This window comes from Xanthomonas sp. JAI131 (assembly GCF_013410075.1).
GTDB classification, from domain to species: Bacteria; Pseudomonadota; Gammaproteobacteria; order Xanthomonadales; family Xanthomonadaceae; genus Xanthomonas_A; species Xanthomonas_A bonasiae.
Genome location: NZ_JACCCN010000003.1, coordinates 681,132 through 737,956, shown reverse-complemented (window position 1 = coordinate 737,956; position 56,825 = coordinate 681,132). Strand labels below are relative to the sequence as shown.

47 protein-coding genes (2 of these 47 cut by a window edge) are annotated in these 56,825 nt (G+C 70.3%); 24 read left to right on the top strand and 23 right to left on the bottom strand.

Features of this window, described 5'->3' with window-relative positions; all coding sequences use genetic code 11:
- Nucleotides 1-25 carry the start of a hypothetical protein gene (locus HDC36_RS16275; protein WP_179569291.1) on the bottom strand. It extends 116 nt beyond the left edge of the window, so 25 of the gene's 141 nt are visible here — the first part of the coding sequence; its start codon is at nt 23-25; its stop codon lies off the left edge, out of view.
- A 145-nt stretch (nt 26-170) separates the two neighbouring features.
- On the opposite strand from HDC36_RS16275, the gene HDC36_RS16270 reads away from it, so the two are divergent.
- Nucleotides 171-773: a DUF4142 domain-containing protein gene (locus HDC36_RS16270; RefSeq protein ID WP_179569289.1), complete on the top strand. Its 603-nt coding sequence runs from the start codon at nt 171-173 to the stop codon at nt 771-773.
- Between the two features lie 65 nt (nt 774-838).
- On the opposite strand, the gene HDC36_RS16265 is transcribed toward HDC36_RS16270, so the two are convergent.
- Nucleotides 839-1,906 (bottom strand): pirin family protein, encoded by a 1,068-nt coding sequence (locus HDC36_RS16265; protein ID WP_179569287.1) that lies wholly within the window; start codon nt 1,904-1,906, stop codon nt 839-841.
- Between the two features lie 330 nt (nt 1,907-2,236).
- On the opposite strand from HDC36_RS16265, the gene HDC36_RS16260 reads away from it, so the two are divergent.
- The 6 genes from HDC36_RS16260 to HDC36_RS16235 all read left to right on the top strand — a co-directional run bounded on the left by HDC36_RS16260 (nt 2,237) and on the right by HDC36_RS16235 (nt 11,669).
- Nucleotides 2,237-2,752, top strand: a complete 516-nt coding sequence (locus HDC36_RS16260) for an RNA polymerase sigma factor (protein WP_179569285.1) — start codon at nt 2,237-2,239, stop codon at nt 2,750-2,752.
- Nucleotides 2,745-3,833: a FecR domain-containing protein gene (locus HDC36_RS16255; protein WP_179569283.1), complete on the top strand. Its 1,089-nt coding sequence runs from the start codon at nt 2,745-2,747 to the stop codon at nt 3,831-3,833. The genes HDC36_RS16260 and HDC36_RS16255 overlap by 8 nt, the downstream gene beginning before the upstream one ends.
- Before the next feature lie 117 nt (nt 3,834-3,950).
- On the top strand, nt 3,951-6,458 hold the full coding sequence (locus tag HDC36_RS16250) for a TonB-dependent receptor (RefSeq protein WP_179569281.1): 2,508 nt from the start codon (nt 3,951-3,953) through the stop codon (nt 6,456-6,458).
- A gap of 10 nt (nt 6,459-6,468) precedes the next feature.
- Nucleotides 6,469-7,806, top strand: a complete 1,338-nt coding sequence (locus HDC36_RS16245; protein WP_179569279.1) for a histidine-type phosphatase — start codon at nt 6,469-6,471, stop codon at nt 7,804-7,806.
- A gap of 257 nt (nt 7,807-8,063) precedes the next feature.
- Nucleotides 8,064-9,095, top strand: a complete 1,032-nt coding sequence (locus HDC36_RS16240; RefSeq protein WP_179569277.1) for an NAD(P)H-quinone oxidoreductase — start codon at nt 8,064-8,066, stop codon at nt 9,093-9,095.
- A gap of 186 nt (nt 9,096-9,281) precedes the next feature.
- On the top strand, nt 9,282-11,669 hold the full coding sequence (locus HDC36_RS16235; RefSeq protein ID WP_179569479.1) for a DUF3772 domain-containing protein: 2,388 nt from the start codon (nt 9,282-9,284) through the stop codon (nt 11,667-11,669).
- A 69-nt stretch (nt 11,670-11,738) separates the two neighbouring features.
- On the opposite strand, the gene HDC36_RS16230 is transcribed toward HDC36_RS16235, so the two are convergent.
- Nucleotides 11,739-12,401: a TIGR02466 family protein gene (locus tag HDC36_RS16230; protein ID WP_179569275.1), complete on the bottom strand. Its 663-nt coding sequence runs from the start codon at nt 12,399-12,401 to the stop codon at nt 11,739-11,741.
- Between the two features lie 132 nt (nt 12,402-12,533).
- Here HDC36_RS16230 and HDC36_RS16225 point away from each other — a divergent pair, with 132 nt between their 5' ends.
- A complete protein-coding gene (locus HDC36_RS16225) occupies nt 12,534-12,926 on the top strand; it encodes a hypothetical protein (protein ID WP_179569273.1) in 393 nt (130 codons plus the stop codon).
- Here the strand turns inward: HDC36_RS16225 and HDC36_RS16220 are convergent.
- A complete protein-coding gene (locus HDC36_RS16220) occupies nt 12,923-14,614 on the bottom strand; it encodes an AarF/UbiB family protein (protein ID WP_179569271.1) in 1,692 nt (563 codons plus the stop codon). The genes HDC36_RS16225 and HDC36_RS16220 overlap by 4 nt on opposite strands.
- A 181-nt stretch (nt 14,615-14,795) precedes the next feature.
- Here HDC36_RS16220 and HDC36_RS16215 point away from each other — a divergent pair, with 181 nt between their 5' ends.
- Nucleotides 14,796-15,956 (top strand): hypothetical protein, encoded by a 1,161-nt coding sequence (locus tag HDC36_RS16215; RefSeq protein WP_255432765.1) that lies wholly within the window; start codon nt 14,796-14,798, stop codon nt 15,954-15,956.
- Nucleotides 15,957-16,566: 610 nt separating this feature from the next.
- On the opposite strand, the gene HDC36_RS16210 is transcribed toward HDC36_RS16215, so the two are convergent.
- The gene (locus tag HDC36_RS16210; protein WP_179569269.1) at nt 16,567-18,195 is read right to left on the bottom strand and encodes a dihydroxyacetone kinase subunit DhaK; all 1,629 of its coding nucleotides are present in this window, start codon (nt 18,193-18,195) and stop codon (nt 16,567-16,569) included.
- 149 nt (nt 18,196-18,344) lie between these two features.
- Between HDC36_RS16210 and HDC36_RS16205 the strand changes: the two genes are divergently transcribed.
- Together HDC36_RS16205 and HDC36_RS16200 are read left to right on the top strand one after the other, a co-directional pair.
- Nucleotides 18,345-19,109, top strand: a complete 765-nt coding sequence (locus HDC36_RS16205; RefSeq protein ID WP_179569267.1) for a DUF808 family protein — start codon at nt 18,345-18,347, stop codon at nt 19,107-19,109.
- 132 nt (nt 19,110-19,241) lie between these two features.
- Nucleotides 19,242-20,171 (top strand): DUF808 domain-containing protein, encoded by a 930-nt coding sequence (locus HDC36_RS16200; RefSeq protein WP_179569265.1) that lies wholly within the window; start codon nt 19,242-19,244, stop codon nt 20,169-20,171.
- A gap of 75 nt (nt 20,172-20,246) precedes the next feature.
- On the opposite strand, the gene HDC36_RS16195 is transcribed toward HDC36_RS16200, so the two are convergent.
- Nucleotides 20,247-21,857 carry a GGDEF domain-containing protein gene (locus tag HDC36_RS16195; protein ID WP_179569263.1) on the bottom strand — a complete coding sequence of 537 codons (1,611 nt, stop codon included), beginning with the start codon at nt 21,855-21,857 and terminating at the stop codon, nt 20,247-20,249.
- Nucleotides 21,858-22,284: 427 nt separating this feature from the next.
- The gene (locus tag HDC36_RS16190; protein WP_179569255.1) at nt 22,285-23,211 is read right to left on the bottom strand and encodes a carbohydrate kinase; all 927 of its coding nucleotides are present in this window, start codon (nt 23,209-23,211) and stop codon (nt 22,285-22,287) included.
- A gap of 389 nt (nt 23,212-23,600) precedes the next feature.
- On the opposite strand from HDC36_RS16190, the gene HDC36_RS16185 reads away from it, so the two are divergent.
- Complete coding sequence (locus HDC36_RS16185) at nt 23,601-24,236, top strand: NAD-dependent dehydratase (protein WP_179569253.1); 636 nt, start codon at nt 23,601-23,603, stop codon at nt 24,234-24,236.
- A gap of 486 nt (nt 24,237-24,722) precedes the next feature.
- Here the strand turns inward: HDC36_RS16185 and HDC36_RS16180 are convergent, their stop codons facing one another.
- A complete protein-coding gene (locus HDC36_RS16180) occupies nt 24,723-25,484 on the bottom strand; it encodes an SDR family NAD(P)-dependent oxidoreductase (RefSeq protein WP_179569251.1) in 762 nt (253 codons plus the stop codon).
- Nucleotides 25,485-25,682: 198 nt separating this feature from the next.
- Here HDC36_RS16180 and HDC36_RS16175 point away from each other — a divergent pair, with 198 nt between their 5' ends.
- A complete protein-coding gene (locus HDC36_RS16175; RefSeq protein ID WP_009584587.1) occupies nt 25,683-26,006 on the top strand; it encodes a DUF6172 family protein in 324 nt (107 codons plus the stop codon).
- Nucleotides 26,007-26,266: 260 nt separating this feature from the next.
- On the opposite strand, the gene HDC36_RS16170 is transcribed toward HDC36_RS16175, so the two are convergent.
- Together HDC36_RS16170 and HDC36_RS16160 are read right to left on the bottom strand one after the other, a co-directional pair.
- Entirely contained in the window at nt 26,267-27,535 is a 1,269-nt protein-coding gene (locus HDC36_RS16170) for a DEAD/DEAH box helicase (RefSeq protein WP_179569249.1), read from the bottom strand.
- A 421-nt stretch (nt 27,536-27,956) separates the two neighbouring features.
- Nucleotides 27,957-29,531 carry a M4 family metallopeptidase gene (locus HDC36_RS16160; RefSeq protein WP_179569245.1) on the bottom strand — a complete coding sequence of 525 codons (1,575 nt, stop codon included), beginning with the start codon at nt 29,529-29,531 and terminating at the stop codon, nt 27,957-27,959.
- 707 nt (nt 29,532-30,238) lie between these two features.
- On the opposite strand from HDC36_RS16160, the gene HDC36_RS16155 reads away from it, so the two are divergent.
- Nucleotides 30,239-30,931 (top strand): hypothetical protein, encoded by a 693-nt coding sequence (locus HDC36_RS16155; protein WP_179569243.1) that lies wholly within the window; start codon nt 30,239-30,241, stop codon nt 30,929-30,931.
- A 46-nt stretch (nt 30,932-30,977) separates the two neighbouring features.
- Here the strand turns inward: HDC36_RS16155 and HDC36_RS16150 are convergent, their stop codons facing one another.
- The 5 genes from HDC36_RS16150 to HDC36_RS16130 form a co-directional block, all read right to left on the bottom strand.
- Entirely contained in the window at nt 30,978-32,408 is a 1,431-nt protein-coding gene (locus tag HDC36_RS16150) for a dihydrolipoamide acetyltransferase family protein (RefSeq protein ID WP_179569241.1), read from the bottom strand.
- Nucleotides 32,405-32,755, bottom strand: a complete 351-nt coding sequence (locus HDC36_RS16145) for an SH3 domain-containing protein (RefSeq protein ID WP_179569239.1) — start codon at nt 32,753-32,755, stop codon at nt 32,405-32,407. The genes HDC36_RS16150 and HDC36_RS16145 overlap by 4 nt, the downstream gene beginning before the upstream one ends.
- Nucleotide 32,756: 1 nt before the next feature.
- Nucleotides 32,757-33,836: an alpha-ketoacid dehydrogenase subunit beta gene (locus HDC36_RS16140; RefSeq protein WP_179569237.1), complete on the bottom strand. Its 1,080-nt coding sequence runs from the start codon at nt 33,834-33,836 to the stop codon at nt 32,757-32,759.
- A complete protein-coding gene (pdhA, locus tag HDC36_RS16135; protein ID WP_179569235.1) occupies nt 33,829-34,917 on the bottom strand; it encodes a pyruvate dehydrogenase (acetyl-transferring) E1 component subunit alpha in 1,089 nt (362 codons plus the stop codon). The genes HDC36_RS16140 and pdhA overlap by 8 nt, the downstream gene beginning before the upstream one ends.
- 884 nt (nt 34,918-35,801) lie before the next feature.
- Nucleotides 35,802-39,365 carry a lamin tail domain-containing protein gene (locus HDC36_RS16130; protein WP_179569233.1) on the bottom strand — a complete coding sequence of 1,188 codons (3,564 nt, stop codon included), beginning with the start codon at nt 39,363-39,365 and terminating at the stop codon, nt 35,802-35,804.
- A 167-nt stretch (nt 39,366-39,532) separates the two neighbouring features.
- Here HDC36_RS16130 and HDC36_RS16125 point away from each other — a divergent pair, with 167 nt between their 5' ends.
- From HDC36_RS16125 to HDC36_RS16115, 3 genes are all read left to right on the top strand, one after another.
- Complete coding sequence (locus HDC36_RS16125; RefSeq protein ID WP_179569231.1) at nt 39,533-40,444, top strand: tryptophan 2,3-dioxygenase family protein; 912 nt, start codon at nt 39,533-39,535, stop codon at nt 40,442-40,444.
- A 199-nt stretch (nt 40,445-40,643) separates the two neighbouring features.
- The gene (locus tag HDC36_RS16120) at nt 40,644-42,167 is read left to right on the top strand and encodes an oligopeptide:H+ symporter (protein WP_179569229.1); all 1,524 of its coding nucleotides are present in this window, start codon (nt 40,644-40,646) and stop codon (nt 42,165-42,167) included.
- A 16-nt stretch (nt 42,168-42,183) separates the two neighbouring features.
- Nucleotides 42,184-42,792 carry a thioredoxin family protein gene (locus tag HDC36_RS16115; protein WP_145704720.1) on the top strand — a complete coding sequence of 203 codons (609 nt, stop codon included), beginning with the start codon at nt 42,184-42,186 and terminating at the stop codon, nt 42,790-42,792.
- A gap of 165 nt (nt 42,793-42,957) precedes the next feature.
- Here the strand turns inward: HDC36_RS16115 and HDC36_RS16110 are convergent, their stop codons facing one another.
- On the bottom strand, nt 42,958-43,443 hold the full coding sequence (locus tag HDC36_RS16110) for a MarR family transcriptional regulator (RefSeq protein WP_179569227.1): 486 nt from the start codon (nt 43,441-43,443) through the stop codon (nt 42,958-42,960).
- Nucleotides 43,444-43,622: 179 nt separating this feature from the next.
- Between HDC36_RS16110 and hppD the strand changes: the two genes are divergently transcribed.
- From hppD to hmgA, 3 genes are all read left to right on the top strand, one after another.
- The gene (gene hppD / locus HDC36_RS16105) at nt 43,623-44,690 is read left to right on the top strand and encodes a 4-hydroxyphenylpyruvate dioxygenase (protein ID WP_145705713.1); all 1,068 of its coding nucleotides are present in this window, start codon (nt 43,623-43,625) and stop codon (nt 44,688-44,690) included.
- An 82-nt stretch (nt 44,691-44,772) separates the two neighbouring features.
- On the top strand, nt 44,773-45,165 hold the full coding sequence (locus HDC36_RS16100) for a DUF559 domain-containing protein (RefSeq protein ID WP_179569225.1): 393 nt from the start codon (nt 44,773-44,775) through the stop codon (nt 45,163-45,165).
- Between the two features lie 20 nt (nt 45,166-45,185).
- The gene (gene hmgA, locus HDC36_RS16095; RefSeq protein ID WP_179569223.1) at nt 45,186-46,484 is read left to right on the top strand and encodes a homogentisate 1,2-dioxygenase; all 1,299 of its coding nucleotides are present in this window, start codon (nt 45,186-45,188) and stop codon (nt 46,482-46,484) included.
- Between the two features lie 61 nt (nt 46,485-46,545).
- Here hmgA and HDC36_RS16090 read toward each other — a convergent pair whose 3' ends face one another.
- Nucleotides 46,546-47,061 (bottom strand): hypothetical protein, encoded by a 516-nt coding sequence (locus tag HDC36_RS16090; protein WP_179569213.1) that lies wholly within the window; start codon nt 47,059-47,061, stop codon nt 46,546-46,548.
- Nucleotides 47,062-47,310: 249 nt separating this feature from the next.
- Between HDC36_RS16090 and HDC36_RS16085 the strand changes: the two genes are divergently transcribed.
- From HDC36_RS16085 to HDC36_RS16075, 3 genes are all read left to right on the top strand, one after another.
- Nucleotides 47,311-47,964 carry a lectin gene (locus HDC36_RS16085; protein ID WP_179569211.1) on the top strand — a complete coding sequence of 218 codons (654 nt, stop codon included), beginning with the start codon at nt 47,311-47,313 and terminating at the stop codon, nt 47,962-47,964.
- A 48-nt stretch (nt 47,965-48,012) separates the two neighbouring features.
- A complete protein-coding gene (locus HDC36_RS16080) occupies nt 48,013-48,606 on the top strand; it encodes a DUF1629 domain-containing protein (RefSeq protein WP_179569209.1) in 594 nt (197 codons plus the stop codon).
- 265 nt (nt 48,607-48,871) lie between these two features.
- Entirely contained in the window at nt 48,872-49,822 is a 951-nt protein-coding gene (locus HDC36_RS16075) for a calcium/sodium antiporter (protein WP_179569207.1), read from the top strand.
- A gap of 125 nt (nt 49,823-49,947) precedes the next feature.
- Here HDC36_RS16075 and HDC36_RS16070 read toward each other — a convergent pair whose 3' ends face one another.
- The 6 genes from HDC36_RS16070 to HDC36_RS16045 are packed head-to-tail and all read right to left on the bottom strand — an operon-like array spanning nt 49,948 to nt 55,854.
- Nucleotides 49,948-50,325: a Na+/H+ antiporter subunit G gene (locus tag HDC36_RS16070; RefSeq protein WP_179569205.1), complete on the bottom strand. Its 378-nt coding sequence runs from the start codon at nt 50,323-50,325 to the stop codon at nt 49,948-49,950.
- Entirely contained in the window at nt 50,322-50,606 is a 285-nt protein-coding gene (locus HDC36_RS16065; RefSeq protein ID WP_145704729.1) for a K+/H+ antiporter subunit F, read from the bottom strand. Before HDC36_RS16065 ends, HDC36_RS16070 begins: the two co-directional genes overlap by 4 nt.
- Nucleotides 50,603-51,103 (bottom strand): Na+/H+ antiporter subunit E, encoded by a 501-nt coding sequence (locus tag HDC36_RS16060; RefSeq protein WP_179569203.1) that lies wholly within the window; start codon nt 51,101-51,103, stop codon nt 50,603-50,605. The genes HDC36_RS16065 and HDC36_RS16060 overlap by 4 nt, the downstream gene beginning before the upstream one ends.
- A 1-nt stretch (nt 51,104) precedes the next feature.
- Nucleotides 51,105-52,667, bottom strand: a complete 1,563-nt coding sequence (locus HDC36_RS16055; protein ID WP_179569201.1) for a monovalent cation/H+ antiporter subunit D — start codon at nt 52,665-52,667, stop codon at nt 51,105-51,107.
- Nucleotides 52,664-53,023: a Na+/H+ antiporter subunit C gene (locus HDC36_RS16050; RefSeq protein WP_179569199.1), complete on the bottom strand. Its 360-nt coding sequence runs from the start codon at nt 53,021-53,023 to the stop codon at nt 52,664-52,666. The genes HDC36_RS16055 and HDC36_RS16050 overlap by 4 nt, the downstream gene beginning before the upstream one ends.
- On the bottom strand, nt 53,023-55,854 hold the full coding sequence (locus tag HDC36_RS16045) for a monovalent cation/H+ antiporter subunit A (RefSeq protein ID WP_179569197.1): 2,832 nt from the start codon (nt 55,852-55,854) through the stop codon (nt 53,023-53,025). Before HDC36_RS16045 ends, HDC36_RS16050 begins: the two co-directional genes overlap by 1 nt.
- 185 nt (nt 55,855-56,039) lie before the next feature.
- Here HDC36_RS16045 and HDC36_RS16040 point away from each other — a divergent pair, with 185 nt between their 5' ends.
- Nucleotides 56,040-56,825, top strand: partial view of an NAD-dependent epimerase/dehydratase family protein gene (locus HDC36_RS16040; RefSeq protein ID WP_179569195.1) — the 5' portion only. Its footprint extends 138 nt past the window's final position; the window shows 786 of its 924 coding nt (coding positions 1-786); its start codon is at nt 56,040-56,042; its stop codon lies beyond the right edge, outside the window.

Below are 56,825 nucleotides of genomic sequence, written 5' to 3'. Positions count from 1 at the left end.
CGCCGGTTTCCTCGTTGTTCGCCATGTGCGGTCTCCACGCTGCCGCGGTTGCGGCAGACCACTGCATGCGCCCGGCCACGTCAATGCCGCGTCACGAAAAAAGCGCGGCGATTCACGCGGGTTTGCGCGCCGCCTGGGCAAGGTAGCGGCTGACCAACCAGGAGCACCCCATGACCCCGAGGCGCATCACGACCCGGCTTTCGATTCTCGCGGCGCTGGCCGCCGTGGCGCTGAGCGGCTGCGGCAAGCCGGGCGACCAGACCTCGCGCACCGCACCGGCGACCTCGCCGGCGCCGACCGCGGCCCCGGTCGGCGGCGAAAGCGGGCGCGCGCCGATCGCCGGCGACGCTTCGGCCAAGGCGATGCTGCAGGTGCTGGAAGGCAATGCGGTGGCGCTGTCGCAGCAGGCGCTGTCGCGCAACGTCAGCGGCAGCGTCGCCGATTTCGCCCGCGAAGTGGTCGCCGCGCACCACGGCGCCGCGGCCGCGGACGCCGGCAAGGGCGGTCCCGGCGATGCGGAGAAGATCGCCGCGCAGGCGGCCAAGGGCAAGGCGCAGCTGCAGGCGCTGGACCAGGAGAAGGACGATTCGGCGTACATGAACGCCTACATGGCGACGATGGTGCGCAGCTATTCCGATGCGCTGGCGGTGATCGATGCCGAACTGGTGCCGGCGGCGCAACAGGAAGCGACCAAGCAGGAACTGCAGCAGGCGCGCAAGCGCATCGCCGAGCAACTGGAGCGCGCGCAGGCGCTGGCCTCGGCGCGCTATTGAGCGTAGCCCCTCTCCCGTCGGGAGAGGGGTTGGGGTGAGGGTAAGGCGCGAAAGCGACTCGCCGATCAGGGGACGCGCGGCTTGTGGGGCGCCGGCCGCTCCTCGCGCCCATCCGGATGTCGCGCAAAGCGGTTCGGATCGCGGCCGTGCACCGGCGCCTCGTCCTGCCACGGCCAGCCGCCGAACTGGGTGCGGCGGTAGTCGGCCATCGCCTGGGCGATCTCGGCCTGGGTGTTCATCACGAACGGACCGTGTTGGGCCACCGGTTCGGCGATCGGCCGGCCCTGCAGCACCAGGAACTCGCTTGCCTCCGCGTCGCCGTTGACCAGCTCGACCGCCTGGTCGGCGCGCAACTCGATGGCGGCGTGGCTGCTCACCTCGCGTCCACCCACGGTCACCGCTGCGCCCTTGAAGAAGTACAGGCTGCGGCGTGTGCCGCGACCTTGTGCGGCGGGCAGGGTCCAGCGTGCGCCGGGCGCCATGCGGATCGTCCAGATGGCCACGTCCGCATCGTCCTGCGCCGCCCACGAATCCGGTGGCGGCGCGAGCGGGCCGCCGTCGCTGCCGGGCGCGGCGTCGACCGGGCCGACGCGGCCGGCCACGCAGGCCACGTCGGTGGTGCGGCCGGCGGCGTCGGTGGCGGTGAAGCGCGGTACGTCCTGCGCCCAGAACATGGTGAAGTGCGGCGCCACCATCTTGCTGCGCGCCGGCAGGTTGAGCCAGATCTGGAACAGTTCCAGCGGGTTGGGCGCGGTGGTGTCGAGCAGCGGGAACATCTCCGAATGGACGAGGCCCGCACCGGCCGTCACCCATTGCACGTCGCCGGCGCCGAAGCGCGCCACCGCGCCGAGCGAGTCGGCATGGTCGATCAGGCCCTGACGCACGATGGTCACGGTCTCGAAGCCGCGATGCGGGTGGCCGGGAAAGCCGGGGATGCGCTCGCCGTGATACATGCTCCAGCCGTCCTTGCGGCTGAAGTCCTGGCCGATGGCGCGGCCCGCCAGCGACGCCGCCGGACCCATCGCGCCATTGCCGGCGGGGTAGGCATCGTCGTGGTAGACGCAGAACAGGAACGGATCGATCGTTTCCCACGGAAAGCCAAGGGGCTTGATCTGGACGATAGGGTCGGTCATGGAGAGGTCCTTGGTGCGAACGCCGGCCGAGAGGGAGACGGCAACCCTTCCGATATGGGGCGGGGCCAATGGAACGGAAGGCCGGTCCGAAGGACATCCTGTCCCGCACGGGAAACGCTGGATGCGCCGCCGCCGCCGCATGCATGGCCATGGAGCAGGAGGCACGGGCGGCGCTCCATCCGCCGTTCGAGCGAACGGAGCCGGCATCGGCGCGCAACTGAATGCCGGCTGGGGCGCAGCCGGCCATCCACGTCCGCGCTGCCCGTGCGTCATCGGACTGTCATCTGCCGCGACCAGCATCGCAGGCCTTTCCGACCCTGCGAGCGCCTGGTGCGTCCCGAACCCTTGCCGGCCCTGTCGCGGCTGTTCCTGCAATGGCGGCCGTCGCTGAGCCGTTATTTCCTGCGCCGTCGCGCCGCGGCATGGGATGCCGAGGACCTGGTGCAGGAAGTGTGGCTGCGCCTGCAGCGCAGCGAGGCGCATGCGCCGGAGATCGCCAATCCGGAAGCCTACCTGTTCACCATCGCCGCCAACCTGATGCGCGAGCACGCGCTGCTCAACCAGCGCAGCACGCAGCGCGACACCTGCCTGGACGAGGTGCTGGAGCGGCTGGCGGTGCCGTGCGAAGCCGATGCGCAGGTGCATCGTGCGCAGCGCCGGCAGCGCCTGGCCGAACTGATGGCGCGGCTGCCGCCGAAATGCCGCGCGGCGATGGTGCTGCGCTACCGCGACGAACTCGGCTACCAGGACATCGCCGAGCGGTTGCAGATCTCCAGCCACATGGTCAAGAAATACATCATCAAGGGCCTGGCGGTGTGCCGGCAGGGCATGGCGCGCTATGCGTGAGTCGCCGATCGCCGCGGCAGCCGCGGCCTGGTACCTGGCGCAGCGCGAAGCGCCGCTGGCGCCGGTGCAGCAGGCCGAGTTCCTGGCCTGGCTGCGGCAATCGCCCACCCACGTGGCCGAATACCTGGGCATCGCCCATCTGCACCAGGACCTGCAGGCCGCGGCGCACTCGCAGCCGGCCAGCAGCGAACAGCTGTGTGCGCATGCGCGCCACAGCGGCGCGGTGGTGGTGCCGTTGCGGCCCGAGTTCGGCCGCGCGGCGCCGCCGCGATCGCAAGCGGCGCCGGTGCCAGGCAAGCGCGGCCGCAACCGGCGTCGGGCGTTCGGCCTGGCGGCCATCCTCGCGCTGTCGGCGATCGGTGTGGCCACGCAGCTGGCGGCGCCGGACACGGTCGCGGCGACGGTCTACGCCGCCGCTGCCGATGCCGGGCGCGAGGTGGCGCTGGCCGACGGCAGCGTGGTGCGCCTGGACCGCGGCAGCGCCATCGCCGTGCGCTACGGCGCGCAGCGCCGCGACATCGCGCTGCTGCGCGGCAAGGCGCTGTTCGACCTCGGCCACGATCCGGCGCGGCCGCTGCGGGTCAGCGTCGGCACGCTGGTGCTGCGCGATATCGGCACCGTGTTCGGCGTCGATCAACATGCCGGCGGCACCCGCGTCACCGTGCTGCAGGGGCGCGTGCACGTGCTGCGCGGCGCGCATCCGTGGTGGCGGCGCAGCGCGCTGCCCAGCGAGGGCGCGCAGCTGGCGGACCTGGGCGGCGGCCAGCAGGCGCGGCTGGATCCGCAAGGCCAGTTGCTGGGGCTGGACGCGCACGCCGACATCGCCGGTGCCACCGCCTGGCTGCCGGAACAGGTCGGCGTGCACGACCGCAGCGTGGGCGAGGTGGCGCGGCTGTTCAACGCCTACACCACGCAGCCGTTGCGCATCGCCGACCCGGCGCTGGCCGCGCGCCGCATCAGCGGCGTGTTCCACCTGCGCGATCCGGAGGCCTTCGTCGCCTATCTGGGCAGCCTGCCGAACGTGCAGGTGCACCGCGATGCGCAGGCGGTGACGATCCGCAGCGCGCCGGCGCCGATGTAAGAAAAAATTCATGCAAATACCGGTAGCCGCGCGGCGCTGTGCGGCACTCCTAGGTAGGCATGGTCGTCGCGCTGCGTGCGCACGGCCGCCTTCCTCTCCCCTCCGGTAGCACGTCCCATGCGCAACACGCTCGTCGTCTCCATCGCCCTGCTGCTCGGCAGCACTTCTTCGCTGCCGGCGTGGTCGGCCCCCGTCGCCGCCTCCGCACCGGCGATCGCGCCGATGCCGCTGGACCAGGCGCTGGAACTGTTCGCACGCAACAGCGGCCTGCAACTGATGTACGACCCGGCACTGGCGGCCGGGCAACGCAGCAACGGTGCGCCGGCTGGCCTGGCACCGGCACAGCAGTTGCAGAAACTGCTGGCCGGCACCGGCCTGGACTACCGCATGCCGACCCCGACCACGGTCAGCATCGTGCGCAGCGCCGCGCCGGCGCAACGCAGTGCCGCCGCCCCGCGCGCGCCGCATGCCGCGGCCACGCCGGCGGCCGACAACGGCGACCGCGACGACGGCCCGCGCGAACTGGCACCGATCAACGTCACCGCCAACAGCGTCGACACGCTGGCGCCCAGCGCCGCGCCGCTGGAGGCGAGCCAGCCGACCTCGGTGATCGACGAACGCTTCATCCGCGACGGCCTGCGCCTGAACGCGAACTACGACGACATCATCAAGTACGCGCCGAGCGTGGTCACCACCTCGCCGGAAGGCCCCGGCCTGGGCAAGAACGAAGGCATCAGCATCCGCGGCTTCCAGGACGGCCAGTTCAACATCACCTTCGACGGCATCCCGTTCGGCGACGCCAGCGACCTGCACCACACCACGTCGGCCTACTTCAACAACCACGTGCTCGGCCAGGCCGAGATCGACCGCGGCCCCGGCGGCGGCGCCACCATCGGCAACGCCACCTTCGGCGGCACGCTGGCGCTGCGCACGCGCAACCCCAGCGCGGTGGACGGCGTCACCGTGTACGCCACCGGCGGCAGCTGGGACACCTGGTCCACCGGCGTCAGCGCCGACGAACACATCGGCAACACCCGCGTGTTCGCCGATCTGTCCAAGGAAGCCAGCGACACCTACCTGAAGGGCACCGACGACCGCCGCGAGCACGCCTTCGTCAAGACCGTCACCGAGCTGGGCGAGGCGACCACGCTGACCTTCGTCAGCAGCTACAACCAGGAGCACCAGAACACCGTGCAGGGCGCCACCCGCGCGCAGATCGAACAGCACGGCTGGCGCTACGGCCTGGGCAACGATCCGACCCTGCAGAACTACACCGGCTACAACAGCGCCGCGTACTACTCCAGCTTCAGCTATCTGGGCCTGAGTACGCGCCTGGGCGACTGGGAGCTCGACAACAAGGTCTACTACAACAGCTTCGACCACACCGCCGCCAAGAGCAGCATCCCCACCAGCGAGAGCGCCGCCGACAACGGCGTGACCTTCTACTCCAGCACCGGCAAGAAGCTGTCCAAGTCGGCTACCGACGTGCCCGGCAAGCTGTCGGACAACGATTTCCATGCCTTCGGCGACGTGCTGCGCCTGGCGCGCGATCTGGGCCCGGGCCAGTTGCAGACCGGCGTGTGGGTGGAGCGCAACCTGGACGAACGCGAGCAGTTGCCGGTGGACATGACCACCGGTGCGGCCAGCGGCACCAAGTACGGCTATCTGTACAACTACCAGCTGCACGACCGTACCGACACGCTGCAGCCGTATGTGCAGTACGACTGGAAGCTGAGCGACACGCTGACCCTCAGTCCCGGCGTGCGCTATTCGCGGGTCGAGCGCGAACTCGACGCGCAGCTCAACAAGAGCACCCCGCCGGCGCCGTCCTACACCAGCGCCAGCTACGACGCGACGCTGCCGTCGCTGAGCCTGCACGATGCCTTCAACGAGCACTGGAGCGGCTACGTGCAGGCCGCGCGCGGGTTCCTGGCGCCGCCGATCGACGTGATCGAACTCAACGGCGCACGCGGCCTGCAGCCGGAGCTGACCAGCAACTACCAGCTCGGCACCAGCTACGCCGCGCGCGGCCTGACCTTCGGCGCCGACGTCTACTACATCGACTTCAGCAACTACATCAGCCAGACCCTGGTCGCCACCGACAGCGGCACCGAGAGCGCCTACGTCAACGGCGGCGGCGCGGTGTACCGCGGCGCCGAGGCCGAAGCCACCTATGCGCTGACGCCGACGCTGAGCCTGTACGCCAACGCCAGCTACAACGAGGCGACCTACAAGCACAGCAGCACCCAGGTCGCCGGCACCCCGCACGTGACCGGGGCATTGGGCCTGCTCTACAACAGCGGCACCGGCTACTTCGGTTCGTTGATGGAGAAAGTGGTCGGCGCGCAGTACGGCGTGGACAACACCACGGACGCCAGCGGCGCCACCGTGTTCGGCAACGACCAGCGCCTGGGCGGCTATGCCAGCCTGGATGCGGCGCTGGGCTATCGCAGCACGCATGGCCCGTACGGCCTGAAGGGCTACTCGATCAGCATGGACGTCAACAACCTGCTCGATCGGCATGCCCTGATCGGCTACGCCGGCGCGCGCTCTTCCGACAACCAGCCGCTGTACTTCGGCCTGGCCGGACGCGGCGTGTTCCTCGACCTGTCGCTGAAGTTCTGAGGCCGGCGGCATGCATGTTTCCATCCAGGCACCCATCACCGCCACGCTTGCGCGGCGCTGCCTGCATCGCGTGGCGGTGCTGTTGATGCTGGCCGCGGCGGCATCGCCGGCCGCGGCCGCCGGCGCAAACGCGCCAGCGCAAGTGCGCCTGACCATCGTGGTGATGCGCCACGGCGTGCGCGCGCCGACCCAGGATCCGCAGGCGCTGGCCAGGTACGCGGCGCAGCCATGGCCGCAATGGCCGGTGGCGCCGGGCATGCTCACCGCGCATGGCGCGGTGGGCATGCAGGCGCTGGGCGCGCGCTACCGGCAGCGCTGGCTGAAGGAGGGCGTGCTGGCGCCTGACTGCGGCCAGGCACAGGTGGTGCTGATCGCCGACAGCACGCCGCGCAACCACGCCAGCGCCGCGGCCTTCGGCGAAGGCCTGCAGCCGGGCTGCCGCGCCCAGTATCTGGCGCTGCCGAGCGCACAGAACAATCCGCTGTTCCACTACGCGGCCGGCAAGGACGGGAACGACGACAAGGACGACGACGCGATGGCCGCGCCGCTGCATCCGGATGCGGCCACGCGTGCGCGGTTGCGCGCGCTGCAGCAGGTCCTGTCCGGCTGCCGGGGCGCGGCCTGCGCCGCGCAGGCGCCTGGCCAGGACACGCCGCGCCTGGACGATCCGCAGCGCCTGGACGATCCCGCGCAGGCGGCAAAGCTGCTGAAGACCGCCGGCAGCCTGGCCGAGAACCTGATGCTGGAATACGCGCAGGGCCTGCCGTTGGCGCAGGTGGCGTGGGGTCGCGCCGATGCGACTTCCCTGCAACGCCTGATCGGGTTGCACAACGCCTCCTTCGACCACAGCAAGCGCGCCTTGCCGGCGGCGCGTGCCGGCGGCTCCAACCTGCTCGCGCACCTGCTGGCGACGGTGCAGGCCGCTGCCGGAGAAACCCCGGCAGTGGCGCCGCTGGCGCCAGCGGACACCCGCGCGCTGCTGCTGCTCGGCCACGACACCAACCTGGCGCATCTGGCCGGCCTGCTCGACGTGCCCGGCCCGGTGCGCGGCCAGCCCGATGCCTATCCGCCCGGCGGCGCGCTGCTGCTGGACCTGGTGCGGCAGGGCGGCCGCGACTATCTGCAACTGCGCAGCGTGGTGCCGACCTTGCAGGCGCTGCGCGACAACCGCTTCGACGGCGACCGGCTGCGCGAGCGGCGCTGGCCGCTGCCGGGTTGCGGCGGCCGATTGCGCTGCCCGTTGGCGGTCGCGTTGCCGGCGCTGCAGGCGCGGCTGGACCCGCAGCAGGTGCAGGCCGACGTGCCGGCATTGACGCCGTGGCCGGTGCAGGCGGCGGCTGGCGATTAGCGCGGATGTCTCGCCGCGTCGCGCCCCCTGTAGGAGCGGCTTCAGCCGCGACAGGATTTATCGGGAATGCCTGTCGCGGCTGAAGCCGCTCCTACACGGATTTCACGGCATCCCTCCAGTTTCCGAGCGGACGGTGTTTGGTCCGGACGGAACCCTGCGCGCGCCATCACGGATCGCAACGCGGCGAAGGCCGATCATCGCGGTTCCCGCGCTGCGCGCCCGCGTGGCGCTGCGCCGTCTTTGCTCAGGTGCCCGCCATGTCCCCGATGTCCGCCGCTTCGCTCCCCGATTCGATGACCGCGATCGAGATCCGCCACCCCGGCGAGCCGGAGGTGCTGGTGCCGGTGCGCCTGCCGCTGCCGCATCCGGGCCGCGGCGAACTGCTGGTGCGGGTGGCCGCGGCCGGGGTCAACCGCCCCGACGTGATGCAGCGCCGCGGCAGCTATCCGCCGCCCCCCGGCGCGTCGCCGCTGCCGGGACTGGAGTTCGCCGGCGAGGTGGTGGCGTTGGGCGAGGGCGTGGAGCGCTATCGGCTCGGCGATGCGGTGTGTGCGCTGGTCGCCGGCGGCGGCTATGCCGAATACGCGGTGGTGCACGAACGCAACGCGCTGCCGGTGCCGGCGCCGCTGAGCCTGGCCGAGGCCGCGGCGCTGCCGGAGACCTTCTTCACCGTGTGGGCCAACGTGTTCCAGCGCGGCCGCCTGCAGGCCGGCGAGACCCTGCTGGTGCACGGCGGCACCTCCGGCATCGGCAGCGTCGCCACCTTGCTGGGTGTGGCCTTCGGTGCGCGCGTGATCAGCACCGTCGGCTCGGCCGACAAGCGCGCCGCCAGCCTGGCGCTGGGCGCGCAGGCGGCGATCCTGTACCGCGAGGAGGACTTCGTCGCCGAGACCCTGCGCCTGACCGGCGGCCGCGGCGCCGACGTGATCGTGGACCTGCTCGGCGGCGACTACCTGCCGCGCAACTACCAGGCCGCGGCGCTGGACGGGCGCATCGTGCAGATCGGCATCCAGCAGGGCAAGGTCCGCGAGCTGGACCTGATGCCGCTGCTGGCCAAGCGCCTGACCCATACCGGCTCGACCCTGCGCGCACGCTCGGTGATGGAGAAGGCGGCGATCGCGCGCGAGCTGGAGCAGCAGGTCTGGCCGCTGCTCGAACAGGGCCGGGTCAAGCCGCAGCTGGACCGCTGCTTCCCGCTGGCCAAGGCGGCGCAGGCGCATGCGCGGATGGAATCCAGCGCGCATATCGGCAAGATCGTGTTGCTGACCCAGGCCGGGGCGGGGCAATGAGACCCTGTCGCGGCTGAAGCCGCTCCTACAAGAGCGCACCTGCAGGAGCGGCTTCAGCCGCGACAGATGCCCGCCGGCCCCGTGCCGCTGGCCCTGTTCAAGCGCCACGCCGTATATTGCGCCGCACGCGCGGTGGTCCGCGCTTCACTGCCGGTCCCCCGCGTGCGCCTGCCTTCCCGTTCCGCCGTGCTGCTGCCGTTGTTGCGCCGTTCGCTACTGCTGCTGTTCCTATGCCTGAGCGCGGCGGCGAGCGCGCAGCCGCAGGACGAGCCGCAGGCGCCCGACCCGCAGGCCTTGCTGAGCGGCGCCGAGCAGACCCTGCAGGACGCGCGGCGCAGCGTGGACAACGCCGACGACCAGGAGTCGCTGCGCAAGCTGATCGGGCAGGTGGCCGATGCGCAGCGCGATGCCGAGGCCGCAGTCGCGGCGCTGACCCCGCAGCTGGCCCAGGTCGATGCGCGGCTGCAGCAGCTCGGCCCGGCGGCGGACGGCGAGGCGAAGGACATCGCCGCGCAGCGCAAGGACCTGGCCAAGCAGCGCGCGCCGCTGGATTCGGGGATCAAGCGCGGCAAGCTGCTGGCGGTGGAGGCCAAGCAGCTCGGCGAGGAAATCGAGAACGTGCAGGCCGAGCACTTCAGCCAGGAGCTGTCGCTGCGTTCGACCTCGCCGTTGTCGCCGTCGCTGTGGCGGCAGATCGCCAGCGATTTCCCCGGCGACCGCGATCGCCTGCTCGCCCTGTACCAAGTGGGCGCAAAGGCGCTGGACGACGCGATCGCCGAAAACGGCGCCGGCGCGCTCGGCATCGGCCTGGCCATCGCGTTCGTGCTGCTGTTCCCGCTGCGCTACCTGCTGCGCTGGCTGGGCAAGCGTTACGCGATGTCGCGCGCGCCGGGCAGCCGCCTGCGCCGCTCCGGCCTGGCGTTGTGGTTCCTGTTGCTGGGCACGCTGACCCCCGGCCTGGCCGCGCTGGTGCTGGCCGAGAGCCTGCGCGGTATCGGCGCGGTGCCGACCACGCTGGAGAGCGTGCTGCGCGGCTTCGTGGTGTACAGCTTCGCCGCCGCGTTCATGGGCTCGCTGGGCGCCAGCGTGCTGTTGCCGAACCAGCCGTCGTGGCGGCTGTTCCCGATCGACGACGCCACCGCGCGGCGCCTGCGCAAGTACACCTGGGCGACCGCGACGCTGGCCTGGGTCAGCAGCATGCTGCTGGTGATCAACCGCGCCAGCCATACCAGCGCCTCGGCGACGGTGGCCGCCGACGGCGTGATCGCGCTGGCGTACGCGGTGCTGATCCTGGCGATCCTGACCAGCCTGTCGCGGCTGCGCCGGCGCCAGTACGCCGAGGCCGCGGCGCAGGCGCTGGAAAACGGCCAGCCGCCGCCGCCGGGACAGCATGGCGGCGCGCTGGCGCTGGTCGGGGTGCTGGTGCGGGTGGCGGTGGTGGTGGCGCTGCTGGCGTCGCTGCTGGGCTATCTGTACCTGGGCCTGTTCATCACCCGGCAGATCATCTGGATCACCATGATCGTCGGCGCGATCCGCCTGCTGATGACCTTCGCCGACGATTTCGCGCTGTGGCTGTTCGCCAGCGAAGGCCGCATCGGCCGCGCCGCCAACGGGGCGTTCGGCGTGCGCGCCAGCCGCCTTGAGCAGGCGGGGGTGCTGACCTCGGCGGTGCTGCGCGTGTGCCTGTTGCTGATCGGCGTGGGCGCACTGCTGATCCCGTTCGGGACCAACGTCTCGACCATCACCGACTGGTTCTCGGTGCTGTCGCAGGGCATCCCGATCGGCAAGAGCCACCTGTACCCGGGCGCCGTATTGCGCGCGGCGCTGGTGTTGGGCGTGGGCCTGCTGGCGATGCAATACATCCATGGCTGGCTGACCGAGACCTACCTGCCGAAGACCGAACTGGACGACGGCTCGCGCAATTCGGTCAGCACCGTGGCCCGCTATGTCGGCATCCTGCTGGCCGCGCTGTGCGCGCTGGCGGCGTCGGGGATCGAGGTGGCGCAGATCGCGCTGGTGGTCAGCGCGCTGTCGGTGGGCATCGGCTTCGGCCTGCAGTCGATCATCCAGAACTTCGTGTCCGGGCTGATCCTGCTGGCCGAGCGCCCGGTCAAGATCGGCGACTGGGTCAAGATCGGCGACCAGGAAGGCGACGTGCGCAAGATCAGCGTGCGGTCCACCGAGATCCAGGTCGGCGACCGCTCCACGCTGATCGTGCCCAACTCCGAGCTGATCACCAAGACCCTGCGCAACATGACCCTGGCCGGACCGCTGGGCCGGGTGCAGATCCAGTTCGCGGTGTCGCTGGGCACCGACATGGCCAAGCTGCGCGCGCTGCTGCTGGAACTCTATGCCGCGCATCCGGGCGTGCTGGAGGAGCCGGCGCCGTCGGTGTTCATCGATTCCATCGCCAGCGGCCACGTCACCCTCAACAGTTTCGCCTACGTCGGCAATCCGCGGCTGGTCTACGGCATCCGCAGTGATCTGTTCTTCAGCTTGCTGCAGCGCCTGGCCGACGAGGGCATCGCGCTGGAATCGCCGCAGGAAGTGCGGCTGCTGCGCAAGGAGCCGTGAGCGCGGGCGGCGGCGCTTTCACTCTATGCCGGTCCGCCGCGCTGCCCGACCGGGGCCGGGTGCGTTCGCTCAGACGCTGAAGTTGAACGCGACCGAGATGCGCGGCCGCGACCCCGTAAACACGCTGACCGAGTGCAGCAGCCAGGAAGGGAACATGACCAGCGTGCCGCTCTCGGGCGCGATGGAGGTCGTCAACCCGGCACTCAGGCAGCCCGCGATCCGGATCTTGAGTTCCGGGTTGTAGAGCGAGGGCATGACCCCTCTGGGGTCGAGAAACTGGAGTTCTCCGCCAGCCTCCTGGCCATCGTCGCAACCGTCATCCACCCAGTAGACACCCGACCAGAATGCGCCGGGATGCGCGTGTTGCGCGTTCGAATCCCCGGCATTGTTGACATTCGCCCATGCGTTTATCTTCCACTCGAACTCGGGCACGACCAAGCCGTGCTCCGGATGGTAGACGGCGGTCAACGCGTAGGCCAACTCCGTGGCGTACGCGGTCAGCGCCATGGAGCCTTCGCCGCCCCACGCGTTGAAGTCCGCACTGGACTGCCATCCCCCTGAATTGCTGTGGCGCACGCCCGCCGGATTGTCGGCCCTGTTCCGTTCGATCTCCTCTTTCAGCGCTTGATTGAGGCGTTCGGCCGCTGGATGCGCGATTTGAGCCAGGGGTGTGGCAAACAGCCGGTGGATCTTGATCTGCTCAGGGACAACGCGTTTCGGATGCAGTGACATGATCGAAGTTTCTGATATTTACTGACGTTTTTTCGATGCGTTAGCCTTGCGGCTTTGCCGGCGCTTCTTCGCATGGCATGGGAAATGCCGTTTTCCCATCGCGCCTGCGCAGGCCGCTTTGCTCCTTCGTCCATGAGCGTTGATCTGCTGCGCATTGATCCACGCGAAGCCGCAACGGTCGTCGCGATCGAAACCGCTACGCAGCAAGACGCCGGACCTCAGTCTAGCGGCATCATTCCGGTGGCGTGTGTCACCGGGCCTCGTGCAGGTCGCGCCACGCTTTTCAGCGGATGCGGCAAAAGGAAGGAGGCGAACGGCGTGCCCATGCATGGGCCGTGCTGCGGGGCGCGCCTGCGCCGGCGCGCCGCTGCCGTGCTTGCCCGCCGTTGGCCATCTGGCGGCCATCTGGCGGCCATCCGGCGGCGCGCGACCTGGCCGCGGGTCTCAGGCGACAAGCAGCGCCGCACCGGCTGGCGACCCGACAAACCCGGCGCGACCTATACGGGCATCGGCGGCGCGGCCTAGCGCCGCCCGCGCTCTTCGCGGGCGTGCGCGCGCCGGTCGAACAGCACCGCGCTGGCGACGATGCCCAGGCCCAGCGCCACGCCGAGCAGGAACAGCACCATCGCGATGGCCGGATAGCCGAACAGCTTGGCGCCGGTGTCGATGCGCATCATCTGCGTGGAGGCCAGGATCAGCGCGGCGGTGACGATGCCGGCGGCGACGCGGTTGGCGATCTTCTGCAGGCTTTCCATCAGCCGCGATTCTTCCAGCCCGGCCACGCGCACCTGCAGGCGGTTGTCGGCGGCCAGCGACAGGATGTCCGACAGCTTGCGCGGGCCCTCGCGCAGCAGCGCCTGCATCTCCATCGCCTCGCTGGCCAGGTTCGCCGCCGACAGCGATTTCTTCAGCCGCGCGCGCATCACGTGCTGCAGCTGGTCCTCGACCACGCTGCGCGTGTCCAGGTGCGGCGACAGCGCGCGGCACACCGCTTCCAGGTTCAGCAGGGTCTTGCCGAGCAGGCTCAGTTCCGGCGGCGTGCGCAGTCCGTAGGCGGTGGCGATGCGCACCAGGTCCAGCACCACGCGGCCTTCGGAGGTGGCGTCGTGCGCGGCGTAGCGCGCGATCATCTGCCCGGTCTCGCGCTGGTAGCGGTCTTCGTCGAAGTCCTCCAGGCGCGTGCTCAGCGCGATGGTTTCCTCGGCCACTTCCTCGCCGCGGCCATCGACCGCGGCGAACAGCAGCTTGAGCAGGCGCTCGCGCAGCTTCGGCGGCACGTGCGCGACCATGCCCAGGTCGAAGATCGCCAGGCGCCCGTCGCTCAGCACGCGCAGGTTGCCCGGATGCGGATCGGCATGGATCTCGCCGTGCACGAACATCTGGTCCAGGTAGCCGCGCACCAGCGCCGCGGCCAGATCGTCCATCGGCTGCTCGGTGCGGCGCAGCCCGGAGATCTTGTCCACGCGCACGCCTTCGGCCAGCTGCATGGTCAGCACCTTGCGGCTGCTCAGGTCCCAGATCGGCTGCGGCACCCACAGCTGCGGGAACGGCTTGAGGTGTTCGCCGAAGCGCGCCAGGTTCTCCGCTTCGGCTTCGTAGTTCAGCTCGGCCAGCAGCGCCTTGCCGAACTCGGCCAGCCAGTCGGCGAAGCGGATGCGCCGGCCCAGCCCGGTCAGCTTGTCGGCGGCGCTGGCGAAGCTCTTCAGCACTTCCAGGTCCGAACGCACCTGCGCGGCCACCTCCGGCTTCTGCACCTTGATCGCCACCGGCGTGCCGTCGCGCAACGCGGCGCGGTGCACCTGCGCCAGCGAGGCGGTGCCCAGCGGCGTGTCGTCGAACGCGGAGAAGGCCTTGTTGACCGCCACGCCGAGTTCGGCCTCGACGATCTCGCGGATGCGTTCCACCGGGATCGGCGCGGTGTTTTCCTGCATCCGCTCCAGCGCGGTGGCGAATTCCGGCGGCACCACGTCCGGACGCGTGGACAGCATCTGCCCGAGCTTGACGAAGGTCGGGCCCAGCGCTTCCAGGTCGGTGACGAACTGCTCGGGCGTGCCTTCCGGCGGCAGTTCGTGCACGCCGTCGGCGGCGTCCATGTCCATGCCGGAGAACACCCCGGAACTGCGGTAGCGCAGCAGCAGGCGCAGGATCTGGGTACGGCGGCTGAGGCCGCCGACTACCTGCGTGGTCTCCGCAGCGTCGGGCGTCGCGCTCAAGGTCAGGCTCCAGGTAGGCAGGGAATGCGGTGGCCAGTGTGGCCGGGGCGGGGTCGTCGCCCGGTGAATCCGCCGGCGGTGCGGCGGCATTGGCGACCGGCGCGGAGCGTGCCGGCGCAAGTGCGGCGGCTGCTCTAGACTTCCGCGTTCAGGCACAGGCTGCCGCTACCCAGGATTCGTCATGCTGTTTCGCTCCGCGCGCGCCGTTCCCGTTCCCATGCGTGCCGTGTGGCGCTGCGGCCTGGTCTTGCTGGGGGCGCTGGTGTCGGCGACGGCGGCAGCGGAGACGGATCGCCATGCCGACGAGGGTTTCGACGCGCAGGCGTTCGCCGGCAGCGAACACGTCACCTACAAGGTCCAGGATTTTTCCGACCGCTACCGGGCGACGCTGGAGGTGGAGGCGAGCGAGGAGGTGTTCCGCCCCGGCATCATTCGTGTGTTCGCGCGCGGCGGCACCACGCCGTTGATCGAGGTGGCCTCGCCCGAGCTGGTGCTGGACACCGACGCCAAAGGCGGCAAGGTCAAGGCCAACGTGCACCAACTGCCGTACGGCGAGCAGAGCGTGCTGATCTACGACGATTTCAATTTCGACGGGATCAAGGACCTGGCGCTGATGGACGGGCAGAACAGCTGCTACCACGGCCCGTCGTACCAGGTGTACCTGGGTACCGCCGATGGCTTCGCGCCGAGCCCGGAGTTCACCGAACTGGCGCAGAGCAATTGCGGCCTGTTCCAGGTGGATGCGAAGGCGCGCGAGATCCACACCATGACCAAGGATGGCTGCTGCTGGCACCAATTCGCGGTGTACACGGTGCGCGACGGCAAGCCGTTGCTGCAGCGCGAGCTGGTCGACGACGCCAGGGCCGAGGGGCCGGGATTGACCCAGGAAACGCGCTATCGCGACCAGGGCGGCAAGCGCGTGGCGCAGGAGCACTACCTGTGGGACGAGGAGGGCGGCACGGCGCTGGGCACCCGCAAGATCCTGCTCGAATTCCGCCTGGCGCCGTCCGGCAAGCGCATCGTGGTGTTCGCCAACGATGGCGACGGCGCGTCCGGCACGCCGTACTACGCGGCGATCGGCGCGCAGCAGCAGGTGGAACTGCTGTATCCGGATGGCGAGGAGGAAACCTTCGCCTACGATGCCGCGCGGCACACGCTGAGCTTCGCCCGCGCCGCCACCACCTATCGCATCGTCGGCGACGCCAAGGGCGTGCCGCAGCGGATGGAGGTGGTCGTGCACGGCAAGACTCAGCCGTTGGCGCTGCAGCCCGGTTCGGCGCATGGATCGCTGCAGGCGGTGGCGCAAGCGCTGCGGGCTGCCGCGGCGGCCGCGGCGCAGTAGCATCGGCGCCCGCGGCACCCACGCACCGCAGTTCCTTGTAGGAGCGGCTTCAGCCGCGACAGGCGGTCTCGGCAGAGCCTGTCGCGGCTGAAGCCGCTCCTACAAAAAGCGGCAGCGTTGGCCTCAGGTCGCGAAGCCGTCGGGGCCAGGCAACGGGCCAGCTCCGTTTACAGGTTCGCCGCCCGTCTGGCAGAGGGTGCTCCCGGCGGTCACCGGCCCCACGCCGCGAAGGCGCGCGCCACCGCAGCATCGACGCCCGCGGCACCCACGCACCGCAGTTCCTTGCCCGCGGCACCCACGCACCGCAGTTCCTTGTAGGAGCGGCTTCAGCCGCGACAGGCAGTCTCGGTAGAGCCTGTCGCGGCTGAAGCCGCTCCTACAAAAAAACGGCAGCGTTGGCCTCAGGTCGCGAAGCCGTCGCGTTTCCCGGCTCCGTTCGTCGCGACTGAAGTCGCTCCCACAGGGATCTGCCGCGCGCCGGGTGGGTGCACTGTGGGAGGGACTTCAGTCCCGACTGCGTCCGAGGCCAGGCAACGGGCCAGCTCCGTTCGTCGCGGTTGAAACCGCTCCTACAGGTTCGCGCCCGTCTGGCAGAGGGCGCTCCCGGCGGTCACCGGCCCCACGCCGCGAAGGCGCGCGCCACCGCCTCGGCGCCTGGATCGACCACGCCGCGCAGCGCGTCCGCCGGCACCGCGGCCGAGCGGCCGGCGCGGGCCTGGCTCAGCTGCGCGGTGGCATCGGCGCCGGCACGTGCCGCGCGCGCCGCGTCGTCGGTGCCGCCGCCGCGCGCCAGGGCCTCCAGCGCCGGCAGCAGCGCGTCGAGCATGGTCCGGTCGCCGCGCTGCGCGCCGCCGTAGTGCTGCATCCGCGCCACGCCGGCCTGCAGCGCCGGCACCCAGCCGTGCCCGGCCTCCAGTTCGGTCGCGGCGGTGGTGAACAGGATCGACAGCAGCACGCCGCTGGAACCGCCCATGCTGCGCTCGATCGCCGCCGCCAGGCCGTGCGCCAACGGTGCGGCCGCGCCGGTCGCCAACGCATCCTCGTCCAGCGCCTGCTGCAGGGCGCGGGCGCCGGCGGCGAAGGTGCTGCCGGCATCGCCATCGCCGGTCTGCGCGTCGAGCGCGTCCAGCTCCGCCTGCGCGCCGATCAGCGCCTGCGCGACCCGCGCCAGGGCCGCGCCGCGTTGCGGGTCGCGGGCGCCGTGCCGGTGCGCGTCGCTGCGCAATAGCGCCGGCGCGAAGTGGGTGGGTGCGTGCGGCACGCGCACGCCGGGCCAGCCCAGGGTCTGCACCGGCGCGCGCAGTGCGGCGAGCACGTCGGTGTCGGCCGGCGCCAGGGTGATCGAGAAGCCGTGCATGTCCATCGAGGTCATCAGCGCCGCCGGCAGCGTCATCAAGGCGATCCGCTCGGTGCCGATGCGCTGCAATGCCAGCCGGGTCAGTACGCCCAGTTCCTGGGTGGAGCAGCCGCCCAGGTCGTTGAGCATCAGCAGCAGCGGCGCATCGGCGCCATAGCGCGCATCGGCTTGTTCGAGCAGCGGGTCCAGCACCAGCGCCAGCGCCTCTTCGACCGAGGCCGGCTGCACCTTGCGCGTGCCCGGTTCGTTGTGGATGCCCAGGCCCAGCTCCGGCGCGCGGCGGCCGGCGTGCTGGCCGGGCACGGTGCAGCTGGACAGGGCCATGCCCAGCGACAGCAGGCGGTCGGCGAAGGCCTGGCCGCGCTGCGCCAGCTCGGCCAGCGCCACGCCCTCGCGGGCCAGGTGGCCGACGTACTTGTGCACCAGCACCGTGCCGGCGAGGCCGCGCGGCTGTGCGGCATCGGGCAGGGCGATGTCGTCGGCCACCAGCACGCTGGCCACGTCGATGCCTTCGGCGCGGGCGCGCTCGGCGGCCAGGCCGAAGTTGAGCCGGTCGCCGGTGTAGTTCTTGATCACCAGCAGCACCCCGGGCGCGTCGGCGCAGGCGCGGATCGCGGCCAGCACCGCCTCCACCCCCGGCGAGGCGAACAGGTCGCCGGCGATGGCGCCGCTGAGCATGCCCGGGCCGACGAAGCCGGCATGCGCCGGCTCGTGACCGGCGCCGCCGCCGGACAGCACCGCGACCTGGGCGGGATCGCGCTCGGCCTGCAGCACGATGCGGGTGCCGCTGGCGGGGTCCGAGCGCAGCAGCGGTTGCAGCGCGGCGACGGCGTCGAGCACGTCGTCGACGATCGCGCGCGGGGCGGTGAGGAACTGGTCCATGGGGGTCCTTCGCGGTGGCAGGTGTCTGCCGCGTACGCTAGCCGAGCCGGCGTTATGCGCGGCTGAGGCCCGGCGGCGGCGATCACGCACCGGGCCCGCGGAATCGACGAGAATTCCCGCTGGCACCGACCTTTCCGGCAGGAGCACACGTGGCCCGCAGCAGCCTGTTCACCCTGTTCGACGCGATGGCGTCCCTGTTGGACGACGCGGCACGCCAGGCGCCGGTGGGCACGCGCCTGGCGGCCGAGGCGGAGATCGCACGCGCCTGGTCGTTGCTCGGCACGGTGTTCCAGCGCGGGCTGCGCGGCAAGCTGCTGCTGGTGCTGGCGCTGCTGGCGCTGCTGGCGCTCTGCGCGCTGCTGCCGTGGCCGCCGTTGCTCACAGACAACTACGACAACGTGCTCGAGTGGACGCTCATGGCACTGATACAGCTGTGTGGCGCTTACCAATGCTACGAAGGCCTGGAGCGGGTGGCGTCGTCATGGCGGCGTCCGGCTGCCGAACGCGGCCAGGACGGCGCTGCGCGGATCGCGGCCGCGCTCAAGGGCGCGGTGCGCACCGACCTGGTCGTATCGACCCAGTGCATCGCCCTGGCGTGTCTGGCCGCGTTCCTTTTTCCCCCGGTCGAGCGCGTGCTCTTCATCGTGCTGGCGGCGTTCCTGCTCGCCGTGGTCATGTACGCGCCGATCGCGGGGGTCGTCCTGCTCGCCGGCCTGGGCCTGGACCTGGCCGGGCGCGAGGAACACGGTCGCGTCGCGTTGCCCGGCCGGGTCCTGCTGTCGTTGGCGCCGTGGCTGTTGCGCGGGCTGTCGTGGTTCGGCCTGGTGGCGACGCTCGCGCTCGGCGTGGCGCTCGTGACCAGCGCGGTGAACGGGTTTCGCTCATCCGCCTCCACCAACCACAGCCTGATCTAGTAGCGCAATGCGGGCCGCGCGGCGCTTGCCGGCACCGACCGGGGCACACCGCGCCGGCCGATCCGCCGCCGCCGGCCCATCGCGCGGCGGAATCGGCGAGAATCCCCGCTCACCCCCGAATGGAATCCCCACATGGCCGGCGCCAGCCTGTTCACCCTGCTCGACGATATCGCCTCGCTGCTCGACGACGTGTCGATCCTGACCAAGGTGGCGGCGAAGAAGACCGCCGGCGTGCTCGGCGACGACCTGGCGCTGAACGCGCAGCAGGTCACCGGGGTCAACGCCGACCGCGAGTTGCCGGTGGTGTGGGCGGTGGCCAAGGGTTCGCTGCTCAACAAGGCGATCCTGGTGCCGGCGGCGCTGGCGATCAGCGCCTGGCTGCCGTGGGCGATCACCCCGCTGATGATGATCGGCGGGGCGTTTCTGTGCTTCGAGGGCGTGGAGAAGCTGGCGCACCGCTTCCTGCATTCCAAGGACGAGGACGCGCAGCGCCATGCGCAGCAGCTGCAGGCGCTGGCCGACGCGAAGGTGGACGTGGTCGCGCTGGAAAAGGACAAGATCAAGGGCGCGATCCGCACCGATTTCATCCTCTCCGCGGAGATCATCGTGCTGTCGCTGGGCGTGGTCGCGGGAGTGCCGTTCTCCCAGCAGATCATGGTGCTGGTGGCGATCGCGCTGGCGATGACGGTCGGCGTGTACGGCCTGGTCGCCGGCATCGTCAAGCTCGACGACCTCGGCCTGTACCTGACCCGCAAGGGCGCCGCCGCCGCGGCGATCGGCCGCGGCATCCTGTGGTTGGCGCCGTGGCTGATGCGGGTGCTGTCGATCGCCGGCACCGCGGCGATGTTCCTGGTCGGCGGCGGCATCCTGGTGCACAGCATCGGCCCGCTGCACCACGCCCTCGAAGGCATCGCGCCGCAGGGCGCCTGGGGCAGCGTGGTGCTCAACCTGGGCAACGCGCTGGTCGGCATCGTCGCCGGCGCGCTGGTGCTGGGGGCTGTGGTGCTGTTTCAGAAGCTGCGTGGAAGCCGGGAATCGGGAAAGGGGAATAGGGAATCGTAAGAGCGGTTCGGCGGATCGCGCTGTTGCGATTCCCCATTCCCGATTCTCCATTCCCGCGCCGGCGGCACCGGCGCGCTAATCCGCTGAAACCACCCGGTTCTTGCCCGCCTTCTTGGCCTCGTACAGGGCGCGGTCGGCGCGCTTGACCAGCACGTCCTGGGTTTCGCCGGCGCGGCGCATCGCCACCCCCGCGCTGAAGCTGACGAACACGCGCTGGTCCTCGTGCACCACCGCGCGCTGGGCCAGCGCGCGCTGCACCCGGGTCACCGCCGCGGACGCTTCGAAGATGGTGCAGTCGGGCATCAGCAGCAGGAATTCCTCGCCGCCGTAGCGGGCGATCGCGTCGCTGCCGCGCAGCGTGGTGCGCGCCACCTCGACCACGTGGCGCAGCGCGGCGTCGCCGCCGGGATGGCCGTAGGTCTCGTTGAGCTTGCGGAAATCGTCCAGGTCCAGCATCGCCACGCACAGCGGCTGCGCGCTGCGCTCGGTGCGCGCCAGTTCGCGCACGAACAGTTCGTCCAGCCCGCGCCGGTTGAGGGCGCCGGTGAGCTGGTCGACCCGCACCAGCCCGCTGACGTCCTGCAGTTCCTGTTCCAGGCGCAGGATGCGCTGCTCGGCCGCGTCCACTTCCTGGCGCGCGGCGATCAGGTGGTCGCGCGCGCGCAGCGCCTGCTGCTGCACGTGGCCGGTGTCCTGCAGCACTTCCTGCAGCAGGCGGTTGAGGTCGGCGATGCTGCGCGCGTCGCGGATGGTCTGCGAGTAGTCGGCGATGCGGTCGTGGAACTCGCTGGTGCTGATCGCCATGCCGTCCAGGTTCTCGACGAAGGACACCATCATGTCCTTCATCGCCTCCTTGGATTCGGCGATGCCCTGCTTCAGCAGGCCCTGCTTGTAGATCACCTCGCGCAGGCTGCCGCGCGCTTCCTCGATCGAATAGCGGTCCAGCGGGCCGCTGATCATGTCGCGTACCACCGCGATCTGGCCCTGCAGCCAGCTGGTGTCGTCGAGCAGTTCGCCGACGTTTTCCAGCAGCAGGTCGAACAGGCCCAGCAACAGCGTCTGCTGCTCCTGGCTGTCGCTGGCGCGCAGCGCGATCTGGTGGCACAGCTCGCGCACGCGCTGCGCCACCGGCTCCAGCGGCAGGCCCGGGCGCCATTGGCGCAGCGCCTCGCCGGTGGCCTCCGATTCGTTGGCCAGTTCCGGCAGGTTGTGCAGCAGCGAGGCCAGCGCGCCGGCGATCGCCTGGCGCAGCAGGTCGCGCAGGCGTTCGGGGTCGCTGGGCCCGGCCAGCGGATCGCCGACGTCGATGGTGCGGATGTATTTGTCGATCAGCTGGCGCAGCGCGCGGCCGTAGCTGGGCCAGTCGCCGCTGGCGGCGGCCGATTGCAGGCGCCGGCCCATGTCGCCGAGTTCGCCGTGCAGGCCGGCCATGCCGTCGGCGAAGGCGACCAGCAGTTCCAGCGGCTGGTGGGCGTGGTTGAACAGGCGGATCAGCGCCGCGGTGGCCGCGGCCGGATCGGCGTGCTCGCCCGGCGCCGCAGGCGCGGCACCATGGCCATGCGCACGGGCATGGCCATGTCCGCGTGGCGCCACCGCAGAGGTGGCCGGCGCCGCCGGTTCACGGCGACGCGGCGACAACAGCTTGCGCAGTCCGCCGACGGGTGGCTCGTCGCGTTGATCCGGCATGCGGATGCTTCCTCCCAATAGAACGCACCGCCCCGCCGCAACCGCGGCGCCCATGACGACACTCAGGAACAGGATATCGGCGCTGGCGGCGTGCGCTTGAGCCGGCGGCGGACGCCCTACCATCGCCCCGGCGTGGGCGGATGTCCACTTGCCCGCGTTCTTGCCGCGCATGCGGCCAAGTGCCGCCGGCCGATCCCACATCGCGCCGCTCTTGCGCGCGCACGAGGCAGGGGCGGCGGGAACGCGTGGAAATGCCAACGCCCGGGCGGCGACGTAGCGCCGCGGGCGCGCAGCCGGCGCGGCCTGGCGGGGTGCGGCGGTCGGGTGCCGGCCGGTGCCTGGCCGCCCGTCGGGCGCTGCGCCGTGCAGCACGGGCTGGCGCCCCGAACAGACCCCACGCGACCTGCGCGGGGTTCGATGACGCGCCCTAGAGTGCGGCGCGGACCTCGTCCAGGCTGGGCGGGTTGGCGCCGGCGCGGGTGCAGTTGATCGCCGCCGCGGCCACGCAGAAGTCCAGCAGGCGCTGCAGCGCCGGTGCCGACGGGTCCAGCGCGGCGAGCGCGGCCAGGTCGGGCAGCTGGTGCAGCAGCGCGGCCTGGAAGCTGTCGCCGGCGCCGACGGTATCGGCGACCTGCACCGCGCGGCCGGCGACGCGCGCCTCGGCGTCGCCGCGCCAGGCCACCGCGCCGTCGCCGCCCAGGGTCATCACCACCAGCGACGGACCCTGTTGCAGCCAGCTGCGCGCGACCGTGAACGGGTCCTGCTGCGGATACAGCAGCTCGATGTCTTCCTGGCTCACCTTGACCACGTGCGCCAGCGCGATCCAGCGCGCCAGCCGTGCGCGCCACACCGCCATGTCCGGTTCCACCGTCGGCCGCACGTTCGGATCCAGCGAGATCAGCCGTTGCGCGCGTTCGCGCTCGGCCAGGGCCTGGAAGGTGCTGGCGGTGGTCTCGGCGACCAGGGTGTAGGAGCCGAAATGCAGGCCGCCGACCGTGGCGTCGAGCGCCGGCAGGTCGGCCGCGGTCAGCGCGCGGTCGGCGCAGCCGGTGCCGTAGAACGAATAGTTGGGCACGCCCTGCGCGTCCAGCGCGACCATCACCAGGGTGGTCGCCTCGCGCTTGTCGATGCAGTGCTGCAGCGCCACGCCTTCGCGTTCCAGGGTGCTGCGCAGCTGGCGGCCGAGCGGATCGGTGGACAGGCCGGTGAACAGCGCCGACGGCGTGCCGAGCCGGGCCAGGCCGATCGCCACGTTGAACGGCGAGCCGCCCTGGCGCGCGGTCATGCCGACCGAGGTGCCGGCATAGCCGTCGATGAAGATGTCGTACAGGGCCTCTCCACACACCACGAACATCGAACGGCTCCTCGGTTGGCTGCAGCGGCGCCGGCGCGGCGCGATGGGCGGCTATTGTGGCGTACAAGCCGCAGCGCGGCGACCATGTGCGGCGCCGCGGGATCCGGGCGCTTGTGCACGCGCGCTGCCTTTGTGTCGGAGGGTGCGAGGTCGCGCCCGTACCCTGATCCGCCCCTGCAGGGCACCTTCCCCCGCAAAGGGGGTATGGTCCCGACGGGAGAAGGAACAGCCGTTAGCCCCTCTCCCACCGGGAGCGGGGTTGGGGCGAGGGGACGGCCGCGAAGCGCCTCATGGATCTGTAAGCCGGCCGCAGGCGCCGTGCCGACAGCGCCTTGCCGCCGCGCCTGCGATAGTCGCCGCTTCCCTCGCCAGCCTCCAAGGACGCTCCGATGAAGATCCTGCTCGCCGGTGCCACCGGCCTGGTCGGCTCGCATGTGCTGGCGCAGCTGCTTGCCGCGCCGGAGTGCAGCGCGGTGGTCGCGCCGACCCGGCGCGCGCTGGATGTCGTGCATGCCAAGCTGGACAACCCGTTGGTCGACTTCGCGCAATTGCCGGCGCAGGCGCCGTGGTGGCAGGCCGACGCGGCGATCTGCGCGCTCGGCACCACGATGAAGCAGGCCGGCTCGCGCGAGGCGTTCCGCCGCGTCGATCACGCCTATCCGCTGGCGATCGCGCGGCTGGCGCGGCAGCACGGCGCCACCGCGTTCGCGCTGAATTCGGCATTCGGCGCCGATCCGCGCTCGCGCCTGTTCTACAACCGGGTCAAGGGCGAACTGGAGCGCGACCTGCAGGCGCTGGGCTATCCGTCGCTCGCGTTGGTGCGCCCGGGCCTGATCGGCGGCGAGCGCGCGCAACCGCGCGCGGCCGAGCGCGCCGCTGCCATGGTGCTCGGGATGCTTGGGCCGCTGCTGCCGCGGCGCTACCGGATCAACCCCGCCGAACGCATCGCCGCCGCGCTGGTCGAACACGCCCTGCATCCGCGCGCCGGGGTGCAGGTGGTGGACGCGGCGCAGCTGGCGGAATGATCGTGGCTGCGGAACCGGTCGGAACTGACGGCCCACGGTCACCCGGAGTTCCTTCCGCAATGCACTCGGCAAACCGTGGCACGCCCCTGCGGTAGCGACTCCGTGTGGCCTATCCCGATCGCGTGAATAGGCCCTGGTGGTGTCATCGCTTCACGAACAGGTTGCGTCGCGCTTGCGCGCCCCCCGGCGCTACGTCATCGCCCAGGCTGGAGCATGTTCCGCGCTGTCTCGCTCTTCCTTGACTCGTGCATGCGCAAGCGCGGCGCGATCTGCTTGGGGGTGGATGACATGCCCCCGGGCCATCAGTGGCGGCGAACGAAGCGGTGGACCTGCCGATTCCAGGCAGCGCCGGGGCCGATCCCGAAAGGGGGGCAAGCGCCTCCTCCCGTGGTTCAGCCAACTCCGAAGCGCGGTTGGATCGCAACGCTCAGCGCGATCGCGCGCCCGCTCCACGATTCTCCATTCCCCATTCCCGGCTTTTACCCCTCAGGCGCCCAGCGACTGCCCGCCGTCCACCGCCAGCACCTGTCCGGTGATCCAGCGCGCCTGCGGCGAGGCCAGGAACAGAGCGGCGTTGCTGACGTCCTCGAGCGCGCCGAAGTCGCCGAACGGAATGGCGGCACGGATGCGCCGGTACAGCTCCGGCTGCTGCGCGCGGCGCTGGTCCCACAGCCCGCCGGGGAATTCGATCGAGCCGGGCGCGATCGCGTTGACCCGGATCCGTTCGCGCGCCAGTTCCGCGGCCAGGGTGGTCGTGTAGTAGTTCAGCGCGGCCTTGGCGGCCGAGTACGCCGGCACCCGCGGCGTCGGCCGCAGCGCGTTGATCGAGCTGATGTTGAGGATGCAGGCGCGGTGGCTGGCGCGCAGCAGCGGCAGCGCGGCGCGGTTGCAGCGCACCGCGGCCATCAGGTCGATGTCGTACCCGGCCTGCCAGCTGGCGTCGTCGTCGCCATGGCCGTAGCCGGAGGCGTTGTTGACCATCACGTCGATGCCGCCCAGGGTGTCGGCCGCGTGCGCCACCCAGCGCTGGATCTGCGCCGGATCGGCCAGGTCGCAGGTCAGCCGCGACACCGGATGGCCGTGGCGCAGCAACTGCTCGGCCGCCTCGGCCAGGCCGGCGGGATTGCGCGCGCAGATCGCCAGCGCGGCGCCCCGGCGGGCGAAGGCGTCGGCGATCGCCAGGCCGATGCCGCGGCTGGCGCCGGCGACGAGGATGCGGTAGCCCGCGAAGGCGGAAGGGTCGGTCATCGGCAACTCCTGCGGCGGCGCCGGCATGCGCCGGGCACCGATTATCGGCCAATCCGCAGCGCGGGGCCGGGTTCTGGCACCATGGCGGCCCGCCGCGCATGCAGGCCGCCGGCCGCAGGCCTGCCCGCGCGCCGCGGCCCGCGGCCAGCGCCGCGCATGCCGGCCGCCGCGTTCCCTCTTTTCAGGATCCTCCCCGCAGTGAAGAAGACCTACCAGCTCCGCATCGAAGGCAAGCACCCCGACCGCCTGCTCGACGCCAGCAAGCACGACATCCGCAAGTACATCCGCCGCGAACGCCGCAAGACCTTGCCGGCCGGCGCCGACTACTGGGACTTCGACACGCTGTTCGGCGCCGAGGAAGCCAGTGCCGCGGTGGTGCCGCCGGCCGAGCTGCTGCGTTCGATCGACGCGTTGGTCGCGACGGGCGGCACCCAGTTCTACGTGGAAATCCGCAGCAAGCCGGGCAAGCGCACGCCGCGACCGCAGGGCGATGCCGCGGTGGCCGATCCGTTCGACGATTGAGCGTGGGCGGCGCCGCTCCCTGCCGGAGCGGAGGCAGGTGGCCTTCGGGCCATCGGCCGCGCTGATCGATGCGGGGGCGTTCGGCTGGTGTCGCGGCTGAAGCCGCTCCTACAGTGACGCCGGCCAGCTCCTGTAGGAGCGGCTTCAGCCGCGACCGACAGGATCGGCGCGCGCAATGCATCGGATCGCTCGCAACCGCCATTGCGCGCAATAGCGCGCGCATCTCGCGCTACCGGCCGCGACCAGCGCCGCGAACGCGGTCACTCCTTCGCAGGCAGCGCGCCGCCCTGCGCAGTCGCCGCGCGCAGCTTGTCCTTCTTGCTCGGGCGCTTGCCCTTGATGCCGCCGGTCTGCGGCGCTGTCGCGGCGGCGGGCGCGGCCGTCTGCGTCGGTTCGAAACCGGCGACGCGCTCGCGCGGCACGCGCAGCTGCTGGCGCTTTTCGATCAGGCGCAGGTGCGCCTCGCTGGCCGCGTCGACGAAGCTCACCGCCAGGCCGTCGGCGCCGGCGCGCCCGGTGCGGCCGATGCGGTGGGTGTAGTCGGCGGTGGCGCGCGGCAGGTCGTAGTTGACCACCACCGGCAGCTGCGCGATATCCAAACCGCGCGCGGCCACGTCGGTGGCGACCAGGACCTGCACCTGGCCGCTCCTGAAGCCGGCCAGCGCCTGGTTGCGGCGGCCCTGGCTCAGCTCGCCATGGAACGGCTGCGCCAGCACGCCGGCCTTGCCGAGCTTCTCGGCCAGGTTGTCGGCACCGCGCTGGCTGGCCACGAACACCAGCGCCTGCGGCCAGGCCTCGCTGTGCAGCAGGTGCCGCAGCAGCGCGGTGCGCTGCGCGCTGTCGACCTCGATCGCGCGCTGGCGGATCGTCGCCGGGGCCGCGGCGGCCGCGTCCTCGCCGATGCGCCGCGGTCCGCGCAGCAGGCGCCGCGCCAGCACCTCCACTTCGGCCGGAAAGGTGGCCGAGAACAGCAGGGTCTGCCGGCGCCGCGGCAGCAACGCCAGGATCCGGCCCAGTTCGGCTTCGAAGCCCAGCGCCAGCAGGCGGTCGGCTTCGTCCAGCACCAAGATGCCCACCGCGCCCAGATCCACGGCGTTGTGCGCGACCAGGTCGAGCAGCCGGCCCGGGGTGGCCACGACGATGTCGGCGCCGCCGCGCAGCTTCAGCATCTGCGGATTGATCGAGGCGCCGCCGGCGACGGTGACCACCTTGACGCGCCGCGGCAGGTAGCGGCCCAGCGCCTGCAGGGTGTCGCCGACCTGCGCGGCCAGCTCGCGGGTCGGCACCAGCACCAGGCCGCGCACGCGGCGGCTGGCCGGCGCCAGCGCCGCGCGCTGCAGCAGCGGCAGTGCGAACGCGGCGGTCTTGCCCGAGCCGGTCGCGGCGCAGGCCAGCAGGTCGTCGCCGCGCAGGATCGGCGCGATCGCCTGTGCCTGGATCGCGGTGGGCGCGGTATAGCCGGCGGCGTCGAGCGCGCGGGAGAACGCGGGCAGCAGCTCGGGGGCGAGGCCCAGCGTGGCGAATGGCATGCAGCGAGGTCCAGAAGGAGGGCGGCGGAACCGATGCCGTCGCGGTGCTCCGCGGCGGACGTAGCCGCGCAGCCTACCCGCAGCCGCACGCCTATGCGAGGCGTACGCGCCTGCGGATGTCCGATTGCCGCCATTGGAGAGACGTTCGGTCAGGGCAGCGGACAGCTGCGGCATGCCCTGGCGTCATGCGCGAAGCGGTCGCGATCGCCGCCGCTGCAGGCAAGGCGACGCATGGAAAGCCTTGCGGCGTGCTTGATCGCCGCCGAACCGGTCGTGCGCGGCAACTCCATGCACAGGCGATTCGCCATGGACACGCGCGATGGCGCGGTGCGCGGACGTGCCTGCAATGCCGCGTTGCCACGCCGCCGCACGGCCATCCTGTCCGGGATGGCCGTGCGGCGGGTAGTGCCGGTCGCCGCGCTTACTGGCAGGTCACGCCGACCGCACTGAACGCGGCGGTCACCGCCGCCACCGAGCGGCCCAGGTCGCTGGCCGCGGTGCGCACGCCGCAGGCGCCGCTGTTGAAGCTGGTGCTCGGGGTCCAGTACAGGCGGTTGGCGCGGGCGAACACCTCGAAGGCGGTGCGCGTGTTCCAGCCGGAGGTGGTGGCCAGCTTGTAGAACGCCTTGTTGTAGACGCCGGAGGAGTAGTGCACGTCCAGCCCGCTGCGGTAGTTGGCGGCGTTGTCGATCGAGGAGCCGTCCTGCGGCGGATTGGCCATGTAGCGCAGCGCGCCGTTGGACTTGAAGATTTCCGGGCCGACCAGGAAATCGTTGCTGCCCTTGAGGTAGTACTCGGTCGCCTCGCCGGCGATGTCCGAATACGCCTCGTTGATGCCGCCGGACTGGCCGGAATAGGTGAGGCCGGAATTCTGTTCGGTGAAGCCGTGCGAGACCTCGTGGCCGGCGACGTCGATGCTGACCAGCGGATAGAAGCGGGTGTTGCCGTCGCCGAAGGTCATCGTCGAACCGTTCCAGAACGCGTTCTCGTAGCGCGTGCTGTAGTGCACCCGCATCACCAGCTGGAAGCTCAGCGGCGCCACGCCGGCATAGGCGCGGTACATCTTCTCGATGATGCCGCCGAAGTAGTGCGCGTCGTTGATCGGCGAATAGGCGCCGTTGATGGCCTTGTAGGTGTTGCGCGGGCAGGCGAACTGGTAGGCGGTGCTGCCGGAGGTGCCGCCGTTGAGGTTCACCGACTTGACCGTGCTGTTCTGCATGCGGCAGCTGTCGTCCACCTCGAGGAAGCCGTGGATGCTGCCGCTGGTGCCGTATTCGTACTGCCCGGTCTTGGCGTTGCCGCCGGGGCCGGTGGCGTCGCGGGTGGTCAGGCCGTCCCACTGCCGCAGGATCGCGCCGCTGCGCGCATCGACGATCACGAACGGCCGGGTCGGCGCGCCGCCCTGCGGCGCATCGGCGAAGAACGACACCACGTAGGCCATGTGCGCGCGGTCGTCGTCGTCCAGGTAGATCATCTGCGGCGCCTGCGCGCGCTCGATGCGGCGCGCGGCCAGCGCCTCGCCGAGCGCGGCGCGCTTGGCCACGTCCAGTGCGCGGTTGGCCGGCAGCAACGCGCTGGCCGCCGCGGTGGTCGTGGCCGGCAGCTCGCTGGCCAGGCCCGCCACCGAGCGTCCGAACAGGCTGCGCACGCTGCCGTCGCTGCGCTCGCTGACCACGACATGTTCGCCCCAGATCGGCACGCCGCGGAAGGTCTGCTGGTAGCGGCTGTGCACGGTGCCGTCGTCGTCGGTGCTGCTGCTCAGCAGGCTCAGCGCGGACTCGGCATCCAGGCCGATCAGTTCGGCATGGCGCACCGCGGCCGCGGCAGGCACGCCGCCCAGGCTGGTGGTGGCGGCCTTGTACTGCACGTTGAGCGTGCCGAGATCCTTGCCGTGCAGGTCCACGCGCTCGGCGGCCGTGGCGGAGGCGGCGGCGAGGGCGAGCAGCAACGGCGACAGCAGCGCGAGCGGGCGGTGGCGGCGGATGGACTGGGGCATCTTCGAGTTCCTCGCAAGTGATAGGGAATGTCGTGCCGGCGCGGCTGCGCATGGCGGCCACGGGTGGTTGCGGTTGTGTGCGGAAGTGCGTCGGCGTTGCGGCCAATGGCGCGGTGCCGTCCCCCTGGCAACGACCATAACGACGCGGTTACGGGCCGTGGTAGACAGCGTTTGTTCAGGCGTTCGATTTGGGATGGGAAGCTGGATGTGCGACTCGCACGCGCGCCAGGGCGCTACGACGCATGGCGCTGCGTGCGGAGCGGGTGGCGTCGACGGTGTGGGCTGCGACTGCGCCAAACGCACATAAAGGTTAGTGCGTACAAGCACTGAAAAAGATAATCGGGCTGCGTTTCGTCCGTATGGGAGGTGCTGCCGGCAGGAGTGCAAGCAGCGCTGCGGCGAGAGCGGGGCGAGTCCTGGGGAGGTCAAGAAAACGTGCGAAAAATCAGCCGTTTTCCGGCGAATCGCGCACAGTGCGGAAGCTTGATTTACGTACTTTCGCGTACTGTAAAACGCTGGCGTACGGCCTTCGCGGTGGGAGTGCAGTTAATCGGTAGACATGGGCGATCCAAAATGCGTGGCAAGTCACTGTTGGGACCATTGGCGATTGCCGCCGCGAACGCCGGATTGCTATATATCGGCCGCGTTTCGTCGGTGCGTTGCTGGTGCCGACGCGTGTCTTTCCTTCCCCCGGGGATCGCAACGCCATGACCTCTTCGCTCCTGCGGCCGATCTCGGCTGCATTCGCCGCGGCGGTACGCGCGTCCCGGCCGCGGCGTTCGTCCGTCGCCGCGGCGCGCCATCGCCTGCGTGGCTGCCTCGCGCGCCGCGTGCTGGGGATGGCGTTTGCCGCGGTCGTGCTGGCCGCGCCGCCGCTGTCGGCGCAGGCGCCGGATATCCGGGCGCTGCGGCAGGCAGCCACCGGCGCGCGTTTCAGCTTCGGTCATTCCACCTATCGGCTGATCCCTGGCGCGGTGGTGCGACTGCGTGCCGACGCTGGCCTGCGCGATCGGCGCACGCTGCCTGCCGCCGACGGGGTGGTGGCGCAGATCGGTCCGTACGCGATCCTGCTCGGGCGCGATGCGCGCAACGCGGCGCCGGCACCACGCGATCCGTCCAGGCAGGACGAACGGCTGGCCGCGGCGATCAACGAGCTGACCGAGCAGACCGTGCTGGTCGCGCCCAAGCTCAAGCTGTTCGGGACCACGCCGGCCGTGGTCGAAGCGCTGGCGCACAGGACCGGCGGCACCCTGGTCTACGCCTCGGCGATCGACGGCAGCGCGGTGATCGGCTACGGCTCGGTCGAGGCCGCGCATGCGGCGCTGGTGCAGTTGCAGCAGGCCCGCGGCGTGGCCGAGGTGGCGCTGCAGGTGATCCAGGCCTTCGACGAGCGCAACTGATGGGGGCAGCGCCGCCGCCTCGTCGCGAGGCGGCGGCGCAGTTCGCTCAGCCCGGCAGGGCCAGATCGTCGATCATCGCGCGCAGGAAGCGCGCTGCTTCGCCGCCGGTGCAGGCGCGGTGGTCGAAGCTCAGCGACAGCGGCAGCAGCTTGTGCGTTTCCACGCCGCCCATCACCGGCACCAGTTGGTGGCGGGCGCGGCCGGCGGCGACGATCGCCACGCACGGCGGCACCACGATCGGGGTGGCGTAGCGGCCGGCGAACATGCCGAAGTTGGACAGCGAGATGGTGTAGCCGCTCAGTTCGGACGCGGCGATGCTGCGCGTCTCCACCTGCTGGCGCAGGCGGTTGACGCCTTCGCGGATGCCGCGCGCGTCGAGCATGTCGGCATTGCGCAGCGCCGGCACGAACAGGCCGTCGTCGGTGTCCACGGCGATGCCGATGTCGACCTGCGCGTGCAGGGTGCGGGTCAGCGCGTCGCCGTCGAACCAGGCATTGAGCGCCGGCACCGCCTGGCAGGCGGCGACGATCGCGCGCACCAGGCGCACGGTCATGTCGTTGCCCGGGGCCCAGGCGTGGACGTCGGCGTCGTCGTTGAGCGTGGTCAGCACCACCTCGCGATGCGCCTGCGCCATCACCCGCGCCATGTTGCGGCGCACGCCCTTGAGCGGCTCGGGCTGGCCGTGCGCGGCGGGGCCGGGCGGCTGCGTGCGCATCGGCTTGCCGGTGGCGGACAGCGGCGTGCGTGAGGGCGCTGCAGGCGCTGGCGCCGTTGCAGCAGCGGCTTCGGCCGCGACCTGCGGCGGGCGTGCGGTCGCGGCCGAAGCCGCTCCTGCAACGGCCGAACCGTCGGCGGCGGCCTGCTTCACGTCGGCCAGGGTCACTGCGCCGTCGCCGCCGCTGGCGCGCACCCGTGCCAGGTCCACGCCCAGTTTCTTTGCCAGCGCGCGCACCGCCGGCATCGCGCGGACCCCGCCGACCGAGACCGTGCGCTCGCTGTGCACGGCGTTGGAGCTCTGCATCGCGCCGACCACGGTGCCGGCGTCGTCGCGTGCGCCATCGCCTGGCGCCGCGTCGGCGTCGGCGTCGCGCAGTTCGCCGCCGGTGTCGGAGGCGATGACGCGGTCGTTGTCGCCCGGCGCATCGGCGCCGGCGCCCTTGTCGGGACTGGCCGGCGCGGGACCGCCGTGGTGGTGGCCGGTGTCCTGGCCTTCGGCGCGCTGCGGCATGCTGGCGTCGGGCGCGAACTGCGCCAGCATGCTGCCGGTGACGACGATGTCGCCCGGCGCACCGGCCAGCTTCAGCACCTTGCCCGACACCGGCGAGGGCACTTCGACCACCGCCTTGGCGGTTTCCATCGACACCAGCGGCTCGTCGAGCTGGATGGTGTCGCCTTCCTTGACGAACCATTCGACGATGGTGGCGTCCGGCAGGCCTTCGCCCAGGTCGGGCAGATTGAAGTTCTTGGTTTGGCTCATGTGGTCTCTTCCAGCAGTTCCAGGTCGCGCGCCGGCAGCCAGCCCTGCACGCCATCGGCGCGCTCGGCCCACCACCAGTCGCCGTATTCGTAGTGCAGGGTCACGGTGTCGCCCTGCACGGCATCCAGTTCGCGCGCGTCGTAGTCGCGCAGCGCTTCGGCGTGGCCGTCGCCGGTGGCGCGCAGCCAGGCCAGCGGCGCCCAGCCGGCGTTGCCGGCCGCGGTCGTGGTCCAGACGAAGGCGGGCCATTCCTCGTCGCGCACGCCCAGCACCACCCGCTCGCCGGCGGCGAAGCGGATCGGGTGCGGGTAGGCGGCGCGGTAGTCGCTGAGCAGGCGCGCCTGCATGTCAGCCTGCGGCGACGGCACGCTTGGCCGCCGCGACGATCTTGTCCACGCTCGGCAGGTATTTCATCTCCAGCCGGAACAAGGGAATGTGGGTGTCGTAGCCGGTCACCCGCTGCACCGGCGCGACCAGGTCGTACATCGACTGCTCGGCCAGGCGCGCGGCGATCTCGGCGCCGAAGCCGGCGCTGCGCGGGGCCTCCTGCACGATCACGCAGCGGCCGGTGCGCGCCACCGATTCGGCGATGGTGTCGAAGTCCAGCGGGCGCAGCGTGGCCACGTCGATGACCTCGGCGCTGATGCCGTCGGCGGCCAGCTTGTCGGCCGCTTCCAAGGCTTCCTTGACCTGCGCGCCCCAGGCGACCAGGGTCACGTCGCTGCCCTCGCGCAGCACGAAGCACACGTCCAGCGGCAGCGCCTCGCCGTCGTCGGCGACCACTTCCTTGTACTGCCGGTACAGGCGCTTGGGCTCCATGTAGATCACCGGATCCGGCTCGCGGATCGCCGCCAGCAGCAGGCCGTAGGCGCGCTGCGGCGAGGACGGCAGCACCACGCGCAGGCCCGGCACGTTGGTGAAGATGGCCTCGTTGGCCTCGCTGTGGTGCTCCGGCGCGCGGATGCCGCCGCCCCACGGCACGCGCAGCACCATCGGGCAGTGCAGGCGGCCGCGGGTACGGTTGCGCAGGCGCGCGGCGTGGCAGATCAGGTGATCGACCATCGGATAGACGAAGCCGTCGAACTGCGCCTCGGCCACCGGCTTCATGCCCTGCGCGGCCAGGCCGACGGTCAGGCCGGCGATGGTGGTTTCGTCCAGCGGCGTGTCCAGCACGCGCTGCGCGCCGAAGCGCTGCTGCAGGCCGGCGGTGGCGCGGAACACGCCGCCGTTGACGCCCACGTCCTCGCCCAGCACCAGCACCGACGGGTCGTGCTGCAGTTCCCAGGCCAGGGCCTGGGTAACGGCTTCGATCAGGGTGATGGGGGTGCTGGTCATGGACTGGTCTCCGCGCGCTGTGGCCGCGCTGTGGGCGGTGCCGGCCGCATGCGCGGCGGCCGTGTCGGCAAGGCGAGGGCTGAGCTCATCCATGGCGCTGCTCCAGGGCGATGGCGTCGGCGCGCTGCGCGAGCAGGTCCGGCGGCGGATCGGCATACAGGTAATCGAACATCGCTTCCACCGGCTGCACCGGGGTGGCCAGGTAGGCATCGACCTCGATGTCGACCAGACGCGCGCATTCCTGCTTCCACGTCGCTTCCTCGGCCTCGTTCCACAGGCCCTGCGCGGTCAGCCAGGTGCGCAGCCGGGTCAGCGGCTCGCGCTCCCAGGCCTGCTTGACCTCGGCCTCGTCGCGGTAGCGGCGCGCGTCGTCGGCGGTGGTGTGGTCGGACAGGCGGTAGGTCATGAATTCGATGACCGTGCCGCCCTGGCCGCTCAGCGCGCGCTCGCGTGCCTGGCGCATCGCCTCCAGCACCGCGATCAGGTCGTTGCCGTCCACCTGCAGGCAGTGCAGGCCGCCGGCCAGGCCCTTCTGCGCCAGGGTCTGCGCGCCGGTCTGCGCCGCGCGCGGCACCGAGATCGCCCAGCCGTTGTTGATCACGCACAGGATCAGCGGCAGTTGGTAGGCGCCGGCGGAATTGAGCGCGGCATAGAAATCGGTCTTCGAGGAGCCGCCATCGCCGCAGGTGGCGACCGCGACATGGCCTTCGCCGCGCAGTTTGAACGCCAGCGCGGCGCCGGCGGCGTGCAGGCACTGGGTGGAGATCGGTACGCAGATCGGGAAGTCCCTGGCGGCGTCGGAATCGCGCAGGAAGTCGCTGCCGCGCTCGTCGCCGCCCCAGTACAGCAGCACCTCGCGCGGGCGCACGCCGCGCATGAACATGGCGCCGTACTCGCGGTAGCTGGGCGCCAGCACGTCGCCGCTGCGCATCGAGGCGCCGATGCCGATGTGGGTGGCTTCGTGGCCCAGGCACGAGGCGTAGGTGCCGAGCTTGCCGGTGCGTTGCAGGGCCACGGCCTTGCTGTCGAAGGTGCGCACGTAGAGCATCTGCTTGAACAGCGCCAGCAGGGTCTGCGGGTTGGCCGAATCGGCCGGGAGGGCGTCGCGGGCCGGTTGGCCGTCCGCGTCGAGGTACTGCAGGTATTCGATTTCGAACTGGGCGGCGATGGTCATGACAGCGGCACTCTCGACAACAAGTTTCAAATGATATGACTCGGCATGTTAAGGAAGGCGTGCACAAAAGCCGTCCTGCACCGCAGCACGGTATCTTGCTGGATTGCAGCAAAAACGCGCGCTGTGTGGGTTGTACGCACTGCTGGCGTTCACTTGGGGGATTGCTGCGTTGCGGTGGGCGAGTGCGCGGTGGGGATGGATGTCTATCGGTGGACGTTTCGGGTTTGGCGTGATGGCGGGTTGCCGTCGTGTTCGGGCGACTGCGCAAAAGCAATGGCGACGGCTTGAGCAAGAGCAAGATCAAGAGCTTTCGCGCCGGTCGGCGCGAGTCACTTTTGTCTTGGCAAAAGTAACCAAAACCGCTCCCGCCCGACACGAGCCGGTGCGATACAGCCGCACCGGTCCCCTGCGCTCCTCGCGGCGAGCGGCACGGCGCCCAAACTCGCTTCGCTCAAACAGGGGCGCCTCTTCGGCCGCTCGCCACTGCGGTGCTCGGCTCGCTTTAAGGCGGGACGTTTTAACAGCAACAGCAACAGCTAACGGCAACAGCAAGAGCTCGAGCGATAGCGAAAGGCTCGAGGCGGGAGGGAAGGCTGCACTCGCATGGAGGGCGAGGTTCGGCTGTTCCCTTCTCCCACCGGGACCATGGCCCCCTTTTCGGGGAGAAGGTGCCCCGCAGGGGCGGATGGGGGTACGGGCGCAGCCTCGTGCACCGAAACTCCGCGAGGCGCTACGCGCCCCGTACCCTCACCCCAACCCCTCTCCCGAGGGGAGAGGGGCTTCGACAGCGGAGGTTCGAGGGCTACTGCTGCTTCTGGAGCGACGGCAAAAGAAAAGGGCGCGGCTTGCGGCCGCGCCCTTGTTCTGCCCGAAGGCGGTTGCGCTCAGCGGCCGATGCGGGTGCTGAAGCGTGCCGTGTTGTCGGACGGGTCGGCATCGGCCGAGGCGGAGCTGGCGCTGGCCTCGATCACGATGTTGCGGTCGGCCGGCAGCGGGCGGGTCGCCGTGGTCAGGGTGAACGCGGTGCTCGTGCCCGGCGCCAGGTCGGCGCGGGTGCTGCACTGGTACTGCGCGCTGCGCAGGCCGTGGGCCTGGCGCACGCATTGCCAGCCGCGCGGCGGCACCAGCAGCGACAGCACCGACACCGTGTTGCCGCTGACTGTCAGGCTGGCGCGTTTGACCGGCGCATTGCCATGGTTGCTCAGGGCGATGCGGTAGTTGGCGCTGAACGCGATCAACGGCAGCGTCGCCGGGCCGTCGATGCGCACCGCCAGGTTGCCGGCGGGCGCAGCCTGCACGGCCACCGCGGCGCTGGCGCCGTTGTTGCCGCCGTTCGGATCCTCGGTCTGCGAGGCGACCGACGCGGCCAGGGTCAGCGAACGGCCGACCAGGTCGGCCGTGGCCGGCACCGCCACGTCGAAGCGCGGCGTGGCGCCGGCGGCGAGCTGCGTCGTGGTGCAGGTCACCACGGTCTGCGCGGCCACCTCCGGCGCGGCGCAGTCCCAGCCCGGGGCGGCGGTCACGGTCGGCGTCACCGCCGCGTCCAGGGCGAAGGCGACCGCGGCGAAGCGGGCCGCATCCGGGCCGGCGTTGCCGACCTCGACGCTGTAGCGGATGGTGTCGCCGGCATAGACCGCGGCATTGGCCGCGTTCGCGGTCACGCTCAGGTCGGCGCGCTGCAGCGGCTTGAGCTTGAGCAGCACCACCGCCGGATCGTGGTCGGACAGCCGTGCCGGCGAGTTGGCGTCGTTGCGCGCGGTGGCCGGGAAGTCGGCGTTGAGCCGCGCATGGCCTTCGCTCAGCGTCGCCACCTGCGCCGAGTTCATCAGCGCGCGGTTGGCCAGGATGTGGTCCAGCGACTGCACGTTGCCGTCGTAGGCGTAGGAGTAGCTCTGGTCCGGGGTCGACAGCAGGGTCAGGTTGTACAGGTCCGGCGTGACCAGGTCGGCGCCGTCGCCGTCGACCACGGTCTGCGCGTCGGCCGACGGCAGGCCAGTCACCGTGCCCATCGCATCGACGTAGCCGTCGTTGAACTCGAAGGCGTTGAAGTCGCCCATCACCAGCAGCTGTTCGCCGGGATCGGCCACTTGCCGCGCCTGCAGCAGGTTGGCCAGAAACACCGCCTGCGCCTGGCGCTTGGCGCGGATGCGCAGGCCGCTGGCGTCGTCGGTCTCGGCGCCGTTGAGCGAGCGCTGGTGCACCTCGACCACGGTCAGCGGCAGCGTGCGGCCGTCGGCGAAATGCACGATCGCCTTCAGCAGCAGCGGTGGGCGGTCGTTGAGCAGGCTGGTGCCGCCGGCCGGCTCGGTCCAGGTGGTGGCCTTGCCTTCCTGGCTGACCGAGAGCACTTCTACGCGGGCGATGCCGGCGCCGACCGCCGCGGTCTTGACCAGGAAGCCGACGTCGATGCCGCCGACGTCGTTGCCTTCCTGCAGGTACGCCACGTACTGCGGATCGGGCTGGCCGGCGGCGACCGCGTCGGTGTTGATGCGTGTGGCCAGGGTCTGCAGCACGCTCAGGCTTTCCACTTCCACCGTGCCCAGGATGTCGGGCGTGTTGAGGTAGTTGCGGATCGCCAGCGAGGCTTTGTTGAGCCGCGCCTGGTAGGCGGCCGCGGTCAGCACCGGTTCGCCGATCGCCGGGTCGTTCTGGTCGTCGAAGAAGCGCTCCATGTTGTAGGTGGCGACGTTGACGTCGTCCGCCTGCGGGGCCGGGGCCGGCTTGGGCTGGTCGGCGCCGTTGCATTGCACGGTGGGCGCGGTTTCCGGGTAGATCGTGTAGCGGCGGAAGCTGTAGTCCAGCGGGCCGCTGACGCCGAGCACCACGCAGCCGCCGGCCACGTCGATGCGCTCGCCGCCGAGGCCGGCGCTGCCCACCGCGATCACCTGCGGGTTGGTGTTCCAGCGCGGCACGTCGGCCGGGGAACCGGCCGGCAGCGGGTCGGGCTGCTGCACGCCGGCCGTGCGCCAGGCGCGCGGCAGGCCGGTGACCACGGCATGGAACACGCCGTTGCTGCTGGCAGTGGCGTTGGTCTCGTTGACGCTGCCGCCGGTGGGCGCGTTGACGGTCAGGCTGGGCACGGTCACGCGCATGCCTTCCAGGCGTTCGAGCTGGTCGTAGGCGCCGCTGGGGTCGGGGAAGCTGGTGGTCAGCGTCACCGCGGCCGGCAGCGGGTTGCCGGTGGACTGCAGCAGCACGGTCGGTGTTCCCAACTCGGTCAGCGGCGGCTGGGTCGGATCGGCGCTCGGCACGTACTCGAGCACGGTGGCCTGCACCCGCACCGCATTGCCCACCGCGGCCTCGGCCGGCGGTGCGCTGCCGGTGTAGACGTAGATGCCTTCGGAGGTCTGCGGATCGGCATCGGCCTGGTCGTCCGGCGCCTGCAGGAAGAAGCCGGCGCTGCGCCGCGCGGTGACGATGCCGCTGGTGGCGACCACCTGCCCGACCAGCGGCGACCGCGCGCCGCTGCCCTGGATGCTGTGGATCGGCACCAGGTTGAAGTCGTCGTTGAGGATCACCCCGCTGGCGGTCAGCGTGGCCGGCAGGGCGCCGCTGATGCCGGTGATGTCGAGGTAGAAGGTCTCGTCGGGTTCGTTGGCGGTGTCGCCGTTGACCAGCACGCTGACCTGCGCGCTGCTTTCGCCGGCGGGAATGGTCACGGTGGTCGCGGCCACGGCCTGGTAGTCGCTGCCGGCGCTGGCGCTGCCGTCGCGGGTGGCGACGCTGAAGCCGACCCCGCCGCTGCCGGCCGGTTGGCTCAGGGCGATAGTGAACACGAACGCGGTGCTGCCGCTGTCGCCTTCGCCGCGGCTGACGTTGGCCACGCTGGCCACCGGCTGGTTGCCGCCGCCGCACAGGTTGGCGGCCGCGGCACTGTTGCGCGGGGTCGGCGCGCCGGTGGCGAAGTCGGCGTTGTTGTTGTCGCTGTCGCTGCAGCCGCCGTTGCCGCGCAGCACCGCCAGGGTGTTGCTCGGCGCGGCGGTCGGCGCGCTGCCTTCGGCGCAGCTGGCGCTGCTGCCGTAGCCGACGAAATCGACGTTGCCGGCGGGGCAGGCGCCGCTCAGCGCGGTCGCCGCATTGCTCAGCGCGATCTTGCCGGCAGTGCCGCTCATCGCGGTGGTGCCGGTGGCGTCCGGGGTCGGCAGCGCGGTGCTGCCGCCGCTGCCGTCGGCCTGCTTGACCAGGTAGTAGCCGCCGGCGGGGATGCTGCCGGCCAGCGTGGTGACCTGCCAGCTGCTGCCGGCGGCCGAGGCGTACTGCACCGACCAGCCGGCCAGGCTCACCGCCTGGTTGCCGTTGTTGTGCAGTTCGATGAAATCGCTCTTGTAGGTGGCGCCGCTATTGCCGCCACCGCCATAGACCTGGCTGATGACGACCTGGGCCTGGCCGGTTCCGGCACAGGCGAGCGCGCACGACAACACTGCAGCACGAAGCAGCATGGTTCGCATGACGAAGACTCTCCCCAATCCTTGAAGACGTGGAATACCGCGGATGACGATCGGGCGCCCCCCAAGGCGCTGGCCCGATTCTGCCCGAGTTTGGCGCCGGCCGCTGACCGGGATGTGACAGGCGTCGCTGCGGTACCCTTGCCGGCCCCGGATCGCCGTTGTCGCCCATGCCCGTCGAACAGAACCAGCGCCCGCTCGAAGCCGGCATCCACACCGACCTGGAAGGCCGCGTCACCTACGGCGGCTACCTGCGGCTGGACCAGCTGCTGTCCGCGCAGCAGCCGCTGTCGGACCCGCCGCACCACGACGAGATGCTGTTCATCATCCAGCACCAGACCTCCGAGCTGTGGCTGAAGCTGCTGGCGCACGAGCTGCGCGCGGCGATCATGCACCTGCAGCGCGACGAGGTCTGGCAGTGCCGCAAGGTGCTGGCGCGCAGCAAGCAGGTGCTGCGCCAGCTGACCGAGCAGTGGTCGGTGCTGGAGACGCTGACCCCGTCCGAATACATGGGCTTCCGCGACGTGCTCGGCCCGGCCTCGGGCTTCCAGTCGCTGCAGTACCGCACCATCGAGTTCCTGCTCGGCAACAAGAACGAACAGATGCTGCGCGTGTTCGGCCACGACCCGCACGGCCAGGCGGCGCTGCAGGCCGTGCTGGAAGCGCCCAGCCTGTACGAGGAATTCCTGCGCTACCTGACCCGCTTCGGGCATGCGATTCCCGAGCAGTACCGGGCGCGCGACTGGCGCCAGCCGCATGTCAGCGATCCGCTGCTGCGGCCGGTGTTCGAGCGCATCTACGAGAACACCGACCGCTACTGGCGCGAGTACGCGCTGTGCGAGGATCTGGTGGACCTGGAGACCCAGTTCCAGCTGTGGCGCTTCCGCCACATGCGCACGGTGATGCGGGTGATCGGCTTCAAGCGCGGCACCGGCGGCTCCAGCGGCGTGGGCTTCCTGCAGCAGGCGCTGGCGCTGACCTTTTTCCCGGAGCTGTTCGAGGTGCGCACGTCGGTGGGGCTGGTGGACGGGCGCGATGCGGCGCCGCCGGAAGCGGCGGGGGCGCCGGAGCCGGGTGCCTGACGGCGCAATCCCGGGACGAGGAGTCGCGTGCCGGTTCCGCGCCGCGTGCCTCAGGCCGAGGGGCGGCCGCCAATCCCCAATCCCCAATCCCCAATCCCGGCCATTTGACGCCAGCGCCACCTCTCGGTGATGCTCGCCTGTCGCCCGGCCCGCCCGGGGGAATCGCCCAGCCCATACTGAATACGCAAGGGAACACCGCATGAGCGTTGACGTCGTCGCGTCGAACCACCCAGCCTCACCGCCGCAACCGCCAGCGCAACCGCCCGAATTCAAGACCCTGCTGGGCCATCCACGGCCATTGTGGATGTTGTTCATGACGGAATTCTGGGAGCGCTTCGCGTTCTACGGGATTCGCTGGGCGCTGGTGCTGTACATCGTGGCGCAGTTCCATGGCGGCCAGGGAACGGGCCAGGCGTCGGCCAGCGCGACCTACGGCGCCTATCTGGCGCTGGTCTACGCGGCGGCGATCTTCGGCGGTTACATCGCCGACCGGGTGCTCGGCTACCAGCGTTCGATCCTGGTCGGGGCCGCGGTGATGTCCGCGGGTCTGTTCCTGATCTCCATTCCCAACCCGCAGATCTTCGAGCTGGGCCTGGCGACGGTGGTCGTGGGCAACGGCCTGTTCAAGCCCAACATCTCGACCATGGTCGGCAAGCTGTACAGCGCCGCCGATCCGCGGCGCGACAGCGGGTTCACCATTTTCTACATGGGCATCAACCTGGGCGCGATGATCGCGCCGTGGCTGACCCAGCAGCTGGCCGAGAAGGTGTTCGGCACCGAGGCGATGCCCTCGTACAAGATGGTGTTCATCGCCTCCGGCATCGGCATGCTGATCAGCCTGGTGTGGTTCTGGTTCGGCCGCCGGCAGCTCAAGGGGATCGGCGCGCCGCTGCACGACGGCGCCAACCGCATGCGCGTGGTCTATGTGCTGCTCGGCATGCTGCTGGCGATCCCGGCGGTGTACCTGGCGCTGGCGGCCGGCGCAGAGGTGCTGCAGTGGATCCTCAGCACGATGTTCGTGGCGCTGGCGGTGATGCTGCTGGTCGAAGGCGTCCGCAACGGCAAGGTGGCGCGCGACAAGGTGATCGCGATGCTGATCATCTTCGCCTTCAACGTGCTGTTCTGGATGTTCTTCGAGCAGGCCGGCAGTTCCTTCACCTTCCTCGCCGACGAGATCGTCAACCGCCGGTTCGGCGACTGGACCTTCCCCACCGCGTGGTTCCAGTCGGTGAACTCGCTGGCCATCATCACCCTGGCGCCGATCATCGCCTGGATCTGGGTCAAGGCCGGCCGCTTCAATCCGTCGATCTCGCGCAAGTTCGCGCTGGGCCTGACCTTCAACGGCCTGGCCTTCCTGCTGCTGATGTTCGCGTTGTCGCGCCTGGTGGACGACGCCGGCAAGATCCCGTTCTGGACCTTGTTCATGGTCTACGTGATTCAGTCGGTGGGCGAGCTGTGCCTGTCGCCCATCGGCCTGTCGATGGTGACCAAGCTGGCGCCGCTGCGCCTGGTCGGCTTCGGCATGGGGGGCTGGTTCCTGTCCACCGGCATCGGCAACAATCTGTCCGGCATCTTCGCCAGCCACGTCAGTGGCGAGGGCGGGATGACGGTATCTTCCGCGCTGAGCGGGTATACCTTCGGTTTCTGGGCGCTGCTTGGCGCCGGTGTGGTGTTGTTCCTGATTGCACCGTTGATCAACAAGTTGATGCACGGTGTCAAATGACGTGAGGTAGATCGCAATGTCGAACAAGACGATCAAGACGATGGGCAGCGCGGCGGCGCTGATGCTGGCCTTGAGTGGCTGCAACAAGGCGCCCGCGCCGGAGGCCGAACAGGCGCCGGCCAAGCCGCTGGACACCTCGGTGCAGAAGCCGCCGGTGGCCGATCCCAACCAGCCGGTGGCCTCGGGCAACACGCCCGCTGCCGCCGACGTGGCCGCGACCGCGGCCCTGGGCGCGCAGTTCGATCCAAACCGCGACCCGGCCAACGACCTGGAAACGGCCGAGGTGGAAGCCAAGCGCGGCGGCAAGCGCATCCTGCTCGACGTGGGCGGGGAGTGGTGCTCGTGGTGTCACATCCTCGACGACTTCATCGAGGGCGACGCCGAGGTGCGCAGCTTCCGCGATGCCAACTACGTGTGGGTCAAGGTCAACTACAGCGACGACAACAAGAACGAAGCGTTCCTGGCCCAGTACCCGAAGATCGAGGCCTACCCGCACCTGCTGGTGCTCGATGCCGACGGCAAGCTGCTGCACTCGCAGTTCACCGGCGAGCTGGAGAAGGGCGAGGGCTACGACCGCAAGAAGTTCTTCGACTTCCTCAAGCAGTGGGCGCCGCCGAAGACCTGAGCGCGCGATGGGGCGTTGTCCCGGCCTACGGGAAAACGCCATCCCCCTGTAGGAGCGGCTTCAGCCGCGACAGGTGTTACCGACAGCGCCTGTCGCGGCTGAAGCCGCTCCTACAGGGGCCGCATCTGCATCGCCTCCCGCCGCGCACGGCGCGGAGGTCGCGCCTCACTTGCCGGTCATGCTCGGCAAGCCCTCGGCGGCCAGGCGGTCGATCATCCGGTTCAGCACCTGCTGTTCCTCCGCGCTGAACGGCGCCAGCAGGCGGCGCTCGCATTCCAGCACCATCGGCGCGACCACCTGGTAGACCTCCACCCCCGCCTCGGACAGGTGCAGCACCGAGCGGCGGCGGTCGTCGCCATGCGTCTCGCGCTGGATGAAGCCGCGCTCCAGCAGCCGCGCCACCGCGCGGCTCACCGCCACCTTGTCCATCGCGGTGCGCTCGGAGACCTCGCCGGCGGACAGCCCCGGGTACAGCGCCAGCACCGCCATCACCCGCCACTCGGTCACCGCCATGCCGTAGCGCTCGCCGTAGACGCGGGCGATGTTGCTGCTGATCCGGTTGGATAGCACGCTGATCCGGTAGGGCAGGAACTGCTCCAGGTCGAGCGAGGGCTGCTCGGGGACGGGCGGGGCGGCGGGGGCGATCGTCATGCTGCATTGCACCTTGCTGGTGGTTTCATTTGTAACTATAACGGAGGACACTACCGTCCATTCTCGCGAGTCTGGCGTCCGTCCGCATCCGAAATTTCGGCCGGCCACCGCCCGCATCCTCCAGGAGACGCGCCATGAGTGCACAACCGCAGTATCCGTCCCAGCCGGCCAACCTGGGCATGCAGGTCACCACCTTCGAGAACCCGATGGGGATCGACGGCTTCGAATTCGTCGAGTTCGCCGCGCCGGCCGGGCAGGGCGAACGCCTGCATGCCTACTTCCGCAGCATGGGCTTCAGCGCGGTGCTGCGCCACCGCAGCCGCGCGATCACCGTGTACCGGCAGGGCGGGGTCAACTTCCTGCTCAACGAGGACCCGGACTCCTTCGCCGCCGATTTCGCCGCCGCGCACGGCCCCTGCGCCTGCGGTTTCGCGATCCGCTTCCGGCATCCGGCCGACGAGGTATTCGCCAAGGTGCTGGAGAACGGCGGCGAGGCCATCGGCGACAAGGCCGACACCCGCGCGGTGCCGGCGCCGGTGGTCAAGGGCATCGGCGACTGCATGCTGTACCTGGTCGACCGCTATGGCGAGAAGGGTTCGGTGTACGCCGAGTTCGAGCCGGTGCCCGGCGCCGACCAGCATCCGGCCGGCTTCGGCCTGACCTTCATCGACCACCTGACCCACAACCTGTACTTCGGCAACATGCAGCGCTGGTCGGACTACTACGAGCGCCTGTTCAACTTCCGCGAGATCCGCTACTTCGACATCAAGGGCGCCAAGACCGGGTTGACCTCCAAGGCGATGACCGCGCCGGACGGGGTGGTGCGCATCCCGCTCAACGAGTCCTCCGACCCGAAGAGCCAGATCAACGAATACCTCGACGCCTACCACGGCGAAGGCATCCAGCACATCGCCTGCTTCACCGACGACATCTACGAGACCGTGGAGCGGATGCGCGCGGCCGGCGTGGAATTCCTGGACACCCCGGAGGCGTATTTCGAGGTGATCGACCAGCGCATTCCCAACCACGGCGAAGACGTGGCGCGGCTGGCCAGGAACAAGATCCTCATCGACGCCGACCTGGAGACCAAGCAGCGCAAGCTGCTGCAGATCTTCACTCAGAACTGCATCGGCCCGATCTTCTTCGAGATCATCCAGCGCAAGGGCAACGAAGGCTTCGGCGAAGGCAACTTCCAGGCGCTGTTCGAGAGCATCGAGCGCGACCAGATGAAGCGTGGGGTGCTCTGACGATAGGTCACGGGGAACCCCGATAAGCGCGTGAGCCCCTCTCCCATCGGGAGAGGGGTTGGGGTGAGGGTACGGTGGCTCAATGAGAGTCAAACCGCCGCTCCCCACTTCAACACTGGAAAACGCGCGCTTGCTGCGCCGGACCATGACCGACGCCGAACGCAAACTATGGAGTTGCCTGAGAGGGGGCCACTTGCAAGGCGTCAAGTTCCGCCGCCAATATCCCATTCCTCCCTATGTCGTCGATTTTTGCTGTGTGGCGTCGAAGCTGATCGTCGAACTCGATGGTTCGCAACACAGCGAACTACGCGATGCAGCAAGAACGCGTTGGCTTGAGTTGCAAGGCTGGCGAATCGTCCGCTTCTGGAACAACGATGTGCTGTTGTCGACGGACGCTGTGATTCAGGTAATTTGCTGCGTTATGGCGGCTCCGTACCCTCACCCCAACCCCTCTCCCGATGGGAGAGGGGCTTGATCTCGCGAAGGCTCAAGTACATGCATGACCATCATCGCTACATGTCCGGCTTCGGCAACGAATTCGCCACCGAGGCCGTGCCCGGTGCGTTGCCGCAGGGGCAGAACTCGCCGCAGCGCGTGGCCCATGGCCTGTACGCCGAGCAGCTGTCGGGCACCGCGTTCACCGCGCCGCGCGGGGTGAACCGGCGCAGCTGGCTGTACCGGATCCGTCCGGCGGCGGTGCACGGCACGTTCGCCGCGTACACGCAGGCCGGCGGCTTCCACAACGACTTCGACGCCGGCCCGGTGTCGCCGGACCAGCTGCGCTGGAGTCCGCTGCCGCTGCCGCAGGCGCCGGTGGATTTCGTCGATGGCCTGTACACGATGGCCGGCAACGGCTCGGCCGCGGCGCAGCACGGCGTGGCGGTGCATCTGTACGCGGCCAACGCGTCGATGCAGGGCCGTTTCTTCTACAACGCCGATGCCGAACTGCTGATCGTGCCGCAACTGGGCCGGCTGCAGCTGTGCACCGAACTGGGCACGCTCGACCTGGAGCCGCAGGAGATCGCGGTGATCCCGCGCGGCGTGCGCTTCCGCGTCGCGCTGCCCGACGGCCAGGCGCGCGGCTACGTGTGCGAGAACTTCGGCGCGCTGCTGCGGCTGCCCGACCTGGGCCCGATCGGCGCCAACGGCCTGGCCAATCCGCGCGATTTCCTCGCCCCGGTGGCCGCCTACGAGGAAGACGAAGGCGACTTCGCGCTGATCGCCAAGTTCCAGGGCCACCTGTGGCAGGCGCCGATCGCGCATTCGCCGCTGGACGTGGTCGCCTGGCACGGCAACTACGCGCCGTACAAGTACGACCTGCGCCGCTTCAACACGATCGGCTCGATCAGCTTCGACCATCCCGATCCGAGCATCTTCACCGTGCTCACCGCGCCCAGCGACACGCCCGGCACCGCCAACCTGGACTTCGCGATCTTTCCGCCGCGCTGGCTGGTGGCGCAGCACACCTTCCGGCCGCCGTGGTTCCACCGCAACGTGGCCAGCGAATTCATGGGCCTGGTGCACGGCGTCTACGACGCCAAGGCCGAAGGCTTCGCGCCGGGCGGCGCCTCGCTGCACAACTGCATGAGCGGGCATGGCCCGGACGCGGCCACCTTCGACAAGGCCTCGCAGGCGGACCTGTCGCGGCCGGACGTGATCGCCGACACCATGGCCTTCATGTTCGAGACCCGCGCAGTGCTGCGCCCGACCGCGCAGGCATTGGCGGCGACGCATCGCCAGCGCGACTACCAGCAATGCTGGCAGGGCCTGCGGCGCAACTTCCGCACGCCCTGAGCGCTGCGGCGCGGGCCATCCGGTCCGCGTCGCGCGCGGGCCGACACCTGCGACGACGCGCTCAGGCGGCTTCCAGCGATGCGTTTAGCGGCGCGTGCAGCGGTGCCGGCAGCACCTCCAGCACGCGCTCGCGGATGCGTTGCGCATAGCGCTCGGAGGTCATTTCCGGCATCGCCCGCAGCGCGTCCGCGATCGCCTGCAGCGTGGCCGCTTCCTCGCGCGCGTCGCGCAACTGCTGCTGCAACGGGCGCGAGGCCGGATGGCGCTGCAGTTGCAGCAGGTCGAGCAGATACATGCGCGCGTTGAGCAGCGCGCGACGCGGATCCGCCGGCGCGATGGCGGGCGCGGGCGGTGTCGCGGCCGGGGGCGGTCCGGCGGTTGCGCGGCCGTCGTCCAGATAGCCCTGCTGCAACAGCGCCTGCACGATCGCCGCGGCGTTGCTGCCGCCCAGCGCGGCCAGTTCGTCGACGCTGCGCTGGCCGTCGGCCAGGATCAGGACACGGCGCTGGCGCATGTCCAGCGGCGCGGCGTGGGATTGCAGTGCCGCGAGGGCGAGGGCGGTCTTGCGCGGATGCATGGTGGCGGTACCGGAAGGGAAGAAGCTTGGCGATCGGCGGTGAAACACTGATGACAGGCGACGCAGGTCGGCCGTCGTAGGAGGCACGTTCGTGCAGCGCGACGCGATGCCGCGCTGACGCAGCCACTGCCACTGCCGCCACGAGCGATGGCGATGAGATGACGGGTCTGCATCGCGATTCCGCAATGCAGTCAGTGCATGCGCGCGGCGCGCGCGCTAGCCTATGCACTGCTCTTGCGAGGAACCGCGATGAAGCCGACCCTGCCTGCCGCTGCATTGCTGCTGCTCGCGCTGAGCGCCTGCGACAAGTCGCCGCCGTCTGCACCACCGCCCGCGCCCGTCGCGGCGGACGATGGCGCCTTGCCGCCGCCGGCGCTGGACCAGCCCGACACCGACGTGCCCCCGGCGCAGGCCCCGGCCGCGGCGATGCCGCCGGAGATGGCCCCGGCCGAGCGCCAGCTGGCTCGCGACGATGGCTATGGCGACCTGCGCCTGGGCATGAGCGCGGCGCAGGCGCGCGCGGCCTGGGGCGGCGAACTCGATGGGCAGCCCGGCGAGGCGGGCGGCTGCTACGTCCTCAGGCCGCGCTGGGCCAAGGGCGGCAACGACTTCGGCCTGATGTTCGAAGCCGACAAGCTGGTCCGCTACGACGTGCGCACCGCCAAGGAAACCGCCCCGGGCGGCGGCAAGGTCGGCATGGACCTGGCGCAGCTGCGCGCGCTGTACGCCGGACGCGTGGAAGAGCAGCCGCACAAGTACGTCGAAGGCGGCAAGGTCCTGCGTATCGCTGGCAGCACTGCCCAGTCCGGCGTCCTGGTGTTCGAGACCGATGCCGCGGGCAAGGCCACCTCTTGGCGCGTGGGCCTGCCGCCGCAGGTGGACTACGTGGAAGGCTGCGGCTAGCGCAGGCGTCAAGCCGGTTATCACCGCGCCTGGATTAAAGATCAACGCGTGCACGTCGCTGCAGGGAATGCCATGTACCTATTGGACATCAGTGAGAGCTACTCGGAAATTTTCTGGTTCAAATACGACCAGAAGCTCTCGCCCGACCACCTGCTGTTCATCAGCGGCGAAACGCAATCGTCGGTTGCTGCCACCCCGACCTTCAGAAACAACAAGAAAGTAAGCAAGTCGCGCTTGCTGGCGTTCGATCTCCTTCAAAGCGACACGCTCGAATTCGTCAGCCAGGCAATGGCGGAGGTGTTGCGCCAATATCCGGACGACGTTCAATTGTTTCCCGCCGACGTCTACCTCAAAGAGGAACGGTTGCAGGGCTTCTACGTCTTCAATGTGATCCAGACGGTGCCTTGCATCGACCTCGAACACTCCCGGCATGCCCCCATGTTCGGCTTTATGCCTGATGGACCTCTGCGATTCACAACGCTTCAGAGCCTGCCGCCTGCGGCCTTGGCTGGTCACCACCTCGTTCGGGCCAAGGAAAGCTCGCAGCGCATTTTCGTTTCCCAGCAGCTGAAACAGCAATGCGAGGCTTCCGGGCTTGAAGGCTTGCGGTTTGTGGACTGCTCCAACGGTATTCAAGTGTGAGATAAGCGGGGTGAGTTGGTTGATGGAAGGGCCTTGTCGCTCTTTTTTGTTTCCTTCAGGAATTCGAACGCGAGCTTGACCGGCTGGCCTGTCCGCGGGCTTTACAGGTGCAGCGGCGACGGGTGCGATCCACGCCGCCGGCACCCGGTTCCCCCGAAGAATTCCGCCTGGCCAGCCAGCCGCCCCCCACCCGGTGGCCACGATGACGGCCGCATCATCCGCGCTGCGCATAGAATCGCGCATCGTAATGGCGAGGGGATGGGCGATGGCGAGCGCGATCGGCTTGGTGCTGGTGGGACTGCTGCTGCTGGCCTTGGGCGGCGATTCGATCGTCAAGGCGGCTTCGGGCCTGGCGCAGCGCTGCGGCGCCTCGCCGTTCGTCGCCGGCCTGCTGCTGGTGGCGTTCGGGACCTCGTTGCCGGAACTGGCGGTCAACGCGCGCGCCTACATGGTCGGCGCGCAGGACCTGGCGCTGGGCAATGCGGTCGGCAGCAACATCGCCAACCTGGGCCTGACCCTGGCGCTGGCCGCGCTGGCGGCACCGCTGCTGGTGCGCACGCGGATGCTCGCCCCGTTGCTGCTGGTGCTGGCGGTGGCGACGCTGGCCCTGATCGGCTTCGGCCTGGACGGGGCGATCTCGCGCCTGGAAGGCGTGTTGCTGTTGCTGGGCTTCGTCGGCGTGGTGGTGTTACTGCTGCGCCGCGCGCGCAACGAAGACGCCGCGCGCCAGCTCGGCCTGTCCGGCTATGCGGTGACCCGCACCGCGCTCGGCCTGAACCTGCTGCGCCTGCTGATCGCGAGCGTGCTGCTGTATTTCGGCGCCAAGCTCGTCGTCGATGCGGCGCCGCGGCTCGGTGCCGCCTGGGGCCTGTCGCCGCTGCTGGTCGGCCTGTTGCCGGTGGCGATCGGCACCGCGCTGCCGGAAGCCGCCGCCGCGATCGCCGCCGCGCGCCGCGGGCAGGGCGACATGGTGGTCGGGCATGTGCTCGGCTCCAGCCTGTTCAACCTGCTGGTGGTGATCGGCGGCATGGCGGCGCTGCGCCCGCTGCCGTTGCCGGCCTCGTTCGTGCGCCTGGAACTGCCGGCGGCGGTGGCGCTGAGCGTGGTGCTGTATCCGATGCTGCGCGGCGACATGCGCATCAGCCGCGGCGAAGGCGCGGTGCTGCTGGTCGCGTTCCTGGCCTGGGTCGGGCTGGAAGTGGCGTTGGTCGGGTAAGGCGGGGCTGAAGCTCCCCTTGTCCAGACGATGCCACCTGTAGGAGCGGCTTCAGCCGCGACCGGCATTACCGGTAACGCCCCGGTCGCGGCTGAAGCCGCTCCTACAGGACTTCGTCCACGCGGTTAGCGCTCGTCGTCCTGCCGCGCTGCCGGCGGCAGCCCTTCCTTGTCGGCATGATCGTGGCTGTCGGGCACCTGCGGCCGTTGCTCCATCATCAGCGACAGCGCCGCCTTGGCCATCATGTGCGCGCTGATCGGCGCGGTGATGAACAGGAATGCGGTGATCAGCAATTCGCGCGGCTGCGGGTCCTGGCCCAGGAACAGGTGGTAGCCGACCGAAGCCAGCAGCACGCAACCCACGCCCAGCGTGCTGGCCTTGGTCGGCGCGTGCAGGCGCTTGAAGAAGTCCGACAGCTTCACCAGGCCCAGCGCGCCGAGCAGGATGAAGAAGCAGCCGACGATCAGCAGCAGCGACAGCCCGACCTGCAGCAGCCCGATCATTCGACGATGTCCCGGCGCAGCACGTACTTGCTCAGCACCACGGTGCTGCCGAAGCCGAGCATGGCGATGACCAATGCCGCTTCGAAGTACACAGGCGAATCCAGGTACATGCCGAACAGCATCAGCTCGGCGATCGCGGTCACCGACAGCGTATCCAGCGCCAGGATGCGGTCGGGCACGGTTGGCCCGCGCAGCAGCCGCCACAGCGCCAGCAGCATCGCCAAGGCGACCACGTGCATGCACACGGCGATGGTGCCCTCGATGAACATGTGGCCGGTCATGGGAAGATCTCCATCAGGGGCGCTTCGTAGCGCGTCTTGATCTGCCGGATCACGGTCTCGGCGTCGTCCAGGTGCAGCACGTGCACCAACAGGTATTTGCGGTCGTCCGACAGCGCCGCCGACACCGTGCCCGGCGTCAGCGTGATCATGCTGGTCAGCGCGGCGATGCCGTGGATGTTGGCGATGTCCAGCGGCACCCAGATGAAGCCGGGGTGGATCCGCGATTCCGGGCCCAGCACCTGCAGCGCCACCACCACGTTGGAGCGCACGATGTCCCAGGCGACCACGCACAGCATCTTCGGCACCGAGCGCAGCGAGCCGATGCGCGCGAACTCGCGGTCCAGGCGCGCGGCGAACAGCGGCACCGCCACGCCCAGCACCGCGCCCAACAGCAACTGGCCCAGGCCGAAGCTGTCGCTCATCAACAGCCAGAACACGGTGACGGTGACGCTCAGCGGCCAGGACGGAAACAGGCGGCGCAACCAGGGACGGTGCATGTCAGGGCTCCCGCAGCGCTGGCGCGGTCGCGCGCAGCTCGGTGGCGTAATCGGCTGGACGCAGCAACTGCGCGGCGGCGGCTTCGGTATAGCGCAGCATCGGCCCGGCGGCGACCGTCATCGCCACGCCGTAGCCGAGCAGCAGCAGCGTCGCCGCGGTCTCCAGCGGCCGTGCGCGCGCCTTGCGCGGCTGCGGCGGTGGCGGTTGTTCGATGCCGTCGTCGTCGAGGTGCTGGTCGCCCGGCACGCGCCAGAACAGGCGCACGCCGGCACGGGTCAGGCCCATGATCACCATCAGGCTACTGAGCAGCACCGCGGCCCATACCGGGCCGGCATTGCCCGCCGGCGTGGCGCTGAGGATCGCGACCTTGGCCAGGAATCCGGACAGCGGCGGCAGCCCCGCCACCGACACCGCCGCGATCAGGAACAGCACGCCGGGCACGGTCTTGCCCGGCAGCGGCGCGATCACTTCCTTGCGGTCGCTGGCGTCGCCGCGGCGGCGGCGGATCAGGTCCGCGATCAGGAACAGCGCCGCGGCCACGAAGCTGCTGTGCGCCAGGTAGTACAGGCCGGCGCCGAGCGTGCCCGGCGCATCCAGCGCGAAGGCGATGAACAGCGTCGCCGCCGACACGATCACCAGGTAGCCGACCAGCACCCGCAGGCGCACCGCGGCCAGCACGCCGAGCGCGGCCAGCAGCAGCGTGCCGATACCCAGCCACAGCAGCCATGCGCGGCCGTAGCCGTCCAGTGCCTGCGCCTGGTTGCCCAGGATCAGCGTGCTGACCCGCAGCACCGCGTACAGCCCGACCTTGGTCATCACCACGAACAGCGCCGCCACCGGCGCCGGCGCGCGCGCATAGGTTTCCGGCAGCCACAGGTACAGCGGCAGCAGCGCGGCCTTGGCGCAGAACACCAGCAGCAGCAGGCCGAAGGTGGCCTTGATCAGGCGCAGGTTCTCCGGCGGCGCCTGCGCGATGCGCTGCGACAGCTCGGCCATGTTCAACGAGCCGAGCAGCGCGTACAGCAGGCCCAGCGCGATCAGGAACAGGGTGGAGGAGGTGACGTTGAACACCACGTAGTGGAAGCCCACGCGCAGGCGCAGGCCGCGCCCGCCGCTGAGCAGCAGGCCGTAGGAGGCGATCAGCATCACCTCGAAGAACACGAACAGGTTGAACACGTCGCCGGTCAGGAACGCGCCGTTGAGGCCGACCAGCTGGAACTGGAACAGCGCATGGAAGTGCGGCGCGCGCCGGTCCCAGCCGGCGCAGGCGTGCAGCAGGCAGGCCGCGGCGAGCAGGGTGGTGGTCAGCAGCATCCACGCCGACAGGCGGTCGGCCATCAGCGCGATGCCCAGCCGCGACGGCCAGTCGCCGAGCAGGTAGACCTGCACCTGGCCGTCGCCGGCGCGCACGAACAGCGCGATCACCGCCGCCGCCAGCGCCGCCATCGCGGTCCAGGCCACCGCGCGGCGCACGTGGCGCCCGTAGCGGCGGTGCTCGACGAACAGCGACAGGGCCGCGCCGAGCAGCGGGATCAGGATCGGCAGGATGAGCAGATGGTTCATAGCGCGCTGTCGCCGTCGTGCTCGACGCGCGCATCGACGTGGTCGCTGCGGTTGTCGCCGCGGCTGCGCATCGCCAGCACGATGCTGACCGCGGTCATCGCGAAGGCGATCACGATCGCGGTCAGCACCAGCGCCTGCGGCAGCGGGTCGGTGTAGTCGGCCAGGGTCGGCGCGACGCCGTCGCGCAGCACCGGTGCCTTGCCCTGCATCAGCCGCCCGCCGGCGAAGATCAGCAGGTTGGTGGCGTAGGACAGCACGGTCATGCCCAGGATCACGTCGAAGCTGCGCGCGCGCAGCAGCAGGTATACGCCGACCGCGGTCAGCACGCCGATCGCGCTCGCCAATGCCAGTTCCATCAGCGCATCTCCCCGGTGCGGGCCGAACGTTGTGCCGGATCGATCTCGCCGCGCTGCGACTCGCGCGTGCGCGACGGTTTGATCGTGCCCATCATCGACAGGGTCAGCATGGTGCCGCCGAACACGACCAGGTACACGCCGGTATCGAAGCCCAGTGCGCTGGCCAGCGGGATGTCGCCGATCAGCGGCACGTAGAGGTCGTAGTGGCCGCTGGTCAGGAACGGCACCCCGAACAGCATCGAGGCCATGCCGCTGAGCGCGGCCAGCAACAGGCCCAGGCCGATGCAGCGGATGTAGTCGAAGCCGAAGCGCGATTCCACCGAGGCCGCGCCCTGGATCACGTACTGGATCAGCAGCGGCACCGCCAGCACCAGCCCGGCGATGAAGCCGCCGCCGGGCGCGTTGTGGCCGCGCAGGAACAGGAAGATCGACACGGTGAGGGTCAGCGGGAACATCAGCTGCGCCAGGTCGGCCGGCACCGGCAGTTTGATCGGCGGGCCCGGCATCACTTTCTCGGGCGCCATCCGCGCACGCCGCAGCAGCGCATGCACCACCAGCGCGGCGATGCCGAACACGGTGATCTCGCCGAAAGTGTCGAAGCCGCGGAAATCGACCAGGATCACGTTGACCACGTTGCGCCCGTAGGCTTCCGGCAGCGCGCGCTGCAACAGCTCGCCGGCCATCGTCGCCGCCGGCCGGGTCATCACCGAATACGCCAGCAAGGCCATGCCGGTGCCGGCGGCGATCGCCAGCGCCGCATCGCGCAGCTTGCGCCAGCGCTGCGGCTCCACCGGCGAGGCCTTGGGCAGGTAGTTCATCGCGAGCAGCATCAGCACCAGGGTGACCATCTCCACCAGCAGCTGGGTCAGCGCCAGGTCCGGCGCCGACAGGAACACGAACACCAGGCTCACGCCCAGGCCGCTGCCGCCGATCACCAGCACCGCCAGCAGCCGCTGCCGGTACAGGAACAGCGTGGCCAGCGCGCAGCTGACGATCAGCAGCCACAGCGCCCAGCCCAGCAGCGGCATCGGCTGCGGTGCCGGCCACTGGCTCCACAGCGGCGGCGCGGCGACGAACGGCGCCGCGGCGACCACCACCGCGCTCAGCAGCAGCCAGCGCAGACTGCGCTGCAGGCTGCCATTGGTCAGCACGCGGGTGAAGCGCGCGGCGATGCCGAACAGCGCATCCACCTGCCAGTGGAACACGCGCTTGCCCAGCGAGCGGCGCACTTCGGTGTACAGCACGGTCAGCCGGCGCAGGCCGAAGTACAACGCCACGCCGCCGACCACGCCGGCGATGCTCATCGCCAGTGGCGCGTTCCAGCCGTGCCAGACCGCCAGGCTGTACGCGGGCAGCGCGTCGCCGAGGATCGCCCCGGCCGCGGTGCGCAGCACCGGCGCCACGGTCAGCGCCGGGAAGATGCCGACCGCCACGCACAGCAGCACCAGGATCTCCACCGGGATCTTCATCCAGCGCGGCGGCTCGTGCGGCATGGCGTCCAATTGCCGCGGACCGCTGCCGAAAAACGTCTCGTAGACGAAGCGCAGGCTGTAGGCGACGCCGAACACGCCGGCCAGCAGCGCCGCGGTGGCGGTGAACACGCGCATCGCCACCGGGCCGTCGGCGTCCAGCGCCTGCGCGAAGAACATCTCCTTGGACAGGAAGCCGTTGAGCAGCGGAATGCCGGCCATCGACAGCGAGGCGATGATCGCCAGCGCGCTGGTGAACGGCATCCAGCGGCGCAGGTTGCCGAGCCGGCGCATGTCGCGGGTATGGGTCTCGTGGTCGATGATGCCGGCGGCCATGAACAGCGAGGCCTTGAACACCGCATGGTTGAGGATGTGGAACACGCCGGCCACCACCGCCATCGGCGTGGACAGCCCGAACAGCATGGTGATCAGGCCCAGGTGCGAGATCGTCGAATACGCCAGCAACCCCTTCAGGTCGTGCTGGAAGATCGCGTACCAGGCGCCGACCAGCAGCGTGACCGCGCCAACGCCGCTGACCGTGTAGAAGAACAGGTCGCTGCCGGCCAGCGCCGGATGCAGCCGCGCCAGCAGGAACACGCCGGCCTTGACCATCGTCGCCGAGTGCAGATACGCCGACACCGGCGTCGGCGCCGCCATCGCATGCGGCAGCCAGAAATGGAACGGGAACTGCGCGCTCTTGGTGAAGATGCCCAGCAGGATCAGCCCCAGCGCCCATGGATACAACGCGCTGGCGCGGATCGCGTCGCCGGCGGCGAGCACCGCATCGAGCTGGTAGCTGCCGACGATGCGCCCGATCAGCAGGATCCCGCCGAGCAAGGCCAGGCCGCCGCCGCCCGTGATCACCAGCGCCATGCGCGCGCCGTCGCGCGCATCCTTGCGATGCGACCAGAACCCGATCAGCAGGAACGAGCTGATGCTGGTCAGTTCCCAGAACACCATCAGCAGCAGCAGATTGCCGGCGATCACCATGCCCAGCATCGCGCCCATGAACAGCAGCAGGTAGCCGTAGAAGCGCGCGGCGTTCTCGCGCGCGCTGAGGTAGTAATGCGCGTACATCACCACCAGCGCGCCGATCGCCAGCACCAGCCCGGCGAACATCCACGCCAGTCCATCCAGGCGCAGCGAGAACTGCAGGCCGATCTGCGGCAGCCAGGCGTGGTCGGCGCGCACGATGCCGCCGCCGAGCACGGTCGGGGTCAGCGTGCCGAGCAGGATCAGCCCGGCCAACGGCGCCGCCGCGGCGACCCAGGCCAGCGTGGCGCGCGAACGGTGGCGCAGGGCGATGACGGCCGCCGCCATCAGGAACGGCAAGGCCAGCAGGATGTCCAGAACGGGGATCATGCAGGGAATACGAGATTCGCGAGCAGGAGCCCGAGTGTAACAGGCACTCCGCGGCGCTGGCCTGCGATGGTGGTCGGCGCATGCAAGGTCATCGCGCCACGATAGCGCAGGCCAGGTGATGCGCTTGCGAGCGCGTGGCGGTCACGGGATTGGGCGCGGCGGCGCGCGCTCGCTATGCTTGTGCGATGACCGATGCGCCCCCTGCGACCGCTGCCGCCTCCCCGACGCTTACGCCCACGGCCCAAGCGCGCGTGGCGCTGCTGTTCGGCGGCAGCGGCCAGATCGGCGAGCGCCTGTTGCACGGTCTGCTGGCCGCCGGCTGGCAGGTGCATGCGTTCTCGCGCACGCCGCAAACGCCGCGCGACGGCCTGCACTGGCATCCGGGCGAATTGAGCCAGCTGCAGGCGCCGCCGGTGCAGGCCGAGGCGATCTTCAGTTGCGGTCCGCTGGATGCGTTCGCCGACTGGTACCGGCGCACGCCGCTGCGCGCATCGCGCGTGGTCGCGTTCGGTTCCACCAGCCTGGAGGTCAAGCGCGATTCGCTGGACGCCGCCGAACGCGACGTCGCCCGGCGCCTGCGCGAGGCCGAGGCGGCCCTGTTCGCCGCCGCGGCCGAACGCGGCGCCGCGGTGACCGTGTTGCGTCCGACGCTCGTCTACGGCGCCGGCCGCGACCGCACGCTGAGCGCGATCGCCACGCTGGCGCGGCGCAGCGGCTGGTTCGTGCTGCCGCGCAGTGCGCGCGGCCTGCGCCAGCCGGTGCACGTGCAGGACCTGGCCGATGCGGCGCTGGCGGTGCTGGCGCATCCGGCCACGCATGGCCGTAGCTATGCGCTGGGCGGCGGCGAAGTGCTCAGCTACCGCGAGATGGTGCGGCGCGTGCTGGCCGCATTGCAGCCGCCGGCGCGGCTGCTGTCGCTGCCGCATGCGCTGTTCGCGCTGGCTTTGGGCATCGCCCATGCCGGCGGCCGC

Coding starts and splice junctions, on each gene's coding strand:
- HDC36_RS16225 (WP_179569273.1), top strand. CDS start 12,534: ATGAGCGTTGATCTGCTGCGCATTGATCCACGCGAAGCCGCAACGGTC.
- HDC36_RS16230 (WP_179569275.1), bottom strand. CDS start 12,401: ATGTCACTGCATCCGAAACGCGTTGTCCCTGAGCAGATCAAGATCCAC.
- HDC36_RS16090 (WP_179569213.1), bottom strand. CDS start 47,061: ATGCATCCGCGCAAGACCGCCCTCGCCCTCGCGGCACTGCAATCCCAC.
- HDC36_RS16045 (WP_179569197.1), bottom strand. CDS start 55,854: ATGATCCCCGTTCTGGACATCCTGCTGGCCTTGCCGTTCCTGATGGCG.
- HDC36_RS16180 (WP_179569251.1), bottom strand. CDS start 25,484: ATGACCGACCCTTCCGCCTTCGCGGGCTACCGCATCCTCGTCGCCGGC.
- HDC36_RS16200 (WP_179569265.1), top strand. CDS start 19,242: ATGGCCGGCGCCAGCCTGTTCACCCTGCTCGACGATATCGCCTCGCTG.
- HDC36_RS16155 (WP_179569243.1), top strand. CDS start 30,239: ATGACCTCTTCGCTCCTGCGGCCGATCTCGGCTGCATTCGCCGCGGCG.
- hmgA (WP_179569223.1), top strand. CDS start 45,186: ATGCATGACCATCATCGCTACATGTCCGGCTTCGGCAACGAATTCGCC.
- HDC36_RS16125 (WP_179569231.1), top strand. CDS start 39,533: ATGCCCGTCGAACAGAACCAGCGCCCGCTCGAAGCCGGCATCCACACC.
- HDC36_RS16110 (WP_179569227.1), bottom strand. CDS start 43,443: ATGACGATCGCCCCCGCCGCCCCGCCCGTCCCCGAGCAGCCCTCGCTC.
- HDC36_RS16100 (WP_179569225.1), top strand. CDS start 44,773: ATGAGAGTCAAACCGCCGCTCCCCACTTCAACACTGGAAAACGCGCGC.
- HDC36_RS16190 (WP_179569255.1), bottom strand. CDS start 23,211: ATGTTCGTGGTGTGTGGAGAGGCCCTGTACGACATCTTCATCGACGGC.
- HDC36_RS16160 (WP_179569245.1), bottom strand. CDS start 29,531: ATGCCCCAGTCCATCCGCCGCCACCGCCCGCTCGCGCTGCTGTCGCCG.
- HDC36_RS16265 (WP_179569287.1), bottom strand. CDS start 1,906: ATGACCGACCCTATCGTCCAGATCAAGCCCCTTGGCTTTCCGTGGGAA.
- HDC36_RS16170 (WP_179569249.1), bottom strand. CDS start 27,535: ATGCCATTCGCCACGCTGGGCCTCGCCCCCGAGCTGCTGCCCGCGTTC.
- HDC36_RS16250 (WP_179569281.1), top strand. CDS start 3,951: ATGCGCAACACGCTCGTCGTCTCCATCGCCCTGCTGCTCGGCAGCACT.
- HDC36_RS16185 (WP_179569253.1), top strand. CDS start 23,601: ATGAAGATCCTGCTCGCCGGTGCCACCGGCCTGGTCGGCTCGCATGTG.
- HDC36_RS16075 (WP_179569207.1), top strand. CDS start 48,872: ATGGCGAGCGCGATCGGCTTGGTGCTGGTGGGACTGCTGCTGCTGGCC.
- HDC36_RS16115 (WP_145704720.1), top strand. CDS start 42,184: ATGTCGAACAAGACGATCAAGACGATGGGCAGCGCGGCGGCGCTGATG.
- HDC36_RS16055 (WP_179569201.1), bottom strand. CDS start 52,667: ATGAACCATCTGCTCATCCTGCCGATCCTGATCCCGCTGCTCGGCGCG.
- HDC36_RS16270 (WP_179569289.1), top strand. CDS start 171: ATGACCCCGAGGCGCATCACGACCCGGCTTTCGATTCTCGCGGCGCTG.
- HDC36_RS16130 (WP_179569233.1), bottom strand. CDS start 39,365: ATGCGAACCATGCTGCTTCGTGCTGCAGTGTTGTCGTGCGCGCTCGCC.
- HDC36_RS16150 (WP_179569241.1), bottom strand. CDS start 32,408: ATGAGCCAAACCAAGAACTTCAATCTGCCCGACCTGGGCGAAGGCCTG.
- HDC36_RS16195 (WP_179569263.1), bottom strand. CDS start 21,857: ATGCCGGATCAACGCGACGAGCCACCCGTCGGCGGACTGCGCAAGCTG.
- HDC36_RS16245 (WP_179569279.1), top strand. CDS start 6,469: ATGCATGTTTCCATCCAGGCACCCATCACCGCCACGCTTGCGCGGCGC.
- HDC36_RS16240 (WP_179569277.1), top strand. CDS start 8,064: ATGTCCCCGATGTCCGCCGCTTCGCTCCCCGATTCGATGACCGCGATC.
- HDC36_RS16210 (WP_179569269.1), bottom strand. CDS start 18,195: ATGGACCAGTTCCTCACCGCCCCGCGCGCGATCGTCGACGACGTGCTC.
- HDC36_RS16065 (WP_145704729.1), bottom strand. CDS start 50,606: ATGACCGGCCACATGTTCATCGAGGGCACCATCGCCGTGTGCATGCAC.
- HDC36_RS16120 (WP_179569229.1), top strand. CDS start 40,644: ATGAGCGTTGACGTCGTCGCGTCGAACCACCCAGCCTCACCGCCGCAA.
- HDC36_RS16070 (WP_179569205.1), bottom strand. CDS start 50,325: ATGATCGGGCTGCTGCAGGTCGGGCTGTCGCTGCTGCTGATCGTCGGC.
- HDC36_RS16215 (WP_255432765.1), top strand. CDS start 14,796: ATGCTGTTTCGCTCCGCGCGCGCCGTTCCCGTTCCCATGCGTGCCGTG.
- HDC36_RS16145 (WP_179569239.1), bottom strand. CDS start 32,755: ATGCAGGCGCGCCTGCTCAGCGACTACCGCGCCGCCTACCCGCACCCG.
- HDC36_RS16050 (WP_179569199.1), bottom strand. CDS start 53,023: ATGGAACTGGCATTGGCGAGCGCGATCGGCGTGCTGACCGCGGTCGGC.
- HDC36_RS16255 (WP_179569283.1), top strand. CDS start 2,745: ATGCGTGAGTCGCCGATCGCCGCGGCAGCCGCGGCCTGGTACCTGGCG.
- HDC36_RS16060 (WP_179569203.1), bottom strand. CDS start 51,103: ATGCACCGTCCCTGGTTGCGCCGCCTGTTTCCGTCCTGGCCGCTGAGC.
- HDC36_RS16140 (WP_179569237.1), bottom strand. CDS start 33,836: ATGGATGAGCTCAGCCCTCGCCTTGCCGACACGGCCGCCGCGCATGCG.
- HDC36_RS16085 (WP_179569211.1), top strand. CDS start 47,311: ATGAAGCCGACCCTGCCTGCCGCTGCATTGCTGCTGCTCGCGCTGAGC.
- pdhA (WP_179569235.1), bottom strand. CDS start 34,917: ATGACCATCGCCGCCCAGTTCGAAATCGAATACCTGCAGTACCTCGAC.
- hppD (WP_145705713.1), top strand. CDS start 43,623: ATGCAGGTCACCACCTTCGAGAACCCGATGGGGATCGACGGCTTCGAA.